This window comes from Bacillus sp. UNC438CL73TsuS30, assembly GCF_000482325.1.
Taxonomy (GTDB): Bacteria; Bacillota; Bacilli; order Bacillales; family Cytobacillaceae; genus Neobacillus.
Genome location: NZ_AXVA01000028.1, coordinates 1 through 56,381 on the forward strand (window position 1 = coordinate 1; position 56,381 = coordinate 56,381).

Below are 56,381 nucleotides of genomic sequence, written 5' to 3' on the forward strand. Positions count from 1 at the left end.
AGCCGTTACCTCACCAACTAGCTAATGCGCCGCGGGCCCATCTGTAAGTGTCAGTTAAAAACCGACTTTCAGCTTTTCCTCATGAGAGGAAAAGGATTATCCGGTATTAGCTCCGGTTTCCCGAAGTTATCCCAGTCTTACAGGCAGGTTGCCCACGTGTTACTCACCCGTCCGCCGCTAATCAACAGGAGCAAGCTCCTATTGATTCGCTCGACTTGCATGTATTAGGCACGCCGCCAGCGTTCGTCCTGAGCCAGGATCAAACTCTCCAAGAAAGTTGATATAGCTCATTTGTTACGTTGGCTCATGTTCTCTATATAATAGAAGAAACATGATTATTATTGTTTGTTGACGTTTTTGTCTGTTTAGTTTTCAAAGAACAATCTTGTTTTCACTTCTAAAGTCTCTTTCAGAAGCAACTTTATAATAATATCATCTCATTAACGTTTTGTCAACATTTTTTAATAACATTTTTATCATTAAATTGTTGACTTGTCATTAACGACTGCTTAAATATATTACCATCATTTCTACAATTACGTCAACACTATTTTAAATAAAAATTCACTAGAATCCTATTGAACCTTTTTTTCGCTATTTATTTGTTTCGTTTAAAAATATTTTTGGTAAAACCAAAATTTTGTCCCTAAACAAATTGAAGCCAATTTACGTGCCAATTCTCCTGAATTCCATGTTCCGGTATTATTAGACAGGACGATAACGGTAACCCTGTCTTTAATAAAATCCACTATTTCACATTTAAAACCAGGCAAACTGCCGTTATGCTCAATCATAGGTCTTCCAAAACTTATAAAGTTATTTGCTACTTTCCAACCGTAGCCATATTTAAAAACACCCAGTTTCGAGGTATCGATATAGCCTGTCTCCATTTTTTCAATCTCTTTTGGTGAAAGGATTTTTAAGTCATGTATCGCATTATTGTATCTCATCATGTCTCCGACTGTTGAAATAATATCACCCGCTCCTGCAAGCTGGCTTTCATCATCCCTCTCAACCACTTTCCGCATGTTCCTATATCCCATTGCAAAATCCTTTGCATCAGCCTTTTTAAAATAGGTATGATCCATGCCAGCAGGTTTAAAGATATTGTCCTGAAAATAGGTCTGATAATTTTTTCCGGAAACCTTTTCAACAATGTAAGCAAGCATCATATACCCCGTGTTAGAATACATATATTTTGTTCCGGGATTAAAAGTCAATGCTTGTTTCTTCATTAAATTAATAAAAGCAGGCAGCGTGATCAGCTTGGTTGTATCTGTAAGTTTAGAATGGTCAGCAACCCCCGAGCTGTGGGTCAGCAAATTTTGAATGGTAATTTTATCTCCATCCGGAAAATGATCGATATATTTAGATATAGGATCAGAAGTTTTCAATTTCCCGTTCATTTCAAGTTGAAGAATAGATACCGCTGTAAAGGATTTTGTAAGCGATGCGATACGAAATTGGGTGTTTAGTTGATTAGGTAATCCGGTTTCTTTATTGGCAAATCCATAGCCTTTTTTAAATACTGCCTTTCCATCCTTGGCAACTAACACGACACCATTAAATTGACTATCTAAAGCCTTTTTATCCATAAACACTTCGAGCCTGTTATTGAGGTTACCTTGCAATCCCGACTGGGTGTTACCATATACATTAAATGCCGCTATCGTAATAACCAGAAAACAAAATATAACACTAATTACCCACCTGAATGACTTTTTTATTTGCACAGGATTGCCGCCTCTCAACTAATCTGCCTTTTGAATCAATTATACGTTTATAATTCGTTATTTCAAAAATTCAATACTTATAAAACACAAAAGCCGACCCCATTTAGAAGGTCGGCTCTGCAAACTGCTTATTTTTTAATTCTTACGATATCTGCTTGTTTCAAATCTACCTGGCCTTGTTTTTCAAGCACGACTTTTTCACCTTCTGCTAAGTTGGTGAAAACAATTGGAGTAATCGTAGAAGTCGCATGCTCTTTTACATAATCCAAATCAACCTTTAGTAATGGCTGTCCTTTTACAATACGGTCGTTTTCAGACACTAATGTTTCAAACCCTTGACCCTTCAAATTAACAGTGTCGATTCCCACGTGAATAAGAATTTCACGACCGCTATCGGATAAGATTCCAATAGCATGTTTCGTTGGAAATAAGTTAACAATCTTTCCATCAACAGGTGATACAACCGTTCCCTCCGAAGGAACAATCGCAAAACCGTCCCCCATCATTTTTCCAGCAAAGACTTGGTCTGGAACTTCAGTGATCGGTTTGATTTCTCCTTTTAATGGAGCAACAATGATTTCTTTATTAGTGTTTCCAGCCGGAACAGCTTGAAGCTTGGTTTCTTTTGACGGCGCTGCAACTCTTGGACGTTTTCCTTCCATAATATCTTTCATTTGTCCTTTAATGGTTTCAGAACGCGGTCCAAAGATGGCTTGGATGTTATTACCTACCTCAAGAACACCTGCAGCACCTAATTTTTTCAATTGGTTTTTGTCTACTTCTTTAATATCATTTACTGATACACGTAGGCGAGTAATACACGCATCTAAATGAGCAATGTTTTTCTGTCCACCCATTGCATCCAAAATATTTGATGCAAGATCACCTGACCTAGTTTTTCCTGTTGGAGCCTCATCCTCTTCTTCCTCTAATTCACGACCTGGAGTTTTGAGGTCAAATTTACGAATTGCAAAACGGAATCCAAAGTAGTAAATAACTGCAAAGACAAGACCTACCGGAATAACTATCCATGCATGTGTTTGCGGATTAATAAGCCCAAATAAAATATAGTCAATCAATCCACCTGAGAAGGTCATTCCGATTTTTACATTTAAAAGATGCATGGTCATAAAGGATAGTCCGGCAAAAATGGCGTGAATACCGAATAATACCGGTGCTACAAACAAGAATGAGAATTCAATTGGTTCTGTAATACCTGTTAAAAATGATGTTAAACCAGCAGAAAACATGAGGCCGCCGACAACAGCTTTCTTTTCTGGCTTTGCTTCATGATAAATTGCCAAAGCCGCAGCAGGAAGACCAAACATCATAAATGGATATTTACCAGTTGTGAAAGTACCTGCCGTTAAGTGTTTTACACCATCTTTAATTTGCTCCATGAAAATATGCTGGTCACCATGAACAATTTGACCCGCTTTATTTGTATAGCTCCCAAATTCAAACCAGAAGGGCGCATAGAAGATATGATGCAATCCAAACGGGATCAGAGAACGTTCAATAACCCCGAAAATAAAGGCAGAAAGCGTTAAATTTGCATCTACCATGTTCGTTGAGAATGCATTTAAGCCTGATTGAATCGGCGGCCAAATGACAATCATAATTAATCCTAAAATTACTGAACTTGCTGCCGTTATAATTGGTACAAACCGCTTACCTGCAAAGAATCCTAAATAAGATGGGAGTTCAATTTCAAAAAATTTATTGTACATTGTAGCTGCAATGATCCCGACAATAATACCGCCAAACACACCCGTTTGCAGAGTTGGAATCCCCAATACAGATGCATAGCTTTGCGGATGTTTCGTTAAAGCATCAGCATCAATGCCTAGTGCTGTACCCATTGTTGCGTTCATAATAAGGAAACCAACAATTGCCGCGAGACCCGCAACACCGTCTCCTCCGGCTAATCCAATTGCAACCCCGACTGCAAATAACAGAGCAAGGTTACCAAAAATAACACTTCCTGCTTGTTCCATAACTTTAGCAACCATTGCTATACCATGGTTGTCTAAAAATGGTGCAAGATCTAATAAGGTTGGGTTTTGAAGTGCATTACCAATCGCAAGTAAAATCCCAGCAGCCGGCAAAATTGCAACCGGCAGCATTAATGCTTTACCGACTTTTTGCAAGACGCCAAAGGCATTTTTAAACATGATATAACCCCCAATATTTTAAATTTAGCTCATTAAGCGTTTTCATTTATGCTATAAAACCAACAAAAAAAGGCATGAGTAAAAGTAAATTGAATAAAGGTATGGGTATAGAATGCCCTCTACACTTTATTTCAATGAATACTTTTCACTCATGCCTGATCGAATCAGTAACACGTAAAAAATAATGGCTATTTAATTTTCTTTTGAAGCCTTTGCAAATGCATCGTTAAATAGACTGCTTCTGCATCATAGACTGTCAACCTTAATGTTTGCTGCATTACCTTAATGAGCTTCCAGGAAAGATTATAGCATACTGGATATTCTTCTTTCAATAGGGAAGCAATTCTTTCTGGTTCCTCTACCCTCTCCCCTTTCTGCACTCTTTCAATCGCAAATCGGAGATGACGAACAAGGCGCATATAATCAACGCTTTCTTTATCAATTTCAATATCAAGCTGTTCTTCGACCATTTCAACCAGCCTGCTTATAAGCTGAGAATGTCGGTTCACATCGGAGAGGTTTTTATTTGTAATCGCACTATGAATATGCAGTGCAATAAAACCAATCTCACCGTCGGGGAGGTTTATTCCCGTTTTCTCTCGAATATATTGGACGACTTCTGCCGCCACTTCGTACTCATGCCGATACAACGCTTTTGTTTCCACTAAAAACGGGTTGGACATTTCCATCCCTTGTGATGCCCTTGTAATCGCAAACATTAAATGATCCGTTAAAGCAACGTGGATATGTTCATTGAGCTGCGAATTTGTTCTTTGCTTGATCAGATCTATAGCAGAAATAATCACTTCAAGAAATTCATTATCAATAAAAGGAAGCAGCTTAATATAACTTTCTTGTTCCTTTTCATTTTTTAAAACAAAAAGCTTTTCAACTGTATCAGTCTCAATAAAATCCCCTTGTTTCCGATTGAAACCAATACCTTTTCCAATTAAGACAACTTCTTCATAGGAAGGGTGTTTAGCGATTAAAACATTGTTATTTAACACTTTATCAATCAATAATTTTGCCATACCCTTTTCCCCATTTCCCTTTTCCTTAGTACCATCATCGTAAAAGAGAGAATACAGGAAGTCAACGGCAATTTTCGACTATTTCCACGGAAATCATGACAAAGTCGACAAAAAGAACCTCAGAAATATTACTGAGGTTCTTTTTAGCACTTATCTTAAAATAAAATACACAAGAAAGATTGCGAAGAAGAAGTACATGATTGGATTAACTTCTTTAATTCTACCCTTTACAATCATAGTAATTGGGTAAAAAATAAACCCAATCGCGATACCAGTCGCAATACTATACGATAGCGGCATCGCAATCATTGTTAGGAATGCTGGTACTGCAATTTCAAATTTTTTCCAATCAATTTCCCCAATAGAGGTAACCATTAACACTCCAACAATAATCAGCGCAGGTGCAGTTACAGGAGATGTAATAACCGACAATAATGGGAAAAAGAAAAGTGATAAAATAAAGAAACCGGCTGTTACCAACGATGCAAATCCCGTTCTTGCTCCTGTTGCGACTCCAGCTGTGGACTCAACAAAAGATGTTGTGGTTGAGGTACCCATTACAGCACCGGCCATGGTCGCAATTGAATCAGAAAGTAACGCTTTCCCTGCATTCGGAAGCTTGTTATCTTTCATTAAGCCCGCCTGGTTTGCAACGGCAACAAGCGTTCCTGCGTTATCAAAGAAATCAACAAACAAGAATGTCAGGATAATTCCCACCATACTCGTTGACCAGAAAGAACTGTCACTAAAGGATGAAAATACAGCACCAAATGTTGGGTCTAAACTCGGTACTTTTCCAACAACTTGATGAGGAACATCAATTAAGTTAAAAATCATTCCCACAATCGCCGTGATGATCATTCCAAAGAATACGGCTCCTTTTATTCCTCTGGTCATCATGATAACCGTAACTAAGATACCAAAAATCGTAAGCAAAGTATTCCCGTTTGACAGGTTGCCTAACCCCACAAGAGTTGCATCGTTTTTCACGATAATTCCTGATTCCTGAAGTCCAATAAAAGTGATAAACAAACCAATACCTGCCCCAACGGCATGTTTTAAATCGATTGGAATTGCATTAATAATTTTTTCACGAAGACCAGTCAGTGTCAAAACAAAGAAGAACACACCAGAAATTAATACCGCACCTAACGCATGTTGCCAAGGAATTTTATCACCCAATACTACTGTATAAGCAAAGAATGCATTTAAACCCATCCCCGGTGCAAGCGCAAGCGGGTATTTTCCAAGGAGTCCCATGACAATAGAACCGATAGCAGAAGCAATAGCCGTTGCCACAAATACCGCTCCATAATCCATTCTCAAAGCATCCGGGAACCCTTTAATACTTGCTAAAGATAAAGTTAGTGGGTTTACCACTAAAATATAAGCCATCGCTAAAAAAGTAGTCATACCGCCCATGAATTCTTGACGATAACTGGTACCAAACTTTGCAAACTCAAAATAGTTTTTCAACCCTTTTACCCCCTAATTAATCCTTTATCTAATAAAATCACCAAAAAACGCTTCGGTATCCACCGAAGCGTTGACTATAGGCATATGTAAATAACAAAAGGACAAAAATCCCCTATTAAAAACTCGCCTCGTAGTCAAGCTATTTACGGTAGCTCGGTAGAAACTTCTGGGCCATATCCCCAAGATTATACGACACAATATGACAAATATTTAGTACGTTAGTATCATATCAAGGGTTAGGTTTTCTGTCAACAAAAAATACGAACGTTTTTTATTTTAAAAATAAAAACATTCGTATTTTCCAACATTTATTCTATTATCCGATTTGTACAACTAAAAAATCAGTGGGGAATCCCCCACTGATTAAAGTTTCACCTTATTCCCACTCAATTGTAGCCGGCGGCTTGCTGGTAATATCATAGACCACCCGGTTTACATGGGCAACCTCATTGACAATTCGGGTTGAAATAACTTCAAGTACATCCCATGGAATCCGCGCCCAATCGGATGTCATCCCATCGATCGAGGTAACAGCACGAATACCAATCGTGTAATCATACGTTCTGGTATCACCCATTACCCCAACACTGCGGATGTCAGGAAGGACAGTAAAGTATTGCCAAATCTCGCGGTCTAAGCCCGCCTTTTTAATTTCCTCACGTAAAATCCAATCCGATTCACGTACAATCTCTAATTTGTCATCTGAAATTGCACCTAGTACCCGAATACCAAGACCCGGTCCAGGGAATGGCTGGCGCCAAACAATATCATCCGGAATCCCAAGTTCAGTTCCAAGAGCACGGACCTCATCTTTAAAAAGGGTATTTAATGGCTCAATTAATGTAAACTGCATGTCTTCAGGCAGACCACCGACATTATGGTGGGATTTAATCGTTTGCGCCGTTGCCGTACCACTTTCAATAATATCGGTATAAAGAGTTCCCTGCGCTAAAAACTCAATTCCTTCAAGCTTCGCTGCTTCATCGTCAAATACATAGATAAATTCGTTACCGATGATTTTACGTTTTTTCTCTGGATCTGAAACACCCTCCAATTTGGAAAGGAAGCGATCCTTTGCATCAACCTTGATAACATTCATATGGAAACCTTCGGAGAAAGTTTTCATAACACTTTCTGCTTCGTTTTTACGAAGTAAACCGTGATCAACGAAAATACATGTTAACTGGTCGCCAATCGCTTTATGGATTAGTACAGCCACAACAGATGAGTCTACACCGCCGCTAAGAGCACATAGGACTTTTTTGTCACCGACAGTCTGACGGATTTTCTCCATTTCCATTTCGATAAAGTTTTCCATCGACCAATCGCCGCTGCAATCACAAACATTGAAAACAAAATTCTTCAGAAGGTCATTTCCATAAACAGAATGGCGGACTTCCGGATGGAATTGTACTGCGTAAAGCTTTCTTGCCTCATCACTCATAGCTGCAATCGGACAGTGTGGATTCGTTCCGTCTATTGTAAACCCTGCAGGTGCTTCAACAACCAAATCACCATGACTCATCCAAACCACCTGTTCATTTGGAAGATCCTTAAATAAAGCAGATTGATTTTGTATGGTCATGGTTGCTTTTCCATATTCACGCTGCTTTGCTTTTTCGACTTTGCCGTCAAAATGAACGGTCATTAATTGCATCCCATAACAAATCCCCAGAATTGGCAGACCCATTTCAAAAATCCCTTCATCACAACGGAAGGAATTTTCATCATAAACACTGTTCGGACCACCCGAGAAAATAATCCCTTTTGGATTCAATTTTTTGATCTCTTCTACGGTAATTGTGTGGGGATGCAGCTCACTATACACACCAAATTCACGAATTCGGCGGGTAATAAGCTGGTTATACTGGCTTCCAAAATCTAAAACAACTATCATATCCTGTTTACCTGACAATGCGGCCACCTCTTTTTTAATTTCATGCAATTTTAATTAGTTTTTACTACAAATGAAAAAAATAAATAAAAAAAGAAAACTAGCTTTCTCCAACCCAAAAAAAAATAGGAAGGCAGAATTCTAGTTTTCTCGCAAAATCGCTCAAAAAACTTTCTGCCTTCATAGTCGGGCCATTTACGGCAGCCCGGTAGAGACTCTCGAACCCTATCATCGAGGATATATGAAGGTAACGTAAAACGAACCTTATTGAATTAAAACTTATTGTAGCAATTTGTCGTTTTTTGTTCAAGCGATTGTCTTTTTAATTAAATTTTCCCACAATTCACAGGCTTCCTTCCAACTTCCCTCAGGCAGCTGATTATGATAGAGATACTGTTCATATCTTGAGGTCAAACGGGTCATTTCACTGGTTGAAAAAAATGAGTCAACATAGCGGGCATAATTCCTTAAGGTTTGATTTTCCTTACGGGTAATCCCGTATCTCTCAAGCTGGTTTAATAAAATTAAGTAGGCATAACCAATATTTTCATCCCTTTTCCTAAAACGAAATTTTAGGAGCAAAAGATATGGATACCATTTTCCGCGAATTCGATAAAGAATCCCTGAAACTCCTAAGGCAACCAACAGGATAAGCATTAGCGGCTTCCAGTAGCTTTTGATTAATACATTTACGTTCTTTAGCAGGCCTTTTTGGTCTGTGAACTTTTCAGAACTCTTCCCATGTTCCTCTTCACCCAGCGGTTTCTTTACCGGTTTCATTGCAGGTACTTCCGTTGTTGAGGTAGTGCTTGAGATAGTTGAGCCATTTAAATAGCTGATTGAAACATCATTTGAAAAACCCTTCGTCGGTTCAAACGGCACCCAGCCTTGGTTTGGTAAATAAACCTCTACCCATGAATGGGCATTATTATTGGTAATTTCGTAAATCTGTTTAGAAGGATCCTGCTTGCTATATTGCAAAAATTCTCCGCCTGTGTACCCTTTTACCCAGCGTGTTGGAATTCCTAGCGTCCGCATCATCACTGCCATAGAGGTAGAAAAATTATCGCAATAGCCTTTTTTCGTCTCAAACAAAAATTGGTCGACATAATCATCATCCGGCCCTGGAAGAGCGACATCCTTTTGTTCATAGGTGTATTCCATACGACTAAAATATTTCTCCACCGCTTTTGCCTTGTCAAACCAATTGGTTTCCTTCGAGGTAATCTTCTTGGCTAATTGTGTAACCCTTTGAGGAAGCTCCTCAGGCAGCTGCGTATATTTTTTGTACAAAATAGGATCCATCACTTTAGGGTCAAACTTCTTTGTTTTCCTTAAGTCATTTGCCCGATATTTTGGAATGTCATACACAATTGTATAAAGATTCGGTACAATCGGTTGATCAAAACTAGTAACCGCAATAATTCGTTCCATTGTTGTATCGATATTAAACGAAACTCCGTCCCCAAGATTAGGATAGAAATTTAAGATTTTCCTAATTCCTGCAGGATAGATCACATGAGGGTATTGGTAATCCTGTACAGGGAATACTCTCGCCTGTTCTTTTTCCGTTTTTACAGTCTTACCCAATGGATATACGGGTACAAAATCCCCTTCGCTAAACGGAATGATTTCAGATCCTGGTGATAACACCCAGCCTTTTCCGGTATAAGTATCCTTGGTCTCTACTTTCCAATAATTCTTCCCATTTGCTTCTATGCGAAAAACAGTTTTATTATCGCCCAAAAAGGGGCCCCCCAGTTGGGCATCATTCGTTCCATAGCCAATCCTTTGGATTCCCCCACTTTTATCATCACTGTGGTATTTCTTGTCACCTTTTAAATACGGAACAGGGTCAGGCCAGATTGGAGCAGCCTTTGGTGCGGCAATCCCAACAACGACACTAAAGGCAATCATCCCGGCAAGGGGTATCATCCATTTTCTTGGCGTAGCATATTTTTTATTGATTTTTTCTTTTGCTATCACTCGGTAAAAAGTGAGCATTCCCATTATAGTAAACCCGACAACAACCGTTCGGACGATCGCTGTATTTGCACTGTAGGGTGTAAAGGTATCCAAAACAGTAATGTAGATTAACGTCATGAAGAAAAAGATAAAAATTCTTTGACGTTTTAACAGCCAATAATGGAGTAAATACGCCATAAACCACAATAGAATAAAAAACAAGAAGGAACGGAATTCGTCTGATAAGTTATTCCAATCTCTTGCAAAAAGCAAGGCAGTGTTATTTTTCAAATCAGCCAAAAACGCCGCCAGCCAGTCAAGGTCGAAAAACCCTTCCTGGTAATAAAGTTGATTGATTGAAAATAGCACATAGAGCGCTTTAATCAAAAACGACAAGGTCCATTTTATTCGATAAAATGACATCACAATGGATAATAGTAAGAACACTATAAAGATCCAAATATGGCTCGTATCGGTTAATTGTTCAATTGGCCGAAGCCACTCCCACAAAAGAAAAAAACCCAATGCAAATAATAAAAGTGTTGAAATTCCCTGATTTTTCAACGGAAACTCACCTCCGAGAAAGCTTGGCTGAAGTTCCCTTCATGGATCATAATAATCCGAACCCCGCGAGCATTTGCAATCGCGATGAGTGACCGTTCATTTTCAGTTGGCGATTCTTTTTCAGCTTTGATGAGAAAAATGGTGGTTGAACCCTTTCTTCGACCGAGAAAACTTGCCTTTTCAATAAGCGGTTTGTTCAATTTTGCGGTTACCACCATAAACGATAGCGTTTGCTGAATAAATAACCCATCCATTTCTAACACTTTTTCCAAAGGTGAAACGCTTTTGGCTTCAATTTTTGCGAGGTGATAAAAAAGCTGTTGGAGATGCAGTTCTCCCCCTCGAATGGGAAAAGAGGCTCTTTCCTGACTAATTGTTAACAGACCTGTTTGTGCTCCTTTTTTTAAAACCGCCCTTAAAAGTGAAGCAGTAAAGGAAACAATCGCCTCAAAGCGTGGGTCCGGCACACAATCCATAACAACAAACACATCATGCGATAGCCGCTGCTCAAATTCCTTTGTCATGATTTCATTCCGTTTGGCGGATGCCTTCCAGTTAATCCAGGAAAACCGGTCCCCCGGCTGGTAGTCCCTTACTCCAATTGCCATCGATGTATCGCGCTGTACCCGCTCCCTTGAAGCAGTCATCCCTTGATCATAGTGGTTTTCAAACGGACGGTACAGAAGCTCTGAATAGGGAGGGTAAACGATGATTTTATTTTCAACTGTAAAGACCTTTTCCTTCTCGATTAAACCAAGCGGATCGCCGATTCTTACTTTAATCGATTGAAAAAGATGCTCACCTCTCGGCAGTTCATCAATGATGTATTCATAGGAAAGCTCTTTCTTCATTCCGGCAATGAGAAGTGCGTTTTGGTTTATTTTCAAAGGTGAAAAATTTTCTCTTAGTTGGTCATCAGCCATCAGGTAGAACAACGGAAAAGACGATCCCCTTCGGAGGGTGATTTTAACCTTTAATGGTTCACCGGCAATGTAATCAGATTTTGGAATTTCTCTAATTACTGTCATGTCCTTTAAGGAATAAAAGGATAAGGCCAAGCAATAGAAGCCAAACGGCAAAAAGCTGTAAAATAAAAACCAGCTGACAAAACCTCCTTGAAACATTGCGTAAGAAAAGGTTAAGAGAATCAAGAAAAATAAAACCGTAAACTTCCAAACCTTTTTTAAAAAAGTGGCTATTTTCTTCATTTATTTCACAAGCCTTTGAACCGGAACTGGAACTCTGCCAACGATCCCGCTAATAACTTCTTCTGCGGAAATCCCTTCGAATTTGGCTTCAGATTTTAAAATAATTCGATGGGATAAGACGTATGGGGCTAAATATTGAATATCATCCGGAAGAACAAAGTCACGCCCGTACATAAAGGCATACGCCTGAGCAACTTTCATTAAGGCAATTGATCCCCTTGGACTTGCACCCAGATAAACACTGCCATGGCCCCTTGTTCGACTGACCACTTCGACAATATACCGCTTCATCGTATCATCGACAAACACCTCTTTAATTTCCTGTTGCAATAAAAGCAGACCTGCGAGGTCAATTACCGATTCTAGTTCATCAATCGGCGGAACTTTTTGGGCCCGGTTTAATACTTCTATTTCCTCCCCCAAGTCAGGATAGCCCATTTTCATTTTTAGCAAAAAGCGGTCAAGCTGTGCCTCCGGAAGCGGGTAGGTTCCTTCATATTCAATTGGATTCTGTGTTGCCATTACAAAAAACGGCTTTTCGAGCTTATGGGTCACACCATCAATCGTTATACTTGCTTCCTCCATCCCTTCTAAAAGGGCAGATTGGGTTTTCGGTGATGTCCGGTTAATTTCATCTGCAAGGATAATATTTCCCATTAACGGACCGGGACGGAATTGAAATTCCATTTCTTTTGGATTGTAAATCGAGATTCCCGTAACATCTGACGGTAATAAATCAGGGGTGAATTGTATTCTGCGGAACTTGGCGTCTACAGATTTGGCAAGCGCCCGCACCATCATCGTCTTCCCGACACCTGGTACATCTTCTAAAAGGACATGACCTCCAGCTAATAGGGAAACAAGGCTAAGTTCTGCGACGTTTCGCTTTCCGATCATCACTTTTTCAATATTCTCAAGTATTCTTTCAATCGTTGGATTCATATTTTCAAGGGACATTTTAAATCCTCCTCTATTTTCTACATACACCACATGATTGCATCATCCATATTTATTCTATAAATGCTGAATAAATCCTGTAAAAACTTACAAATAATGCAAAAAGCTGCTTACAAGGAAGCAGCTTTGCTTGATTATTATTTATCTACCGGAACAACTGGTAGTATTAGCTTGGAAGGATATTGTTCATTATGAAAAATGGTTTGCTTGGCAGTTCTTGTCTGTTTGCTCTCAACTAATGACTTTCCTGTATTTGGATTTGGTAAATAATGCGGAGAGCTGCTGGAAGAAATTTCAAGTGTGATTCGATGCCCTTGGAGAAATACATTGCTTGTAGCCCAAAGATCGATTTCATACTCCACCACTCCCCCCGTCAATTCTTTCTCAGGCTGAAAGCCATTCCGGTATTTTGCGTTAACAATTCCCTCCGTTAAAATTAAAGCCTTTCCATCGGGAGCCGTATCGACGAGTTTAGCAGTAAAATCCGTATCCTTTGCATCAGTAGAAGCCCACAGTTTCACCTTTACCTGGCCTGTCACTTCTATTGCTTCAGTTAATGGCTCAGTTGAATAAACAAGCACATCTTCTCGTTCTTCTATTTCACGTTGATCAAACGGCCCCATTGTCAGCGGACCGGCAAATAGGGTACTTCCACCTTTTGTTGGTACAGGGTTTTTGGGGTCGTATAAATAGGAATCAAAGGCTTCATCCACAGGGCACATCAGCGAAAGCTCTCCATCACCATTTTTCGTATTAGCTTTTCCGCTACTATGCAAATAGAAATTGGTATATTGGGTTCGTGCAAGCGGCCATTCCCATTCGTCCCGCCATTCATTGATGCCCATGACAAAAATTTTAACCGGCGGTTCAGCTTCCAAACCAATATCGATTCCCTTTAACCAATGATTAAACCAGCGAATATGGAGGTCTGTGATATTCCCACCTAAATCTATCCAATCACCTGAAGCGTGCACACCGAAGGAGCATTCGCCTTGAATAGAAGCAAAATATCCATGCCCCCATGGTCCGACAATCAGTTTTTGGTGTTTTCCCGTTTTGGTCATCTCTGAGTAATTGGTTAAGGTCGGGCCAATAAAGCAATCATACCAGCCACCTAAATGATAGGCTGGAATCTGCAAGTCTTCATACTTATCGATAATACTAGATTCCTTCCAATAATCATCATCTTCAATCGGGTGTTCCAACTCTTCGAAAAAAAATTCAGCAACCTTAAGTTCCTTTAAGGGTAACCATTGATTCACCGGGGCAAACTGGTATAGTTCGTCCAATTTATTAAGCTGATCCGCAAGACTTCTTAATGCATCTGCTCTTTTTTTTGGCTCTCCATACTTTCGCATAAGTAAATCAGGTGCAATGGATTCAAGCGTCCAAGTTTCCGTAAATCCCGGCTGGTAAACGCCGTTTCGGTAGGAAGCACCATTTCTTTGGTCATTCAACGTCATAGCAGGAAAAATAGCAGCTAAGTGTGGCGGCCTCTTTGTTGCTGCCATCAGCTGGGTATATCCATAATAGGACATGCCAAACATGCCAACCTTTCCAGTAGAAAATGGCAGAGATGCTGCCCATTCCACCGTATCATACCCATCATTCGCTTCCTGTCTAAAAGATTGGAATTCCCCTTCCGATTGAAACCGCCCTCTCACATCTTGAATAATTACTACAAAGCCATTCTCTACAAGGCGGTTTGTATCTAAGTAACGATGTGAATAATGGGGTAAATCCTTACTATATGGAAGCCTTGTTAACAGAACCGGAAAGGCCCCTTCCTCATTTGGACGATAAATATCTGCATAGAGGATTACGCCATCTCTCATTTCACATGGGACATTTTTTTCAACTAGAATCTGAATTGGTTTCATTTTTAAAGACCTCATTTTCTTTCCTAAATTCACCCTCAAAAAATACGATCCCATGAGTCACCAGACTACATGGGATCGCCACACTTTCCCTATAGGTTACTCACTTTGCTGAAAGGCTCTTCCTGGATATAAGCAACCTTTTTGGTAAAAAGGCTGACTGCTAGCATAACAACCGTATTGACTATAATCGCAACGACCCCAATGTCTAAATCCTGAATGAAGTGTGGCGCACTTGGGAACATCGTAGCCATTGTTGTGCCTTGAATCGTTTGGTAAGCGACAATTGCCACCCCAACAATCATTCCTATGGCAGCGCCAACCTTACTGACCGGATTTTTCTTCATAAAGCTGAAAGCAAGTGGCGGGAATAACTGTAGAACAAAGCTATAGGCCATCGTCAACAATGCAATCATCGTGTTGCCGCCATAGAATGTAAAAACCAAAGAAATTAAAGCAAGGACTGGAACAAAAATACGTGTTAATTTTGCAAGCTTTTGCTCAGATGTATTCGGTTTAAAATGTTTATAAATATTTTTTGAAAGAAGCGTTGATGCCGTTAGGATAAGTAAGGAACACGGGATGAGAGCTGCAAGTAATCCGGCTGCTCCAATTACACCCACAAACCAAGGCGGAAGCGCAGCTTTTGCAATTTTAAACAAGGACAAATCTGAAGCTGTCCCTTCCAGACCTGGAATTTGCAGAACCGCTGTAAAACCAATAAAAAGAATAAAGACAAGAACGATTTGATACAAAGGCAAAAAAGCTGTATTTTTCCTTAATGCTGCTTCACTCTTCGAAGATAAGCTAGCACCAAAGCAGTGGGGCCACATATATTGACCTAATGCAATTGTCAGACAGATTGAAACATACCAAGAAATACTCAATCCTTTATCAGGCATTAACAGGAATCCAGGTTTAGCTTTATCCAAAGTTTCGAACATTGGCTGGATTCCTCCATAGTAATGAAATGGCAGATAAAACCCCAAAAATAAGACAACAGTAAGCATTAGAATATCTTTTAACACCGCTGTCCACGCTGATCCGTGAATACCAGAGATATAAACAAAAATTGTTACTGCAATAAGACCCACCCAAACGGCAATTTTTGGAGGAATTGCCCCGTAAGAAGCCTCAGAAACGATAATCTGAAAGCCTTTTAATTGTAAAACGATGTAAGGAATCATCGAAATCACGCCGATCATCGCAACGAGTAACCCTAAATTCTTACTTTGGTATTTTTTAGCGAAAAAGTCAGATTGAGTAATGAGATTGTGCTTTTTAGCGTAGCGCCAAATTGGAGGCAGGATCCAAAAAGGAATGACATAGGTTATGGCACAAAAAACATAGATAGTGGGACCTCCCATGCGGTAGGCTCCGCCGCTTGCACCTAAGAAAGTGAATGTAGAAAACATTTCTCCGGCCATTAGAACAAACATAATCATTGAACCGAAATTCCTCTCGGCCACGGCCCACTGTTCGAGCTTCATGTCGCGCCCTTTTCGTGCTTTAATTCCGAGGTAAATCGCTAATAACAACGTGAAACCAATAATGAGAATGGAGCTGTTCATTTGTTTTGCTCCTTTCGATCAATTATGGCATTACAAACAATCAGACAGGCAGATGTGAGAATCAGCCATAAAGTAGACCAAAATATAATAAACGGTAACCCAAAAACATACGGTTCAACCTTATTAACAACCGTTAAAGCTCCAATTGCAGGCAGGATGGTCAGCAATGCAATCCATTTCCTCATTCGCAAAATTCCCTTCTATTGTGAAATTATAAAGAAGTTCCCTCCCCTAGAAAACTTCATGTCTTGTAGGCGTTTACATTAATGGATAAAGAATTTTTTTTATTATCAGATAATTGGTTTTAAAAAAGCCCCCTTCTGCATTCGAATAAGAATAAGAAGGGGATGAATGTTACTTTATTTTAACCTCTCCCATAAAACAAACCCATTTTTGAATTAAGCTTTTAGCGACACAAGTGATTGAATTATCTCTACTGCTCGGTCCCCAACTTGGGAAGTTGAAGCCGTACCCTTCATATCAGGTGTCAACATTTCCCCCTCAACAAGTAGTTCCTCCACAGCATCTAGAACTAATTTTCCATACTGTTCGTAGCCTAAAAAGTCGAGAAGCTGGCTGGCTGACCAAATCGTTGCTAAAGGATTGGCAAGGCCTTTTCCTGCAATATCCGGAGCAGACCCATGAATCGGTTCAAACATCGATGGATATGTTCTTTCCGGATTGATATTCGCTCCTGCTGCAAGCCCGATCCCCCCGGCCAAGGCTGCACCTAAATCGGTTAAGATATCGCCAAATAAATTGGAAGTAACAACGACCTCAAAGCGCTTCGGATCGTGAATCATTAACATCGCTGCCGCATCAACAAGATAGGACGCGGTTTTCACATCCGGATAATCTTTGCCTACTTCTTCAAAAACCTGGTCCCAGAAAACCATTGAATAGTTCAAAGCATTTCCCTTACTAATGCTTGTAAGCGATTTTCCTTCTTTTCTTGCGGTTTCAAACGCATAGCGGATGACGCGTTCTGTTCCTTTTCGGGAAAAGACACCGGTTTGCAGGACCACTTCGTTCTCTTGGCCTTTAAATAACCAATCTCCAGCTCCTGCATATTCACCCTCACTATTTTCGCGGATAAACAGCATGTCCACATCTTCCCGCTTCACGTCCTTCAATGGACATGCCGCACCTTTAATTAACTTAATCGGACGGATATTAATATATTGATCAAAGCCTTTTCTAATCTTTAAAAGTAAATCCCATAATGAAATATGGTCAGGAACACCTGGATACCCGACAGCCCCAAGAAAAATTGCATCGTAGTTTTGTAATTTCTCAATTCCGTCGGCATCCATCATCACACCGTGCTTCGTGTAATACTCACAGCCCCACGGAAAATACGTATATTCAAATTGGAGAGAAGCGTCCAATTCAGCAATTTTATTTAAAACCTTAATTCCCTCCTGGAGAACTTCAGGGCCAATCCCATCTCCCGGGATCACGGCAATTTTATATACGCTCATTACTTATCGCCTCTGTTCCAAACAATTAATTTCATTTCCGTCATCTCTTCTACTGCATATTTGAGCCCTTCACGTCCGGTACCGCTCTCTTTTACACCGCCGTATGGCATGTTATCTACCCGGAAGGTTGGGATATCATTGATCATTACAGCCCCTACTTCAAGAGCTTCACTAGCAAATAGCGCATGATCAATATTTTTAGTATAGACACCAGCTTGCAGCCCGTATCTGGAATTATTTACGTAGCCAATCGCTTCTTCTACCGATTTCACTTTATTAACAATCACAACTGGAGCAAATACCTCTTGGCAGGAAACCTTTAACAGCGGATCAACATTGGTAATTACCGTTGGCTCTAAAATTCCATCGGTTAATTTACCTCCGGCTAATACCACTGCATCGTTTTGTTTAGCTTCTTCAATCCAGCTTAGTGCCCGCTCTGTTTCTTTTTTCGAAATTAACGAAGAAATATAGGTTTCTGGATCTAACGGATGACCAACCTTTAACTGCTTCGCCACTTCAACAAATTTCTCGACAAATTGATCATATACCTCTTCATGGGCGTAGACGCGCTGAAGGGAGATACAGACCTGGCCTTGATTTGAAAAGGCCCCCAAGATGCAGCGGTCAATGACCTGATCCATATTCGTATCTTTATCTAAAATGACTGCAGCATTTGATCCAAGTTCCAAAGTGGTTTTCTTCAAACCGGCTTTATTGCGGATGCCAATTCCGACCGCTGGACTTCCTGTAAAGGTAATCATTTGTACACGGTCATCTTTTATAATCGCCTCACCAACTACTGAACCTGACCCTGTCACGACATTCAATACTCCGTCTGGTAAACCGGCTTCTTTGAAAAGCTCTGCGATGTATAAAGCAGATAAAGGAGTTTGTGATGCAGGCTTCAATACGATAGAATTTCCCGAAGCAATCGCTGGACCCACCTTATGGGCCACTAGATTCATAGGAAAGTTAAACGGTGTAATAGCCCCGATCACGCCAATTGGTTTACGAACAGTATAACCAATTCTTCCAACCCCGCCTGGTGCAGCATCAAAGGGAATGGTTTCTCCATGAATTCTTTTCGCTTCTTCTGCAGCAAACTTATATGTTTCAATTGTTCTGGTAACTTCGCCTTTTGCAAAAGAAATAGGTTTTGCTGATTCAATAGCGATCACTTCTGCCGCTTCGTCCGCTCTTTCTTTTAATAATTCTACCACTTTTTCCAGAATAGCTGACCGCTCAAATGCTGCCATTTTTGAGATTACTAGAAACGCTTCCTGTGCTGCCTTGATGGCCTCTTTTGTTAAGTGCTCATCCGCCATGGCGATGTCAGCGATTACTTCATCAGAATAAGGAGAATAGAGCGGTGCATAGTTGTCAGCCTCTACATCTCGGCCATTAATAAATAAGTGCTTCTTTTCTACAACTTTTACATTTGTCATCGTCCTAACGCCTCCAATACCATTTCGTGAAATTGAACAATTGCCTTTTCTGATTGGGAATATACTCCTTGGTTAAAGGCACGGGAACGGAATCCAATTTGCTCTAATTCTACTAAGTCAACATCTTCCTGTCTTACTTGCTCCGCAAATGTAACCAAATCTTTTTCTTCTTGTGTTAGGTTTTCATCTCTAAAGTAGTAAGTATAAACTGCTAAAGTATTTTCATGATCAATTGGAATCATTTGAATCGTTGCCATATTTGCTGGTCCTGGATAAATGGTTACCATCAAGTTTGGCCATAACCAATAGAACTCTCCACCCTGCATTTCAGCTTCATTCAAATCTGTTGTTCCCATTGTTTTATCCGGCTTAATCACTGATCCTTGAACGGAGTAGTTTTGGCATGTAACAATTTGGTAGTTTTTCATATCCAAAGTGGCCACAAAGCTTGGGTGGGCAACATGGCAATGGTCACACTCTAAATAGTTATCAATGAAAGCTTTCCAGTTCGCTTTGATTACACGTGTTTTTTGATTGATTCTTTTTAATTCTCCTAAGAATGGAAACTTGCTTAAGCGGTCAAAGAAATCACCGTATGTTTCCTGTAAGGTTTTGGCGTTATCATCTAGATTAACAAAAATTAATGACTCTAAAATTTCCATTCTGACAGATCTTAAGCAGCGGTCGCTGACACAATGGGCATCTTCGCCAGTAAAGTTAGGAGCTTTATTCAATTCTCCATTTAAACGGAATGTCCAGCCGTGGTAACCGCATTGAAGAATTTTCTTTTGACCAGACTCATTTTTTTCCAACTTTGTTGCACGGTGCGGACAAACATTATAAAACGCTCTAATTACTTCATCCATCCCACGCGTTACAATAATTGGCTCACCTGCTACATCAGTAGTAAAGAATTGTCCTGGTTTTTCTAACTGGCTTACATGGCCGACTAATTGCCATGATTTTGCAAACACATCTTCCATTTCTTGTTCTAACACTTTTGGATCTGTATATAAATCATAAGATAATGTTCTCTCAAAAGTTCGATTTGCTTTGTTTTGTACTTCATTATAAGTTGCCATTTTATTTCCTCCTCGAATCATTCATCATTTTTTTGGTAAAATTATGTTTCTAAGAAATATTTCAGGCTGTTTGAAGGCCATCTCCCCCCTTCAAAATCAATTTTTAAAATGAGTCATTTTCAATTCACCTTTGAAATCCCTAAATACAACGTGACAATAGTAATAATTAAGCGTTTACAAGATAGTGAAAATTTTGTTTAATTAATTCAATGAGATTTCTCATCCATGTCTAACGACACTCACTATTAATTAATGCAAGTATCGTGCCAAAACTATAAATAGTTGAAATACCTTGAAAACTGTCAATTTTTTTTCGAAATTTGTTCAAACTTTGTTCAAAACTGAGTTGTTTTCAACTCGTTTGAATTATAATCAACTCATCTTGTAATGGAGGAATCTTGAATGGTTTCCGAAACACAAAGTCCGTTCGATATCACTGTAGAAACATTAAAAAAAATCCTTGATTATTCATCTGATGAAATCTTCGTGATCGATGCACAACAACGAATCATTTTCGTTAATAGTGCCTGCGAAAGGCATTACGGGTTAAAACCTGATGATGTTGTGGGGAAATATAATATTGAATTATTTGAAAAAGGATACTGGAAACCTTCAATCGTCCCTTCAGTATTTAAGGAAAAGAAAACCGTTAGTATGAAACAGACAACCTATTTAGGAGCGGAGTTACTAACAACAGCCGTCCCTATATTAAATGATCAAAATGAAATTGAATTTGTTGTGACGACATCTCAAGCGCTGCAAAACTATAAAACTATTAAAACGGAAAAAGAAGAAGTAATACCTTCCGGCAATCCTAACAGTGCTACCCCCATCACCAATTGTGAAAAAATGAAAGATATTTTAAAGGTGTGTGAAAAAATCGCTAAGGTCGATTCCACAATTTTAGTTCAAGGTGAATCGGGTACTGGTAAGGGGGTACTGGCTCATTACATCCATAATATCAGCAAACGAAGTGACAAAACTTTCTTAAAAATAAACTGTGCTGCTTTGCCAGAGGATTTACTTGAATCGGAGCTTTTTGGATATACCCAAGGGGCCTTTACCGGGGCAAGTAAGTACGGAAAAAAAGGCTTGCTAGAAATTGCAGATAAAGGCACATTATTCCTCGATGAAATCGGCGAAATGCCTTTGTCCCTCCAAGCAAAGCTTCTCCAAGTCATTCAGGAAAAACAGTTCCTGCCAATTGGCGGACAGGAAATGAAAGAAGTAGATGTCCGGATTATCGCCGCAACCAACCGTGATTTAATTGACATGGTGCATAAAAACCAGTTTCGCGAGGACTTATTTTACCGCCTAAATATTATCGATATCCAGCTTCCGCCGCTAAGGGAACGAAGAGAAGATATTATTCCATTAACCTATAATTTCTTATATAAATTTAATAAAAAATACGAAATGAATAAAATCATCTCGCAAGAATGCTTAGATCTATTTTTTTGGTATTCTTGGCCAGGGAATATCCGCCAGCTTGAAAATGTGATGGAGAGATTGGTCGTCACAAGTGATTCCATCATCCAAACAATTGATTTACCTGATTTAATCTTAAAAAACATAAAACCGCACACACAGCATATTCTGCCTGAAAATCTTGATGATGCGATTGAGCATGTGAAGAAAACGCTTGTAGTACAATCCTATAAAAAACATAAAAGCTCAAGAAAAGTGGCTAAAGATTTAAATATCAGTCAGACGAGGGCCGTGAAGCTGATTAGTCAGTATTGCGGGGATGAGATTTTATAATCAAAGAAATTCTAGCTACTAAACTTTAAAAGTGATAACTTTATCACCTATAACCCTAAATTCAATCCTTTAAAAATGTTCGAATATTTGTAACACCATTTATTGATGAGAGATGGGATAATCAAATACAGATAAGACTAAAGGGAAATTTAGGAGGCGGTTTTAGTTGTTAAAGTTTATCGTTTTTGTAGTTTTAATCCCGATTACAATCTTTCTATTGAGTGCTTTTATTAACGGGCTGTTTGAGTTAAGTCATGAAGAAAAGGAAAACAGGAAAAGCCTCATTAGAGAAGGAATTGAGGGGTATCTTGATCAGACATTTGGATATGGAACGGCTAAAATTTTCAAATCGATACTTGATGCCGAAGGTTTATTAAGCTATATTATTTATTTGCCTCATTATGAGTGGCTTAAATCCACAAGATATCAATGGTTTGAAGTCTCTCTTTCAGATAAAGGCTATACTCATAGCGAAATTAGAGCCTAACCCAATAATCTTCACACCCCAGAAAAGGGGTGTTTTTTTATTTGTACCGTACAAAAAGTAATGTAGAATAAGGTGGGCATGATTATGGGATTCTATACCAAATTACTATTCGTGTGATGGAATTGCGAGTGGGGTGTCGGACACTCCCCTTTTCCCTTCAACAGGAGGTTCTTACCAATGCTTTACCTTTTAGCCGAACAAGTGGAGCGTGTAGGTTTCCTTATCGCAATGGCCTTTTTGCTTTCCAGGCAGCAAAAGCTCCGCCATTTTATGCATTATCAGGGAGAAAAACAAAATATATGGTATTTCATCCTATTATTTAGCTTTTTCGCCATATTAGGCACCTATTCGGGCCTACCAGTAACAGGGATTGGTTTTCATGAAACACCTTGGATTCATAAAATTTCAGGCTGGGAAGCTATTGCTACCGCAAGGACCATCGGAGTCGTAATTGCCGGATTATTCGGCGGAGTTCGAGCCGGGGTTTTTGTCGGTTTAATTGCCGGAATCCATCGTTATTTATTAGGAGGCTTTGTAGCCATACCGTGTATGATTGCTCCAATCCTTCAGGGGCTTTTTTCCGGACTGATGAAAAATTCGTTTAAAAAAAGATACCGACATATTTCTTCCATCCAAATGTCCTTTATGGTCGGCTTTATTGCTGAAACCTTACAAATGCTGTTGATCCTACTGCTTGCCCAACCATTTGATAAGGCGCTTGCTCTGGTTATGTTAATTGGCATTCCCCAAATTCTATCCAATAGTCTCGGGGTTGCGGCATTTTTTGTGATCCTGATTCAGGTTGCTCTTGAAGAAGAAAGAATTGGGGCAGAGTATGCTCAAAAAGCGCTGCAAATTGCCGAAATGACTTTATCCTATTGGCGGAAACCCCTTCCTGAAGCAGTGAGAGAAATTAGCCAGGCCCTTATTCGGGAAACCGCGGTCATTGGTGTTGCCTTTCATCAAAAAGAGAAATTACTATTTCAGCAAGGAGCAACTACCCCGTTTGAAGTCGATTTACCGATAGAATATAACACAAAAAGGATTGGTCTTTTCCGCATGTTTTATAAGAGTGAGCAAGATCACAAAACAGCTGAAGGAACTGCCATTTTAAAAGGATTAAGTCAATTGTTTAGCCAGCAGTACGCCCTCGCAGAAGCGGAGAGGCAGGCCCATTTAGTGACCAATGCCGAGATTAAAGCACTCCAGGCGCAAATGGACCCGCATTTTTTATTTAATGTATTGAACACAATTAAGTCCTTGATTCGGACCTCGCCCGATGATTCAAGAAATTTAATCACACAACTGGCAAAATACTTACGAAAGAATATGCAGAATAGGAATCAAGACCTGATCACGATAAAAGAGGAATTAGCCCACGTCGAAATCTACCTAAACCTGGTTAAGGCGCGATTTGGGGATAGGTTAGAGGTTACATGGGAGCTCGATCAACAGGGTTTGGACTACACGATTCCACCTTTAACGATACAACCATTAGTAGAAAATGCAGTCATACATGGAATTAGTGAAATAAGCGGCATTGGTTTAATTAAAATTAGCGTCACTAAAATGGCGAATGGGGTTCAGATTCAAGTGATGGATAACGGAAAAGGAATGGCCTCCCAAGTTGAAAATGGAGAACAAGAGGAACATATGGGTGTTGCACTTGCCAATATCCAGCAGCGCCTGCTCTACCATTTTGGAGAAAACTCCGATTTCTCGATAGAGTCACAAATAGGGAAAGGAACCATTATATCTTTTATTCGACCTATAGATGAAACAATCTAAAAGCTAGAGGTGGTTTATGATGAAAGTACGTGTATTAATTGCGGATGATGAGCAGCCGGCACGGGAAGAGTTAGCCTATATGCTTGGTGAAATTTCGGGGATAGAACTGGTTGCTGAGGCATCCACTGGGATGGAAGCGGTCAAAAAAGTTAAAGAGCTAAAGCCAGAGCTAATGTTTTTGGATATTAAGCTCCCTGATTTAACTGGATTGCAAGTGGCTGAACTGATCAATGAATTGGACGTTCCTGTACAGATTGTCTTTTTAACAGCCTATGACCATTATGCCATTGAGGCATTTAAATTGAGAGCCTTTCATTATCTTTTAAAGCCGTATGATTTAGAAGATCTCATGGAAGTATTCGATACTTATTCTAATTTTTTAAAGGAAAACCAGCTTAAAGCCACTTCTTCTAAAAATAAATTAGCCATTGAAACAGAAAATGGAATCACCTATTTATCACCAAAGGAAATTTACTTTATTGAGAAACAAGGGCGCGAAGTAATCATTCACACAAAAACTGAAACCATGAAGGCACTTTTTACACTTAGTGAACTGTATGAAAAACTCGAACGTTTTTCCTTTTTCCGAACACATAAAAGCTATTTGGTTAATTTAGAACAGATTAAAGAACTGAGGACTTGGTTTAATGGCTCATATAATATTATTATGGATGACCAAGAACAATCAGAAGTGCCTGTCAGCCGAAATTATGTGAAAGATTTACGTCAAAAAGTGGAATTATGACATCTTACATACAGTTTTCAACATGATAGGACAGATATAAATTGCCTCCTAAAATTGACTGATATAATCAAATCAGGAAATGAAAACGCATTCAAAGGAGGCGGCACACTTGAAAGTATTAATATTTGTTTTAGTTCTTATTCCTTTCCTCGCACAATTGGTAGCGTTGCCATTCGTGAATAACATCCACCCTATGATTCTAGGTTTTCCATTATTTCATTTTTGGCTACTCATCTGGATGATTCTTACTCCAGTGTTTACATGGGTAGTTTACAAAATTCAGAAGTCTAGGGGGGAAGTTGGAGAATGAAAGGGAATTTAACCGCTCTTATTATTACTTCTATCATTGTGTTGATTGTGATCGGTATTGGTTTTATTGCAGGGCGAAGCAAAGAATCACGCAGCTCTGTTGAAGAATGGTCTGTCGGAGGGCGTCGTTTAGGAAGCTTGTTCGTATGGTTCTTAATTGGAGCAGACGTTTATACTGCTTATACCTTTTTAGGATTAACCAGCTCTGCTTATTCTGGTGGAAGTATTGCCTTTTTTGCGACACCATATGTTGTATTAGCGTATCCACTTGCCTACTTCTTTTTGCCAAAAATTTGGAAGGTTGGTAAGGAACATAATTTTACGACACTTGCCGATTATATTAAAGGTCGATTTGACAGTAAAATATTCTCTGTTTTAATTGCCATCAATGGTGTTCTGATGTTGATTCCTTATATTGATTTACAATTAAGCGGCATCCAGGATACATTAAGAATTGCAGGTACAGGCTATATTAATATCACCTTTGTTGTGGTTGTGTCCTTTTTGCTTGTTGCATTCTATACGTTCTTTGCTGGGATTAAAGCACCAACCTATACAGCGATTATTAAAGATATTTTAGTTTGGGTTATCATGTTGTACATGGTGGTTTCCCTTCCAATGATTCATTTTGGCAGCTGGGGCAATATGATGCACACAGCAGTCGACAAAACACCACATATGCTTACTTTACCAACTTCGGGTCCGAAAGGGATGCTTTGGTTCTCCACAGCAGCACTAATCTCGGCAATGGCCTTATTTATGTGGCCGCATACCGCTACAGGTGTATTTAGTTCAAGAAGCGGTGAATCATTACGAAAAAATGCAATTGTTCTTCCTTTCTATAATATTGTTTTAATGCTTGTTACATTTTTAGGAATTACAGCCTTTTTAGTTCTTCCAAAAGGAACGGATCCACGTTTTGCTTTCTTAGAACTTATTCATCAATCCTATGGCGGTACCATGCAAGGATTGGCTTATTCTACGATTGCATTGGCATCATTAGTACCTTGTTCGATTATGGCCATTGGGGCATCCAGTTTATTTGCTAACAACATCTACCGGGATGTCATTAATCCAAAAGCATCATCATCCAGGATGACGATGGTTACTCGTTACATGGTATTTGTTGTTATTGGACTAGCCTTATTATTTGGTTTATTATTCCCGAATGCCCTTATTTCCTTACAATTAATGGGTGTTTCTGGTATTGTTCAAATTTTCCCTTCTGTCGTTTTCAGTCTATATTGGAGAAAGCTTTCAAAAGAAGCAGCTCTTACCGGTTTTATCGCAGGGATGGGCGTGATCGCCGTTCTTTATGCCACTCACCAATCATTCGGGGCTTATGAAGGATTTTGGGGGCTTATCGTTAATATTCTTTGCATTCTGATCTTAAATCCAATTTTTGCGAAACGAGCACAGGAGAGAAACAATCCTGTTATGGAAACATTGTTTGGCAAAAAGGGAACGAAATCAGTTATGGAACGGAAAATTGGATAATTCATTTTGAATAAAAAAGATGTGAAATCACTTTTGATTTCACATCTTTTTATTTAGCTGGATTCGCTTTTCCCTCAACGGGATGGGCATACGTCCTCATACGAATTTCGTATGTACTAAAGATTTTTCCATATAAATAAGCAAAGCTCAATTGTAAACCGGAAGCGATGTAAAAAGGCAAGGACAGGGAACCTAGTCCAAAAAGATAACCGGAAATATACGGTCCAACCGACATAGGCAGCCTCATGGAAAGGACATTGATGCTCGATGCAAAGCCTCGGCGCATATCTCGAGTCAAACTTACACTTAGCGCTTGCTGTGCTCCTTGTGTACCTCGGTTTAAAGCTGTTCGAATCATATACAAGATTGAGACAAGAGCATAAGATGAGAGTAAAGGCATTAAGATCAGCATTAGACTAGCTATGAAACGAATCAACACAATTGATCGGATGGTCCCATGTTTGTGGGATAATCTTGCTTGTAAAATCGAAGTCATACCCGTTACAAAAAAGGTGAGCGCCAATGTGCCGCCAATTTGTGAACTGCTTGCCCCGAATTTGGCCGCAAACCAATAGGACATCATCGGCCCTGTCAGTCCGATGGCAATCCCATTAAGGATGTTAATAGCAGCCAATTTCATGACTGCCGAATTTTCTTCGTGTAAGATCTTCTTTTCTTGATTCCTGGACTTTTCCATTATGTATCCTTGTTGTCTCTTAACCTTCTCTTCTCGAATGGTTAAAATGATAGAAGCCGTAATCAGCGATAGAATGAAGATAAAGATAAATAAAATCCGATAAGAAGATTCTCCTGGCAGGATATTTTTCCATAAAGCTGTGGTCCCCGCCAGCGCCGCACCCGCCGTCATTCCGAAAAAGCTGAGCGCATTATTTAGACTGTATAATCTTCCACGCTCCGTTTTTGGTATAAATGCTGCCAGCCAGGCCTGCTCCGCTGGGGCACACGGACTTGGGGAACCGGCATCCGCTTTTCCAAAGCCAGAAAAGGTGATTGCCATAAATAGCAAGATAGTGTTTGTAGATAATACCCCAATCAACGCACATCCGGCAGTTATTAGTTCAGAAACAAGGATAAACGGTTTTCTTCCCCATCGATCACTATAGATACCTATGACTGGGGCTAGTCCAACACCAAGTAACCCTCCGGCAGCAAGTACACTTCCAATTGCCGTGGTACCCCATCCCAGCGCATCAAGATATAAAGCCAGTTCAACCACCATCATGCCTTGTCCGATGCTTCTTAATGCGTTAACTAGCATAAGTTTTCTTGCTGACGGATGGATTTGCCCGAATGCCGTATCCATTTGATTATTAAACTTAAACATCACTCTTACCACTTCTTTTCTATTGGGGTGGTTCTACTCAAAAGGGTTCCAAAACATATTGTTATTTATTCACAAGCAGGAATATACTGCGACATCGTATAATAATTGGATTATTAGAAACATCTTTTTTAGTAAATTTCCATTTTTCCACCCAAAATCACTAATATTTTTAGTGTAAAATTACACTTTCTACATGAGATTTAGGATTTATTTGCGAATCTTTGCCATTTATTTGCGAATTACTGAGTTTTATTTGCGAATTCAAGCAATTTATTTGCGAATCGAGGTCTTTTATTTGTAAATCAAAATAAGCACCACCTTCTAGTAATTTTGTTTCTCGTAAACAAAAAAAGTGCCAAAGGTTATGTATCAGCCCCCTTTAGCACCAACTTTACATTTATTTATTTTTGTATTTGTCTCTTTGATAGAGGATTATCTATAAGATGTCTCCGATAGATTATTGGTGATGACTTTATGAAAGTTTTACTATTAGCCTCCTGTATAGCTTTTTCAATCAGCTCATGTTTCGGCGCCCACTGGCAGACTGGATCGGTCGTATTAGCGTCTCCGGTTAAAGCAAAAGCCTGGCACCGGCAGCCGCCTCCGTCTTGGTGCCGCAAATCACATGAACGACAAGGTTCCGGCATCCATGCTTCACCGCGGAAATGGTTAAAGGCCCCTGATTTATACCATATTTGCCCTAGGGACGACTCTCGAACATTCTCAAAGGATAAGCTTTCTATCATTCCGGCAGTTGGACAAGGAAGAACATCCCCATTCGGCGCCACCGTAAGACCAATCGCACCCCATCCTCCCATACAAGGCTTCGGTGCGGAAGCGTAATAATCTGGAATAACCCAAATGACTTCCATTTTCCTATCAAGACGTGCTTTAGCAGCTTCATAGATTTCACTGGCACGCTCAATCTGATCCCAGCTCGGCATCAGCCTCTCCCGATTTAGCAAAGCCCAGTTATAATACTGAGTATTCGCTAGCTCCAGACGCTCAGCTCCCATTTCCTCCGCAAGCTTAATAATTTCATTCAAATGATCAAGATTCATCTTGTGTAACACAACATTTAATGATAAATGCAACTCTGCTTCTTTTATCGAAATGGCCGCTTCCTTTTTCCTCTCAAAGGCTTTATATCCACCAATGAAGTCCGAAAGCTTCGCTTCCCCTGCCTGGAAGCTTACCTGCACATTTTCAATTCCAGCATCTTTGAGCCGAGAGGCTTTTTCAGATGTCAAACCTATTCCGCTTGTAATGAGATTCGTGTACATCTCCAATGAATTTGCATGTTGGATCAAGGTCTCCAAGTCATTACGTAGGAGTGGTTCACCACCAGAAAAGTGAACCTCTACCACTCCTAAATCGGCAGCCTCTGACAAGACCCGGCACCAGTCTTGGGTCGTAAGCTCCATGGTCTCCGCGGCCATTTTTAATGGATTTGAACAATAGGGGCAATGCAACGGACAGCGATGGGTCAACTCCGCGAGAAGTGAAAACGGCGGCCCAACCCCATTATTGTTCTTGGTAATCGACTGTTCCATGTTTATGGATCACCACCCATCCTTGATCCTCCATTTCCCGAAGAAACTCGGAAATGTCTTCTTTCATCTCATTTAAATCGGGTAAAGCATCTGTACTCATTTTATCTGTTCCTGCCTGTAATGAACTCCTTAAAGCCTCAGCGATGGTGTGCACCGATCGACTCCCGTCACATAGCGTAAGGATCGATGCCGCAGTTTCGTTTAGGACCACAACCCTTTCCGGTAACAAGAGGAGTTGCTTCCCTCTCACTTTATCAAACTTTAATCGCGCCTTTGTGGCGAGTTTTGGCATGCTGCTAGTTAAAATTGGCTCCACCACCAATCTTTTAATCTAAAAATATCGGTCACCCATTAGAGGGATATGCCTTTTCAATAGCATCAAGCTGTGCCCACAACACATCACACTTGAATTTCAAGGCCTCGACTGCACGCTTTTGCTCTTCAGGAGATTGACAATAAGTCAAAACAAGCTTAAGTGCGCAATCTGAATCGCGAGGGGCTTGCGTTAAGCGATTTTGAAAATACTCAAAACCTTTACTGTCAATCCATGGATACAAACGATCAAGTATCTTCATCCGCTTCGAAATGAGATCAGGTGAAAACAATTCAGTTAACGAGGAGGCAACCGCTTCAATCCAAGGTTTTGTCCTTGCGAAGTTCACATAGGCGTCGACGGCGAAACGTACGCCCGGTACAACATGGTCTTCACGCTCTACTTCCTCCCTGGACAACCCTACAGCTTCTCCAAGTCGAAGCCATGCTTCAATTCCGCCATCTTCTCCATCTGTACCATCATGATCAATAATTCGCTGAATCCATTCACGTCTTAACTCCCTTGACGGCAGTATCGACAGAATCGCTGCATCTTTTATTGGCACTGATTTCTGATAATAATATCGGTTAGCCACCCAGCCGCGGATTTGTTCCCGGCTCAATTTTCCCTGATGCATTGCCAAATGAAAAGGATGTTTGTCATGATAAAAAGAACGCCCAACATCCTTTAAACGCTCTGTAAATTCATCCTTTGTCCAAGGTGAAACGCCTTTTTTATACAGAATTTTTTTCTGGCTAATAAGTCCACCTTGTTCCGGCATCCTCACACCTCCACTTCCATTCCGTCATAGGCAATCTCAAAACCAAGTCGCTCCAATGTATGTCTTTCCTCGGAGTCCTTCCTCAAAATAGGGTTGCTGTTGTTAATGTGGATCAGAATTTTTCGTTCGGCTGGGAATGATGCTAACCTTTCCGCGATCCCCTCCAAACCACTAATGGGTAAATGTCCCATGCTTCTTGCGTCGCGTTTAGTCGCCCCCATCTTGACCAATTCTTCTTCTGACCAAAAGGTGCCGTCGACCATCAAGATATCAGCCTTACGCAGGCAAGCCTCTATATCTGGAGTGATATCTACTAATGTAGGGAAATAAGCAAGACATTTGCCGGAACTTTGATTATGAAGAACCAACCCAACTTCCCAAAGGTCATCCTGGGTATCATCCTCCATGTTCGACTGGGCATAAAGCGGCGGTTTTCTTGAAACAGGGACCGTCTCAACTTTAATTATTCCTTCCTCTATTTCTCCTACCTGTTTCTCAATATCAGGGTTTAGTGACTGCCATTCCCATAAGCAATAGTTTTTTAACATTGGGAACACCGGAAAAGCAGACTGCAAACACTTTCTAACAATCTCAGTTCCGTAAATGGTCAAAAAAGAGCCCTCTCGCAGTGACAATAGCCCAATTGTATGATCGAGTTCAGCATCTGTTAAAATTACACCAGCGAGAGAGGTCTCTCTTATTCCAGGACCCGGATGCAGCGCAGAGAATGATTCAATCTGTCTGTGAACATCCGGGCCTGCATTGATAAGGTACCAATCCTTTTCATTTGCACTTACTGCAAGCGAGGATTGTAATAATGGTTGAAAGGCATTGTTCCCTTCACGAACACTGCGGCAGTTTGGACAAGCACAGTTCCACTGCGGAAATCCCCCTCCTGCCGCTGTTCCTAAGACTCTAATTCTAATTTGCCTTCAGTCCCTTCGTTTGCGATTTGAGCATCTTTATTACCCATTTCCTTTCGTTTCCCCAATAACCTCCCAACTTGCCACCCAATCGCGATATTGGTCAGACCCATTAACGGAAATAAAATATAGTCCCCCACCGGGTCAGGAAGCAAGAGGTCAACAATCAGCCACCCGCCGGCTGTCGCACATCCAATCATCGCACCAATCAATGATAGTAGGTAACGGCTCTTTCTCATTTGCATAACCTCCGTTGATTTTTTATAGACCGTTAATGAGAAATACAAAAAGAGGCAAGCAGTGTTTATGCTACTTGCCAGTGTAGATATACATGGTCACTTCAGAAGCGGTATTAATTACTTTATATTCAGGCTTCACCCACATGTTATTCCCTCCTTTTCGTGAATTTCCAATGTTTATCAGCCTTCAAGGAATTTCAAATTTTCCCTGTCACCATCATCTTATGTCAGCTGATATCTCAAAATAACTAGAATTTCGACTTATAGTTGTCCGAAAGTTTTAGGGAATTTTACAATAGATAGCAAAAAGGGACAAGAACCTATTGAACAATAACAAAAAAACCTGAGTCCATTTTAAAACGGACTCAGGTCTTTGCGTTGTTTTTTACCTATAGAGTTCTAAGGTTATTACTTTTTATTGGCCAGCCATTTTGCTAACACTTTTGCTTGGTCTGCATCAACAAGGCCTCCAGGCATTCTTCCGCCTCCGTTAATGATTTGTTTTTCGATTTCCTGTTCAGACATCGATGAGCCAACATGCTTTAGACTAGGGCCGGCTCCTCCTTCAAGATTTTGACCATGGCAGGATATACAGCTCTTATTGTAAATGGCTTCAGCATTCATACTAGCCGGCTGCTTTTTAGGTTTTTCTTTATTTCCGTGGCTTCCATGATTCGCATCATCATTTTTCCCTGAACCTTGCGGACTCTTTTCAGGTGTGGCTGACAGTTTTCCGCCAAGACCAAAGGCAACAACCTTCGTTCCGGTTACATAAACTACAAATTGTTTCCCGTTTTCCACGTAAATCGACGGAGCCATCATAATCTGTGCTCCACCACTTTTCGCATTCCATAAAACTTTTCCGGTTTTAACATCCATTGCGCTGACGGTTCCGTCCAACTCCCCGTAGAAAGCAAGGCCAGATGCTGTACTTGTGAAACCTCCACGCATCGGTTGTTTTGTCTTGTTCTGATAAACCTTTTTACCAGTATTCACATCAATAGCAGTGATCGTGCCGGATATCTCAGCACCTTTCGGGGTTATTACAACAGAAGTCCCCGGGAATAATCCATTTTTTTGTTCTAATTCTTTTTCGTCTTTCGCTGCCACCCCGATGGACGGTGCATTAATACCCGGAATTAGGACATAATTAGTTGTTGGATCATAGGTTTCAGGGGCGTAGTTTTGCCCGCCTTCCACCCCAGGCCATTGAGGCTTCGCTGTCTTCTCATCCGTTGTCAGCGGTGAATGCTGGATTTTGACAAATGGAACGCCATCATAGATGGTATCACCTGTTTTCGCATCCCAAGCAAACCACTTTCCGTTTTTACCGCCATGTACAACTACTTTCTTTTTATTACCGCCAACGGTAGCATTGAGAACCATTGGAGTCGCTGCAGCATCATAATCCCACTCGTCATTTTCGACTTCTGATTTTGCCCAAATAAATTTTCCTGTTTTACTATCAAGAGCAACCACCGAATCCGTATAAGGATTTTTACCCGGGCGAATCTTTTTGAAAAAGTCAGGTGCAGGATTCCCTACGCCAAAATACATCATATCAGTATCCGGATCAAATGACATCGGGTTCCAGACAGCGCCGCCCCCGATAAATTTCCCCTTTACCCAGCCTTTCCCTTGCTCAGGAACCGTCCAGAAAGGCTGATCCCAGGCTGGACTTAAATCGCTTGCTTTAAAGGCCATAACAAAACCGCGAATTCCATTATCACCGCCGCTGCTTCCAACATAGACATTGCCTTTATAGTACATAGGGGCGGATGTTTCATAATAACGGTTTTCAAGTGTAACCCCTTTCATGTTCTTCGTATCCCAGAAATTAATCATTTTGACTAATTTTCCTGTTTTGGCATCAAGCTTGGCTAATCGATTATCTGCAATAAGTACAAAAACATTTCCTTCTGCTACCGCTACACCACGGCTTGCGACAACCTCTAAAAGGCTGAGATCCGCTTTATTAAGATGATCTTGAACCTCTTTAGGAGGTTGCCAGTCCCAAATCTTTTTTCCATTTGAAGCATTGATAGCAAACACTCGGTTAAAGGAAGTCGTTACATACATCACCCCATCTTTAACAACAGGATAGTCCTCAGAGGCATTTTGGACTTTTGTACCCCATGTTGCTAAATCTGATTGCCAGACAATACCTAAATCCTTTACATTGTCTTTTGTTATTTTTGTATAGGGGACATTCCGGGTTTGTTGATAGTTATATCCCCAAATTGGAAATCCGGTATCTTTTTTAGCTTCTGTAGTTTGTTTTTCGGTCGTTTTCTGCTTATTTTCATTTTTCGTCTGACACCCCGCAACTAACATTAATCCTAAAAAAGCTACGCTGATTGATTTTACATAGCGCTTCAACTTCAAAAAAAGACCTCCTATGCTATAATTTCTCGGGTGGTCAAATCATTCCCCTAATTGCCTCATTAATTAGGATGTTTCCAAGTTTCCCCTATTAAGAAGATACTTATATTAATTAGACCCGCCACTTTTTCTATATTGAGTAAAACCTGGCTTAATTATGCAAAAAAGGGGGGGCAGAATCTACCTAAAAATTAGAGAGGTCTTGTATCCCTTTTTCGGTATTATCGATTAAGAATATTTACTAAAAATGGAGACAATCTATAAATAAGGATATTCATCTTTTTATCCTTAAAAATTAAGAAGTTAAATAATTAGGAGGGTGATTTATGAGGGCTTTTTCAAAGTTTGTAAAAACTGGATTTGTCTTATTTCTATCTATAGGTTTTTTATTGGTTTCTTCTCAAAGTACTCTGGCTGCAGAAATTGGTTCTGCAGAACATAACGGAATCAAACTGACGATTAATAACTACACCATAAAGAACTATGGCCAAGAGATGGTGGTGTATTATACGATTCAATCAAAGTCAGGACAATTGATGGATGGGAAAAGCCTTATGAATAGACCGGATTTTACGATTGGAAATAAGTTTGTTCAAGGAAATGATGCCTGGCATAAAAAAGTAAGCAATCAACAATATCAAGGTGCAGTAACGGTGCAATTGCCACAATATATCCCTGCTACATCGAATGTATCCTTTAATACAGACAGCATTTCGAGTCAAAAAGGGCAATGGACGATCAATTTTGAAATTAAAAAGTAATGAATAAACATTTATTACATAAAGAAAGACTACTTCCATGATTTTTAGGAAGTAGTCTTTTTCAATTAAGGGTTTTGTGGAAAAAAATTTTAAATGGGTAAGAACGTGTACATCTTTTCAATCCACTTACTCTTTTTTATCAAGGATGACAATATAAACCCTTTCCAACAAATGGGGAAGTTAATTTACCACGATTTGTATAATTTAGGAATACTGTGGGGCACCATATCCTTGTTCTTATTAAAATTAGATCCTCTAGAAGGAGGGAACCAACTGGAACATCTCATGTTCAGTGATTCACTACATATTAAGCTTTCACAGTGTGAGGAGGTATTTTCGTGAAACGTTTTTTAAAGGCAACAGGTTCGGTTTTGTTGGCCAGTATCGTCATGGTCGGCTGTCAATCGAATAATAACAAGAACAACGCAAATAACAAGGAAGAAACCAATCAGGCAAAACAGGTAAAGGAGACAGGATTCCCCAATTGGGGTTATGACCTTCAACATACCCGTCATGTGCCCTATAAAGAGATTACAAAAGATAATGTAAAAAAGTTAGGGATTGTCTGGCAGCAGGATATCCTAGAATGGAATAAGGATGTTCCGAATTTACAAGAGGATTTCCCTGTCGTACAAAATGGGGTCATGTATGTAACGAGTGCAAAAAACCATGTGTTTGCAATTGATGCTGCAAGCGGAAAGAAACTTTGGGCATGGACACCTCCCAAGGAGGTAATGGACCATCTTAATAGTTTGCCATGGCAATCCAACGTGGCAAGCAGAGGTGTCGCGGTGGCCAATGGAAAAGTATATGTCTTGATGATTGACAATCGGCTGGCCAAACTTGATGCCAAAACCGGAAAACTGGAAAAAATGGTCAACTTCTGGGATCATGTTCCCTCGATTAAATTAGAAAACCGATACTATGAATCTTCGGCTCCAATGTATTATGACGGCAACATTTATGTTGGAAGCAGCGGCGGTGATAATGGCACTCGAGGCTTCGTTTGGGCATTTAAAGCAGATAGCCTCGAACCGCTCTGGAAAGAACCATTTTGGACCGTTCCTGAAAGAGGAACAGGCTGGGCGAAGGGGAAATATACGGGTGGAGGTTCCGTATGGACACCGATGTCGTTCGATCCAGATACCGATATGATGTATTTTGCAGTAGGAAATCCAGCCCCTGACTTTTACGATGAGGATCGAAAAGGAAAAAATCCATATACGGATTCCATCGTTGCCCTGGATAGTAAAACCGGGAAATTTAAGTGGGCTTCTTCCGAAGTTGATCACGATGTATGGGATTATGACGCTGCCGCGACACCAATGGTTCTCAATGCCAAGGTCGGCGGGAAAAAGCAGAAGATTATAGTGGAAGGCGGAAAGAACGGGAAATGGTATGCATGGGATGCCAAAACTGGAAAAACCATTTATGATGGTGTACCGTTTGTCAAAATTCAGCACTCAGCACTACCAACCGATGAGAGTAAAGTTAAACTTCAATGGCCGGGTACGCCAGGTGGCGAGAGTTATGCTCCAGAGACGTATGATCCCGATACTAACTATGTGCTGATTCCAGGTATTAATTACCCGAATTTAATGTTAGCACCAAAAGATGCGAAAGAGATTGCGAAAGATAACAACACCTTCCCTGGTACGAAAATCCTTCCTTTACCACATGACGTTGATACTTCTGGTACTATTACTGCTATCGACGTTAATACAGGTAAAAAGGTTTATCAACTCAAAACGGATGATCCGATGTATGGCGGATTCACAAGTACTGCTACGGGCCTTGCTTTTTACGGTGAATTGGACGGAACGGTGAATGCTCTCGATATTAAAAAAGGAAAAGTATTGTGGAGCATGGAAAGTGGAGGAAAACAAATCAAAATGGCGCCTTCCATTTATACCGTTGACGGCAAACAATATGTCGCGATGATTACTGGTGGAACGAGGGTTGTGGTCTATGGCCTCGGCGGTAAGGAAAAGGCTGCAGCTCCTAATAAAAATGCCAAATTACAAGGGCAAGCCGATGTCGTTATCGATCCGGAAAAGGTTTACAAAAAAAGTTGTGTTTCTTGTCATGGAGATAATCTTCAGGGCGCCACAGCTCCAAATCTTCAACACATCGGTAAATCGATGTCCAAAGAAGACATATTGAATCAAATTTTAAACGGCGGCGACCGCATGCCGGCAGGCCTTGCTAAAGGTGCAGAGGCTGAAGCACTAGCAGAATGGCTATCTAAAAAGAAATAATGTGTTTTCTAAGAAGCAGTCCGAGTCCGATTCCTTCATTCGGACTCAGATTGTTTCAGGAAAAAAAGCGGTGAACCTATATACGAAATAAAAGGATGGTGGTAAAATGAGGAACCTCTCGAAATATACTGTGCGTTTCAGTAGTTTCGCCTTATTCATTTGCTTGCTCATCAGCTTCGTCTTCCCTGCTTTGACCAGTGCCGAATCCCAAAATCAGGGCTTAGGTTCTGCTGAAGATAACGGAATCAAGCTAACAATCGATGGCTATACTATTGTAAACCACGGTCAAAACATTAGGCTGAATTATACGATTCATACAAATTCGGATGTTCAAGTTGATCCAAATACCAGAAGCCTGATGGAAAGTCCGCATATTTGGATTGAACACACATTAGTTCGTGAAACCTCCGATACGTTTAAAAAGGTAGGGAGAAACGAATATAAAGGAACAATCGAAGCACAACTACAGCATTACAGACCTGAAAGTCCTCATATGACATTTGATACTCATGGGATTTTCAATCAAAAGGGCGATTGGACAATTAGATTTGTCCTTAATAATGCTGAATTCTAATAAAAAACATCCCGTATCATCCTTTAAAATGGTACGGGATTTGATTTTTTTGACAGGCTTTTTAATTGAGAACAAGACAATATTGATCAAACCGATTCATGCAGAAAGTGACAAACATTGAGGTACAAACTGCTAATTTAGTCGATATCTAATCAGAATTTGTAGATATTTCCCGGGAAGTTGTAGAAATTTGAAAAATAGTTTTTAGATTGCTTGCAAGTTATATCGCCCAGCGATACGAAACAAAAAAAAGCCTTAGATAGGCATCTTATTTTCGGAATATGGAGAAAAATCCCCCCCACTTTTCTTTAGGCTTTTGTATCGCTTGTTCTAAACGTTTATTAAAATCATTTTGTGAACTCCATTCTCTTTTCTGTTCGTCCCGCAAATTTTGTATTTCTTTTTGTAAGAATTCACTTTTTTGTATTTCTTGTTGTAGCAATGTTTCGTAATGGTTCTTTTGTTGTTCAGTTAATTTTTCAATTTTAGCATGAGTTTTTTGCGCTGAATTTCCAATAGTAGAACTAATAACATGATGATCTTGCTGGAGCCGGGAAACCGTTAGTTTAAGTTGAGACATATCGTTTGTCAGTTGGCCATTCATTTCACGCGCGGCCGCCAATTCATTTACTAAAAACATTAAAATCTCTTTTAATTGATTTGGGTCTTCGGGTAGATGTTCATATGTATCGGATATGGAAATCTCTGTTTCACTGGAACCTTCTAATCTTTCCTTTTGTTGATTAGCAAGGTCTTTAGCTGTATCGTCCAAGGGCTTGTCCGTATCACGTAACGCTATAAGTGCTCCTATGTCAGATTGAACAAATATACGCCGATCACCATCTTTTAAAAACTCATATCCATTCCGCTCTAAGATTTGGCCATACTTTCGGACAGTGGGTGTAGCAATCCCCACTTCTTCTGCCACTTCTTTAGAAGAGAAAGCTCGTTCATTAGGTTGTATATCGCGTCGCATATCGTATCTCCTTTTCTATTAAATGTGAAGGTTTTTAGATTTATTTTCAAGTGTTATATCGCCAAACGATACGAAATGGTAGAACTGTCTCTTTAATCTATTCAGTTTTTTAACAGAAGTTTATTCAATTCACGTACTTGATCATATGCTTTCAATAAATATTCAGGTACCAGTGTTCTTCCATATTCCCAAGCATTCTCTTCGATTTCTGCTAAAAACTGTTCCTTTTCTTTCTCTTCACCATAAATGAGAGTCTTTAACACTCGTGTATTTTTCCTAAACTCTAAATAATAACCAAGCTGAAGATAAAGAATAAGTTTCACAAAGTTTTCATCTGTTTCTTTAATCTTAAAGTTAAGCTTACCGTTATATCCGTTAATTTGCAGGTAGTTAAACTTTATCGTATTTGTCGCTACGTTATAACTCATCGGTGCAGTGAGTTTATTGCTGGATTCAACATTTATATTAAATTTGAGCTCTTGTAATGTACTTTTAATGATCTTCTCAATATTCCACATATAAAGCATTTTTCTTCACCTTCCCAAAAACATTTATAAGAAAACCTTATCTAGCATCATTTTATTATATCTTTACCAAAAAGTTGTTTTAATCTAAATTGAAACATTCTATCTTTATTAGTAATTTAAGCCGCTGTCTTTTCCTAAATAAAATATAAATTGTCACATTGAGGTCGTTTTAACATTAATATACGCTGCATAATGTGACAAGAGTCATTTATCACAATTTGTTATTGAATTAAACTGCACCGCTGAACGGGGAAAGGATCTATTTTTTTAAAAATGATTTCTTAAAATTCCTTATTTGAAATGGAAACTAAAATATTTTGAAGGGATTTATTTAATCGCAGGGAGTTATTAATGTAGAATGAAAAAAAGGCCTCTCATCAATTTAGTAAACTAATGAAGGGCCTTCTCTTGTAGGGCGGGGTTTCTTTACACTCACTTGTCATTTGTAAAAGGAAGACAAAGAAACCTTTATTGACTTTAAAACCTTTCTATTAAGAGGTATTTTGAAAATGGAATCGAAGCTGCTAAGTGAACCATTCTCAACCAAAACAAAAAGGCAGCACTATTTTTTTTAGCGCTGCCTTCCTGCAATATAATAAGAAATTTTTTTGGTAAGGTAAAATTCATTTTGTAATATATTTATATTACACCACTCAATTAATTAATCAAAATACTTTTCGCTAATTGAATAAATTATTGGACGTTCTCCCCTTTGACTAATTACATCAAAGCTATCTAGTTCTTTTAAAACACTCCTAATAAACTGTGGGGATTTTTCAATAATTTCTGCCAATTCTCTTACAGTTAATCCTTTTTCATCAAGTGCAAAATAATAATTCTGTGCCAATATAAACATAACTTTTCTGCAACGTTCATCCAGTCGTTCGTCGCTATTAAGTCTTTCCCAAAGATCATCAAATAGATTTATTTTTTCTTTAACTTGTAAAATCATTTCTTCTTGAGTTTCCGAAATGATGGTTAAAAAGTTTTCAATAAAATTATTCATTTCACCTTTGTTAGCAAAGCTATTAGTTATTTCAAATGATTTTAAATATTGATTTCTAAAATTATTACACCCTCTTGATAAAGAAAGAGCAGTTAATTCACTGCACTCATTATTAAGGTATAAGCTACTTATAAATCTGGACGTTCTTCCATTGCCATCGTAAAAAGGATGTATATATCCAAAATAATAATGTCCAACAGCGATTTTTATCAGAGCAGTAAAATCTCCATCGTTCATAAAATTAATTAATTGTTCGATTGACTCAATTATTTTATCCTCGGGAGTAATTCCTCTATGAATTATTTTTCCGGAACCGCTTTTCTTATAAACGTAAGTCGCATCCACCCTAAACAATTTACCATCAGGAATCTCCTGTTTTTCTATTTCATCTTTTGTAATATCATCATAAATTTTTCTGACATCTTTAGGTTCATTTATTATTATCTTTTCATTACTAAGTAAATTAAAGTAAGTGGCAACCATGCTACTAAATCTAAGATCCGACTTTTTATCCAGACTCACTTCTCTAGCACTTCTAATGATTTCTTCTTTTGTACTTCTAACACCTTCTAAATCATTTGTGTTGTGAAGTTCATCGACCAACAATTCCATAATTAAATTATGTTTTGCAATATCCGGTAATGCTCTACTTAATTTCAATAATTGATTATCCTGTTTATAAATCTTAACAATAAGTTCAGTTATGTGTTGAGTAGGTATATAATACAGCGAAAAATGCTCAGGCTGATCCATTGGCTTAATTTTAAATGGAAATTTCACTAAGCTTTCATAACTCTGTCTTTCTTTAAAAAAATTATCAAATTCAGCACGATCTTTTTCTCTAAAAATTTTATATAAATGCCTAACCATGTTCCTTACCCTCCATTCCTGAAAGCTTTTTGTGTTAAATTATTATTTATTTTTACACATTATATTACAACTTAAACAATAATGTTATAAAAAACTAAAAAAATATAACATAAATTTATATTTAAAATTTTGTTAAGCACAAATAAACAGGATTTTGACCCTAAAAAAAGCAAAGCAGCCATATATTCTCCATGGGAAACATACAAGCCTTGGCAGCATGTCTAAATGTATCGACTAGTTATTTAATAGGAGAAGTAACATTAGGTAATGCAATAATGTATTTAAGGTTTATGAACCATTTAACGATTGAGGAATTAAGTAAAAAAAGTGGCATTTAGGAAGATAAACTATCTCATGCAGAAGAAGGTACATATTTTTTTGATAATACAGAATTTAATTTATTAGGTCGGACATATGAAATTCCTAGTTTCGATTTAGAAAAAATGACGGTATTGAATTGTATCCTGATTTTAAAAAAGAACATTATGGAACTATTATCCAAAGATCTTGTAGTGATCTGCATACTCTGCTAACCCAAAAAGAAGAAATCCATTGGAAAGAAAAATGTTGGAGCAGAGATTAAAGAAGTAAAGGAGCAACTTGGTCACGAAGATATAAAAACAACGATGACCATTTATACGCATGTTACCCAAGGCAAAAAAGAAAAGACCTCCCAACAGTTCAGCAAACTGATGAAAGGTCTTCTCGAATGATTGGCTTTTTAGTTTTGTCCAGTCTTCCGAGCAATCTCGCGGACAAAATTTGCCCGCTATAGGTTAGAACGTTGATATAACTGGGTTTTCAGACCCTAATTACATCATGCCGCCCATTCCACCCATGCCGCCCATATCAGGCATTGCAGGACCAGCTGGTTCTGGCTTGTCAGCAACAACTGCTTCAGTTGTTAAGAACATAGCCGCAACAGATGCTGCATTTTGAAGAGCAGAACGAGTTACTTTCGTTGGGTCAACGATACCGGCTTCGATCATGTTTACCCATTCGCCAGTAGCAGCATTGAAGCCTGTGCCAACTGCTTCACGCTTTAAGCGATCCACAATAACAGATCCTTCAAGACCCGCATTTTGAGCAATTGTGCGAACTGGCTCTTCCATCGCACGTAATACGATGTTGATACCTGTAGCGATATCGCCTTCTGCTTGGATTTCAGCTACTTTGCTGTATACATTTAGAAGGGCAACACCACCACCGGATACGATACCTTCTTCAACAGCTGCACGAGTAGCATTCAAAGCATCCTCGATACGAAGCTTACGCTCTTTTAATTCTGTTTCAGTTGCAGCACCAACTTTGATCACTGCTACACCGCCAGCTAATTTAGCTAAGCGCTCTTGTAATTTTTCACGGTCAAATTCAGAAGTAGTTTCTTCTAATTGTACACGGATTTGGTTCACACGAGCTTGGATTTCCTCAGTTGAACCGGCACCTTCAACGATTGTTGTGTTTTCTTTCGTTACAACAACCTTAGAAGCGCGTCCTAATGATGTAATAGTTGCAGTTTTAAGATCACGGCCAAGTTCTTCAGTGATCACTTCACCGCCAGTTAATGCTGCAATATCTTCAAGCATTGCTTTACGACGGTCACCAAAGCCAGGAGCCTTAACAGCAACTGCATTGAATGTTCCGCGAAGCTTGTTCACTACTAATGTAGATAATGCTTCACCTTCGATGTCTTCCGCAATCAATAATAATGGCTTACCTTGTTGAACAACTTGCTCAAGAACTGGTAAGATTTCTTGAATGCTGGAGATTTTCTTGTCAGTGATTAAGATATATGGATTTTCTAATACAGCTTCCATTTTATCGGTATTGGTTACCATGTAAGCTGAAACATATCCACGGTCAAATTGCATACCTTCCACAACATCTAACTCAGTTGTGAAGCCTTTTGATTCTTCAATAGTGATAACGCCGTCGTTACCAACGCGCTCCATTGCTTCAGCGATTAATTGACCTACTTCAGTATCATCGGAAGAAATAGCGGCTACTTGTGCGATAGACTCTTTGCCTTCGATTTGTTTTGAAATAGTCTTTAATTCAGTAACTGCCGCTGCAACTGCTTTTTCAATCCCTTTACGGATGCCCATTGGGTTAGCACCAGCCGTTACGTTCTTTAAGCCTTCACGAATCATCGCTTGAGCAAGAACTGTTGCAGTAGTTGTACCGTCACCGGCAACATCGTTAGTTTTGCTTGCTACTTCAGCAACAAGCTTTGCACCCATGTTTTCGAATGCATCTTCTAATTCGATTTCTTTAGCGATGGTTACACCGTCATTTGTGATTAAAGGAGAACCAAACTTTTTCTCAAGAACCACGTTGCGTCCTTTAGGTCCAAGAGTAACTTTTACTGCATTTGCAAGTGTATCTACACCACGTAGCATTGCGCGGCGCGCTTCTTCACTAAACATAATCTCTTTAGCCATTGTTCAAAAAACCTCCTCTGAATTTATAAAAACTATATTTTTTAATTTTCCTTATTCGCCGATAACAGCAAGGACATCGCTTTCACGTAGTAATAAATATTCTGTACCCTGGTATTTCACTTCTGTACCAGCATACTTTGAGAAGATAATACGATCGCCTACAGAAACTTCAAGTGCTACACGCTCGCCATTTTCAAGCACACGGCCAGTACCTACGGCAACAACTTTTCCTTCCTGAGGCTTTTCTTTAGCTGAGTCTGGTAAAACAATACCGCTTGCAGTTTTTTCTTCTGATTCAACAAGCTCAATGACAATGCGATCACCTAATGGTCTTAACAAATCAAACAACCTCCTCAAAAATATATGTAATTCTGACATTATTAGCACTCCTCATACATGAGTGCTAACACAATTATTATAATAATGAATTTGACAATCTTTTGCAAGTTTGATGTATATATTTTTTAATAAAAAAATATAAAAACGAAAGTATTTTTGTACAACCTTACAAGTATATGATACCAATGAAAATCTATACATTTCTTTTTAAAAAGTTTCTAAATTGAAACAAGACTGGTTTTAAGAGTAGAATGAAGAATACGCAGAAAATCTTTGAGTAGATGTTAAAAGGAGAGAATTAGTTGAAACGGGAATATTGGATAATCTTAATCGTTTATATTGCCATGCAATTTTCAAGTCTTGCAGGAGTCCCATTACTTATGTACGGCTTTAAATTATCCGGAATCAGCGGGAGGCTTGCAGTCCCAGTTTGGCTGGTGATCAGCTTTTCCTTAGCACTTATTATTACGCTTATTATTTTACGGAAAGAAATGCGGAACAATCGGAATGAAAGAGGAACCTCTTTGGGTCTTTCGATTATCTGGGCATTTTTTGGTGTCTTCTTAGCACTCTTTGCACAAGCGATCGCAGCAAATATCGAACGGTTGATTGGTATCGAAATGGGCTCAGAGAACACAAAAGATATTATCCATATTATTGAGGAGTTCCCGCTTGCCATCCTGGTCAGTTCTATTTTCGGACCGATTTTAGAAGAAATCGTTTTTCGAAAGATTCTTTTCGGCACGCTGCATAAACGTTTTAACTTTTTTATATCGGCCATCATTAGCTCGGTCATTTTTGCTTTAGCGCATATGGAACTGGAGCATATTCTCCTTTATTCCGCAATGGGCTTTACTTTCGCCTTTCTCTATGTAAGAACAAAACATATCTTAGTACCGATTTTTGCTCATGTGACAATGAATACAATGGTTGTCATTGTTCAATCCGCTTACAAAGACGATATTGAAAGATTAATCCGGGATGCAGAGTCGATGCAAAACTTTATCGGAGGATTTTTATGAGACGTTCACCCTTGTTTTCCAGCGTGATTTACTTCCTGCTCGGAAGTTTATTTACATATTTCGCCATTCATGATGTAAATCAAAATGGCTGGGGATTTTTTAGCTATCTGCTTGTCATATTAGCCACATTTGATTTCGGCTCCAGCCTTAAATTATTTTTCTTTTATATGAAGTATAAGGATCAGTTGAAAAAATAAAAAAGGTTGCCCCAAATTTTGTTTGGGACAACTTTTTTTAATAGAAAATAGACGTTTCTGTGGTGTAATAAACTAGTAATTTCGATAACGTTTTTCCGGCAGAAAATTTTTATCTGCGATAAAATGAACTTTATCTGCGATAAGCGCCATTTTATCTGCGTTCCTCTCCCCTTTATCTGCGTATCGATTTTTCTCAAATTTCTCTTTCAGCGTCAACTTCCTTTTTCAACACCATCTGTTCTTTCCCCATCGTAAAAATGAGAAGAAACGCTATTCCCGCCGGGACGAGAGCCCATGTAAAGGTTTGAACAATAGAACTTGAGAGGGCCTCAGTGATTTTTTCTAAAATTTGCGGCGGTATGTGACTTCGCGCTTGCTCTTGCAATAATGCACGTGAATCACCAAATCCGTCTTTTGGCATTGGACCCATTCCAGCAAAAGCATCTTCTAGATTTCCTTTAAAGCTATTCCGCTGAATCGAACCAAAAATCGTAATTCCAATCGTCATCCCCAAGGAGCGGATAAAGTTGCTTGTGGAGGTTGCAGAGCCCCTCTGCTGCATTCCAAACGGATGGATCGCCGCCATGCTTAACACGGAGAAAGAAAATCCCACTCCAAAACCAATGATAACCATATAAAGGGTAAGTACCCATCTGCTTGTATCAACAGTTAAGGTGCTTAATAATAAAATCCCTGCTATTAAAATCACACCAGATAAAAACATGATATTGCGATAGCTTAACTTCGTGGTTAAAAAACCACCGACTTGTGCCGTCACCACCGACCCAAGCATCATCGGCAAGAGGATTAACCCTGAATTGGTAGCACTTCCGCCATAAACGCCTTGGACAAAAATTGGTATATATACAGTTGCTGCCATAAACGAAGCTCCATAAAATAAACCAACTAGCGTACTGCCGGCAAAAAGGCGATGCCTAAACATCGTGAACGAAATAATTGGGTCCTTTGCCCTCGTCTCCACAAACAAAAAGATGAGAAACAGGACCGTAAATCCGATAAATAAACTTATTATCGTACCTGAATTCCAATCATATTTCTGTCCCCCAAGCTCAAGAGCAAACATTAAGCAGACAACGGCACCAATCAATGTAACAGCGCCCCACCAATCAATCGCCTGCTTTTGATGAATGGGAGATTCCTTATAGAAGGCAATGATAAAAATAAACGAGAGAATCCCAAGCGGCAAATTGATATAGAAAATCCAATGCCAGCTAATATGGTCGGTAATATACGCCCCTAACAGGGGTCCAAAAATACTGGAGAGACCAAAAACTGCTCCGAACAGTCCGCCCATTTTCCCGCGCCTTTCGGGAGGAAACAAGTCAAACATAATGGTAAACGCGATCGGTACAAGTGCACCGCCGCCGACTCCCTGAATCGCGCGATACACACTTAATTGGGTAATTGTTTCTGCTGTCCCACATAAAATCGAACCAGCCATAAACATAATCAACCCCATGATAAAAAACCTTTTCCGACCATACATGTCCGACAATTTACCGAATATCGGCATCCCTGCCATCTCCGCTACCATATAGGCGGATACCACCCATACAAAGTTCTCAAGCCCTCCGAGGTCGCCGACAATCGTTGGCATTGCCGTTACAACAATGGTATTATCCATTGATGCCATCAATATTCCGAGCAGCAGACCGGCTACCACAAATCCTAATTTATTATTTTTCGCTACCATCCCATTCTCCTTTAAATCTTCTTTGACGTTTTTACTGTTGCATTTGAATCTTGCATAAAATCATCTTTATACTCTACCAATCCGATTGTGCAGCCGGGCCCAATTTTAACCGTATTTCCTCTCACAATTTCCGCCTTCGTATTCTCTAAATAAAGGTCGTCTCCTTCAATCACCTTTGCTATAAGGCTACCTTCCTCACCTACAAAAGGTAAAAGAGAGTTTCTTTTTCTTTTTATCGTGATTTTCCCGCCGCCGATTTCCTCCGCACGGCTTTCCCCGAACCGTAAGGAAATTTTAATCGTATCAGCATTTAATAGCCCTTTGATTTCAAAGCCGCCACTTGAATCGAACGTTTCATATTCAACATCGCCCGCAACTGCAATACTGCCTTTAATATTGGCTATATCACCATTAAGATCTTCTCCAACCTCAAGTGTTCCCAAGATTTTTATTTTCTTCAAATAAGCTTTGCCGCCAATTTCCATTGTACCCATTACCAGCAAATCTTCTACCTCAGCATTCCCTTTTACCTCTGCCTCACCTAAAACCTTCATCGAACCTGTTTTGAGATTTTCCGCAACCTCTGTTGTTCCATAAACCTTAAACACGGAAGCTTCAACATCATCAACGATCGTACCCTCACCGCGGACACTGATTTTATCATATCGTCCGCCGGGATAGCTCCCGGAGCCATTAATAATGAGATTTTCTTTACTTTTCATCTCCCTTATCCCCCCTGATTACATTTTTTTGCTTTCGCCTACAACAGCACTTGGATCAATTGATAATTCATCTGTATATTCAACAACATCAATTTCACAATTTTGGCCAATGGTTACATGGTTTCCCCTCACTACCGCAGCCTTCGTATTTTCAAGGTGGATCGTATCGCCCTCAATGACTTCCACCCTTAATTGAGTTTGAAAAAGGGATTTAAATAACCCCAGCCAAGACGGCTTATATTTCACAACAATCGATTGCCCGCCAATTTCCTTCGCCTGGCATTCTCCAAAAATCTTAATATCCACTTCATCGGCATTTAACAGGCCGCCAATCGTAAACATGGATTCAGCCTTGAAAAGTTCTGCCTCACAATCCTCTCCCACTGTCAGCTTTCCTTTTACCTTTATTTCTTCTGCTTTGACTTTACCGCCAACAGAAGCTTTTCCTGAAACCTTGAGTTTTTCAACTAATAGGTTTTTTTCAATCTTTGCAGTGCCATCAATAGAAAGGTCTTTAGCCGCAACGGTTCCACCTATTTTGGCCATCCCATTAATTTTGGCAATTTCAGTATTGATGTTTCCTTTTACCGTCCCTGTTCCATTACATTCAAATCCCTTACATTCGACATCGCTGTTCACCGTTCCCTTTCCGTTGAGTGTTACCTGATGAAACTGACCGCCATTCGATGCCCCGAAGCCATTTATAACTAGGTCTCCCCTTTTTTGCATCTCCATTCCCATTCTCCTTTATAATAATTTCGATTTCATTTCTTCCATACAGGCCATTAGCGACAGCTGAGCAACAATTTTCATTCCTCGTTCAAAATGAAAGGACTCTGTATTGATTAACAAAAGACAGGAGGATACCCCCAGCTTTCTAGTAATCACCAGTTCGGCACTTTTTTGCTTGATCATTGTTGCTTGATCCTTTAATACCTGGAGTACCATTTTTCCTTCTTCGAGATTAATTTCACCTGATTGCAACAGCTTTTCTAACACAAACACTTCAAGCATTCTTGAAAAATTAAATTGTAAATTTCCATTTTCATTCTCTAAGTAAAAATTGATAACCGTTTCTGAAACAATGTTACGTTCCATTAAGTCAGCTTTTGTTAAATTTAGGTCAGATATATTAGGAGAAAACATATCGGCAAGTTCATCTAGTGATAGATTTTCTTTCATCGTTTGAATTTTATTGATTCGATCTAAGATTTTTTCTTTTGGAAAAAAGGTTTCCTGTCCGGTAAACGTTGATTTCCGGATAAACCAATCCTCCGGGATCAAGTCCTTCCGTTTCCACCTATACAACTGCCCATAGGAGATTCCTGCTAATTCCAGTAAATCCTTCTTCGATATTAACTCCTCGTTCATTGTAAAGACCCCTTCCTTATTACCAATGTAACATAACACTGTTATGTTGTAAAGGCGGCCATGTTTTATAAATAAAAAAACCTTCCCATTGTCATGGAAAGGTTGATTCTCAAATTTATTCTGCTATTTCCGTTGTTGGATAATGCTTTAAAAAGTAAACAAGTGATTGAAGCTCTACAGCAAGGTCGATGTGATGAACCCTGATGGAAGATGGTATATTTAATCGGGCAGGTGTGAAATTTAAGATTCCTTTCACCTCAGCACTCACAAGCCGGTCTGTAATGATCTGCGCCACTGGAGCGGGAACGGTTAGAATCGCAACCTGAACATTTTCCTCCGTAATATACTTCTCTAAATCATCCATATGATAGACCGGGACATCCCCGATGGTCGTACCCATTTTATTTGGGTCCACATCAAAAGCGCATGTAATTTTTGTATTATTATTTTTTAAAAAATTATAGTTTAAAAATGCTGTTCCAAGATTACCAACGCCGATTAATGCAACCTTTGTTAATTCATCCTGGTCCAATGTCTTTCGGAAAAAGGTTAGTAAATAATTCACATTGTAGCCATAACCTTTTTTCCCAAGGGCGCCAAAATAGGAAAAATCCCTGCGGATTGTTGCTGAATCCACTTTTACCGCTTCACTTAATTCTGCTGAGGAAACTCTCTGTTTCCCTGAAGCATACAGATTTTGAATAAATCGATAATATAAGGGTAGTCGCTTTGCTGTTGCTTGTGGAATTTTCATTGTTTCGTTTGTCATATTCCTCCTGCACCCCCGCATAAATAATTTCGTTCATATTTAAAAAAACATTAGTTCTTTCTTTTAAAATCGCCGTTTTTACCGCCGGTTTTTTCTACTAAATAAGTCGGTCCAATCACCATGCCCTTATCAATTGCCTTACACATATCATAGACGGTCAGCGCACAAGCAGATGCAGCTGTTAGCGCTTCCATTTCAACACCTGTATTCCCTTTTGTTTTAACGGATACGGCAATACCTAATTTAAACATCTCTTGCTGATCAGGTTCCCAGGAAAAAGAAATATTCACCCCTGTTAATGGAATCGGATGACACATCGGAATAATGTCCCATGTCTTTTTGGCCGCCATAATACCGGCAACCTGTGCTACTGCCAGGACATCTCCTTTTTTCATCTCATTGTGGGTAATTTTATCAAATATTTCTTTACTGACGGTAATACTGGAATGAGCTAATGCGGTGCGGGCAGTCTCCGGTTTATCACTAACGTCCACCATTTTTGCTCTGCCCTCTTCATTAAAGTGAGTAAATTCTGCCATATAAAAATTCCTCCTTTCAAATCATACACTATTTTTCAGTCTATGTGTGTGAAACTTTGAGCGAATCATTCCTATATTTTTAACATTTTCCCAACATTTTGGGCCAAAGCACCCCTTTACGGCCTGCGTTTTATTGCCGACACTCTAGGAATACGGTACACTATTTCTATGTAATAGAGGTGAAAAAACAATGATTTTATTGCAAGTGAATCAATTAGCAAAATATTATGGTGCTGACCTTATTTTATCGAATATAAAACTGGAATTACAAACACGGGACCGTGTTGCTTTAGTTGGACGAAACGGCGCGGGAAAGTCGACGTTGTTAAAAATTATCGCCGGGCACCTGTCACATGATGGCGGAGAAATCATCAAACCTAAAGAAGTGACCATTGGGTATCTAGCGCAAAATACGGGTTTAGAGTCTAATTTGTCCATTTGGGAAGAAATGCTGACTGTATTTGAACCATTGCGCGCGATGGAAAAAAGTTTAAGGCAGCTTGAAGAACAAATGGCAGACCCTGCTGCAATCGCAGATACAAGCAAGTATGAGCGGATTCTAAAAGACTACGACCAGCTTCAGGTAAAATTTAAGGAACAGGGAGGATACCAGTATGAGGCGGATATTCGCTCCGTGTTGCACGGGTTAAATTTCCCTGATTACTCCTTAATGATCGCCTCATTAAGCGGTGGTCAAAAAACCCGTTTGGCTTTAGGGAAATTGCTGCTGACCAAGCCGGATATTTTAATTTTAGACGAACCTACCAACCATCTAGATATCGATACCCTCTCCTGGCTGGAGCAATATTTGCAAGGCTACGATGGGGCAATTCTAATTGTATCCCATGACCGCTATTTTTTGGACAAGGTCGTGACACAGGTATACGAGGTTTCTCGAAAGCAAATCCAAAGATATACCGGCAATTATAGTTCTTACCTTGAACAAAAAGCGGCAAATTATGAACGTGACCTGAAGCTTTATGAAAAACAGCAGCAGGAAATTGCCAATTTACAAGATTTTATCCAGAAGAATTTAGCAAGGGCCTCGACAACGAAACGAGCCCAGAGCCGACGAAAAAAACTTGAAAAAATGGATGTAATCGACCGACCGCTAGGGGATGAAAAATCTGCTTCCTTCTCGTTTGAAATTGAGAAGCAAAGTGGAAATGATGTCCTAACCTTCGATTCATTGGCTGTTGGATATGACGGCGAAAGAATTTCAGAGGGAATTTCCTTCCGAGTATTTCGGGGCGAAAGCATTGCCCTGGTGGGCCCTAATGGAATTGGAAAATCGACGTTATTAAAAACACTCATTAAGAAACTTCCTGTATTAGCCGGAAATATCCTTTATGGAACAAATCTTTCAATTGGTTATTATGACCAAGAGCAAGCGGAATTAACCTCCAATAAGCGTGTTTTAAATGAACTGTGGGATGAGTATCCTCTAAAAAGCGAAAAGGAAATTCGCACAGTTTTGGGCAATTTCTTATTTTCCGGGGATGATGTTTTAAAAATTGTTTCTACCTTGAGCGGCGGCGAGAAAGCACGGCTTGCTCTTGCGAAATTAATGCTGGAAAAGGCTAATCTATTAATTTTGGACGAGCCTACCAACCACCTCGATTTGGATAGCAAGGAAGTTCTTGAGAATGCTTTAATCGATTATCCAGGCACAATTTTGTTTGTTTCCCATGACAGATATTTTATTAACCGTATTGCTACAAAGGTTGTCGAGCTAAGCCGTCATGGCAGTTTAGAGTATCTGGGAGATTATGATTATTATTTAGAGAAGAAACTGGAACAGGAAGAGATTGCGGCACTTGAGGCTGCGGCTTCGGCTGCGGCTAAAAAAGCCGGTCAGGAGGACGCTTCTGAGAAGAACAGTTATCAACAGGATAAAGAAAGTAAGAAGCTCGAGCGGCAGCGGAAACGCAAGTTAGAAGATATTGAGATGAAAATTGAAGGCCTCGAGGAACAAATTCAAAGTTATGAGGAGCAATTATGTGACCCGAATGTTTTCCAGGATCACGAAAGGGTGTTAGAAATTACCCAGTTGAATGAAAATGCAAAAGCGGAACTCGAACATTTACTGGAAGAGTGGGCAGAAATTGCCGAATAAAATGAGTTGGTCCTTCATCCGAGTGGTGAAGGACCTTTTTTTAAGTTTTTTCAGGGTTTTAGGCTTTTTAAAACAACTCCCCTGTCCCCTAGGCATTATTCCACAAAGCTCTAAACCATATTTCAGCATTTATCAACATATTATTCGACAATATCAATAGATATTCAAAATAAATCGACATTTTCCGGCAAAATCCTAAGAAACTGCGATAGTTTTTTACTCTTCAATTTAAAAAATGTTAATATGTCCACCTTTTCCACAGACTTATTCACATAATAAACAGTAACAACTTCACTGTTTTTCAACCTTTTCCACATTATCCACAGTAAACGTTCAAGTTATCCACATTATTAACACTTTACAGTGACTTATCCACTAAACCTCAATTGCCAGAAATGTCGAATAATATTTTTATCCACAAAAAAAGCTCTTCTTATAAACAGAAGAGCTAATCATTATATAATTCAATCTCCAATCCTGGAATTGCATTAAGCGAAAGTTCAGCACGAACGCCTTTATCAAACATAATACTTCCTGCCGCTGCAATCATCGCAGCATTATCTGTGCATAAAGATATTGGAGGGACAACCAATTCTATCTCTGGATAATGAGAGAATACCTTTTCCAAGGCGCTTCTGAGCCCCTTATTCGCTGCAACCCCGCCTGCTAATAATACCTGTTTCACGTTATATTCAGAAGCAGCCCTTTCCGTCTTCTTAACAAGCACATCAATCACGCTTTCTTGAAAACTGGCTGCAAGATCTTCCGGAGTTATGGTCTCACCACGCTGCTCGGCATTGTGGACAGTGTTAATAACTGCCGACTTTAATCCACTAAAACTAAAATCATAAGATCCTTCCTCTAACCAGGCACGCGGCAGATTAATGGTCGGGCTTCCTTCATGGGCTAGACGGTCGATATGCGGTCCCCCTGGATATGGAAGATTAAGTGTTCTTGCCACTTTGTCATAGGCTTCTCCTGCTGCGTCATCCCTTGTCTCACCAATGACTTCAAAATGGCCATGTTCCTTCATGTAAACAAGCTCTGTATGCCCGCCTGATACAACAAGGGCTAATAGTGGAAATTTCATTTCCGTTACCAAGCGGTTGGCATATATATGTCCGGCAATATGATGAACCGGTACAAGCGGAAGATTATGAGCAAAGGCAAGAGCCTTTGCTGCATTGACACCGATTAATAAAGCTCCCACCAACCCAGGGCCTTCAGTCACGGCAATGGCATCTATATTTTTAAAGGAAAGATTTGCTTGGTTTAATGCTTCTTCAAGAACAATGGTTATTTGCTCCACATGGTGTCTTGAGGCAATCTCCGGTACAACCCCGCCAAATCGTTTATGACTTTCTATTTGTGAGGCAACAATATTAGCCGCAATCTCCCTTCCGTTTTTTATGATTGCAACTGCCGTTTCATCACAACTTGTTTCAATTCCTAAAATCCATTGATCTTTTTTCATAAATTCACCCACATTACTAAAGCATCTTCCTGATTATCGGAATAATAATTTTTTCGGATTCCGCCATTTTGAAATCCAAACTTGCGGTAAAGGGATTGAGCAATCTGGTTAGTTACACGCACTTCCAGGGTCATACTTTTTGCCCCCATTTCTCTAGCCACAGACATCATTTTTTCCAGCAAGGCCTCTCCTAGCTTCTTGCCCCGATATCCCGGTAGAATGGCAATATTGGTTATATGGGCCTCGTCGATGACAATCCAAGCACCACAATAGCCGATAATTTTATCCTCTTCTTCAAGAACAATATAGACTGCAAATTTATTATTATTAAGTTCATTATAGAAGGCTTCACGGCTCCATGGAGTCGTAAATGAGGCATGCTCCACTTCTAAGATCTGATCAATATCCTCTTCCCTCATATATCGAAAAACAAAAGAATCTACCATATTTCTCTAATCCTGTCCTTTAAAAATTTTCCTATTTGCCTCTAACCACTTTGCTTCTGCTTCTGCTAAACGAATATAGTTCGGTACAAAAGAATGGATATCTTCCTCTGATTGAAATTGGCCTATTAAGGCAAGTTCAGATGGGCGCGGATTGTGTTCCGTTATTGCGGCAAATATAGCCTTAGTTCCTAGAATTTCTGCAATTTTCTCTTGGTGAATTGGCAGGTCATTGCCGACAAAGAGAACAGGCTTATCCGTTTTTATTAAGGAACGCGCCCAATCGTCTGACATGATTAACTGGTCCTGTTCAACCTGGACGAGCTCACCATTTTTATAATGATACAACCCTGTATAAACCTGTCCTCTTCTAGCATCAAATAAAGGAGAAACATAGCCATCAAAGTAGCGGCCGGTTCCAGAAGCTAAAACTTCTAGACTTGAAACACCCACAAGTGGAATTTTCAATGTCCACGCCAGTGTTTTAGCAATCGTTACTCCAATTCTAACACCCGTATAGGAACCTGGGCCTTTTGCCACGACTACCTTTGTTAAATCGGCAGGTACACGGTCACAATCCTGCATTAATGTCTGTATAGCAGGCATAATTCGGATGGAATGGTTTTTTTTCAAATTCGTTATATATTCGCCAAGTACTTGATTTTCTTCTAAAAGTGCTACACCAAGAGCATAATTAGAAGTATCAATTGCTAAGATCGTCATGAAAAAATCTCCTTACATAATTGCTCATATCGTTCCCCCTTCGGAACGAAAACCATTTTTCTTTTTTCTTGGCTCTCATGGTACAAGAAAATAGTCAATCGTTCTGATGGAAGCTGCTCTTCAATTAAATGAGCCCATTCCACTACTGTTACTCCATCGCCTTCAAAGTATTCATCGAAACCAAGATCTTCAAAGGTATCCCCCACCCTATACACATCCATATGATAGAGGGGCATTCTCCCCGCATATTCTTTTATGATTGTAAAGGTTGGACTGTTTACGGTCCGCTTAACCCCCAGACCCTGGGCTAATCCTTTTGTAAAAGTTGTTTTACCTGCGCCCAAATCTCCTTCAAGAGTAATAACATCTCCTGGCAGCAAATGTTCAGCCAATTTTGCCGCAAAGCTTAATGTTTGCGTTGAATCGTTTGTATTTAGTTCGTATTGCGTCATTCCATCACCTTTTTACATAAACATGTCATTATCTTCATTTTACCTTATTTATGTGCAAAAAAACCTTAGGATCTCTCCTAAGGATAAAAAATCTATAAGCTGTTCAAATGCCTTTAAATAAAAAAAGACGAAACTCGGTTTCGTTCTTTTAAAAGACAATATGTACGGTCTGGACGGGACTCGAACCCGCGACCTCCTGCGTGACAGGCAGGCATTCTAACCAACTGAACTACCAAACCAAATTGCGGAGGCAGGATTTGAACCTGCGACCTTCGGGTTATGAGCCCGACGAGCTACCAGACTGCTCCACCCCGCGACGATACTAATACCATACTATTATATGTTTAACATAATAAAGTATGCATGTTATTTAAAATAACAGCCCGGCAACGTCCTACTCTCACAGGGGGACAGCCCCCAACTACCATCGGCGCTGAGAAGCTTAACTTCCGTGTTCGGTATGGGAACGGGTGTGACCTTCTCGCCATTATTGCCAGACTATT

The 56,381-nt window shown here is 39.6% G+C and carries 49 protein-coding genes, 2 tRNA genes, 2 rRNA genes and 2 riboswitches; of the genes, 12 read left to right on the top strand and 41 right to left on the bottom strand.

Features of this window, described 5'->3' with window-relative positions; all coding sequences use genetic code 11:
• The 15 genes from M028_RS0111010 to M028_RS0111080 form a co-directional block, all read right to left on the bottom strand.
• A 16S ribosomal RNA gene (locus M028_RS0111010) occupies positions 1-275 on the bottom strand; the annotation flags it as partial.
• A 336-nt stretch (positions 276-611) separates the two neighbouring features.
• A complete protein-coding gene (locus M028_RS0111015) occupies positions 612-1,733 on the bottom strand; it encodes a serine hydrolase domain-containing protein (protein ID WP_026573958.1) in 1,122 nt (373 codons plus the stop codon).
• Positions 1,734-1,861: 128 nt separating this feature from the next.
• Entirely contained in the window at positions 1,862-3,907 is a 2,046-nt protein-coding gene (gene ptsG, locus M028_RS0111020; protein ID WP_026573959.1) for a glucose-specific PTS transporter subunit IIBC, read from the bottom strand.
• Between the two features lie 188 nt (positions 3,908-4,095).
• On the bottom strand, positions 4,096-4,938 hold the full coding sequence (glcT, locus tag M028_RS0111025) for a glucose PTS transporter transcription antiterminator GlcT (protein ID WP_026573960.1): 843 nt from the start codon (positions 4,936-4,938) through the stop codon (positions 4,096-4,098).
• 150 nt (positions 4,939-5,088) lie between these two features.
• Positions 5,089-6,414 carry an NCS2 family permease gene (locus M028_RS0111030; protein WP_026573961.1) on the bottom strand — a complete coding sequence of 442 codons (1,326 nt, stop codon included), beginning with the start codon at positions 6,412-6,414 and terminating at the stop codon, positions 5,089-5,091.
• Positions 6,415-6,525: 111 nt separating this feature from the next.
• A riboswitch (purine riboswitch) is annotated at positions 6,526-6,627 on the bottom strand.
• A gap of 163 nt (positions 6,628-6,790) precedes the next feature.
• A complete protein-coding gene (gene guaA, locus M028_RS0111035; RefSeq protein WP_155925575.1) occupies positions 6,791-8,311 on the bottom strand; it encodes a glutamine-hydrolyzing GMP synthase in 1,521 nt (506 codons plus the stop codon).
• Positions 8,312-8,471: 160 nt separating this feature from the next.
• A riboswitch (purine riboswitch) is annotated at positions 8,472-8,573 on the bottom strand.
• A gap of 41 nt (positions 8,574-8,614) precedes the next feature.
• On the bottom strand, positions 8,615-10,837 hold the full coding sequence (locus tag M028_RS0111040) for a transglutaminase TgpA family protein (RefSeq protein WP_026573963.1): 2,223 nt from the start codon (positions 10,835-10,837) through the stop codon (positions 8,615-8,617).
• Positions 10,834-12,045: a DUF58 domain-containing protein gene (locus tag M028_RS0111045; RefSeq protein ID WP_026573964.1), complete on the bottom strand. Its 1,212-nt coding sequence runs from the start codon at positions 12,043-12,045 to the stop codon at positions 10,834-10,836. The genes M028_RS0111040 and M028_RS0111045 overlap by 4 nt, the downstream gene beginning before the upstream one ends.
• Entirely contained in the window at positions 12,046-13,002 is a 957-nt protein-coding gene (locus M028_RS0111050) for an AAA family ATPase (protein ID WP_026573965.1), read from the bottom strand.
• 137 nt (positions 13,003-13,139) lie between these two features.
• Positions 13,140-14,882, bottom strand: a complete 1,743-nt coding sequence (locus M028_RS0111055) for a CocE/NonD family hydrolase (RefSeq protein ID WP_026573966.1) — start codon at positions 14,880-14,882, stop codon at positions 13,140-13,142.
• Positions 14,883-14,971: 89 nt separating this feature from the next.
• Positions 14,972-16,450, bottom strand: coding sequence for a sodium:solute symporter family protein (locus M028_RS0111060; RefSeq protein WP_026573967.1), 1,479 nt, complete (start codon positions 16,448-16,450; stop codon positions 14,972-14,974).
• The gene (locus M028_RS0111065) at positions 16,447-16,635 is read right to left on the bottom strand and encodes a DUF3311 domain-containing protein (protein ID WP_026573968.1); all 189 of its coding nucleotides are present in this window, start codon (positions 16,633-16,635) and stop codon (positions 16,447-16,449) included. The genes M028_RS0111060 and M028_RS0111065 overlap by 4 nt, the downstream gene beginning before the upstream one ends.
• A 213-nt stretch (positions 16,636-16,848) precedes the next feature.
• The gene (locus M028_RS0111070) at positions 16,849-17,931 is read right to left on the bottom strand and encodes a tartrate dehydrogenase (protein WP_026573969.1); all 1,083 of its coding nucleotides are present in this window, start codon (positions 17,929-17,931) and stop codon (positions 16,849-16,851) included.
• Positions 17,931-19,379 carry an aldehyde dehydrogenase family protein gene (locus M028_RS0111075; RefSeq protein WP_026573970.1) on the bottom strand — a complete coding sequence of 483 codons (1,449 nt, stop codon included), beginning with the start codon at positions 19,377-19,379 and terminating at the stop codon, positions 17,931-17,933. Before M028_RS0111075 ends, M028_RS0111070 begins: the two co-directional genes overlap by 1 nt.
• The gene (locus M028_RS0111080; protein WP_026573971.1) at positions 19,376-20,461 is read right to left on the bottom strand and encodes an aromatic ring-hydroxylating oxygenase subunit alpha; all 1,086 of its coding nucleotides are present in this window, start codon (positions 20,459-20,461) and stop codon (positions 19,376-19,378) included. The genes M028_RS0111075 and M028_RS0111080 overlap by 4 nt, the downstream gene beginning before the upstream one ends.
• A gap of 402 nt (positions 20,462-20,863) precedes the next feature.
• On the opposite strand from M028_RS0111080, the gene M028_RS0111085 reads away from it, so the two are divergent.
• From M028_RS0111085 to M028_RS0111110, 6 genes are all read left to right on the top strand, one after another.
• Positions 20,864-22,222 carry a sigma-54 interaction domain-containing protein gene (locus M028_RS0111085; protein WP_026573972.1) on the top strand — a complete coding sequence of 453 codons (1,359 nt, stop codon included), beginning with the start codon at positions 20,864-20,866 and terminating at the stop codon, positions 22,220-22,222.
• Between the two features lie 166 nt (positions 22,223-22,388).
• Positions 22,389-22,709, top strand: coding sequence for a hypothetical protein (locus M028_RS0111090; RefSeq protein WP_026573973.1), 321 nt, complete (start codon positions 22,389-22,391; stop codon positions 22,707-22,709).
• Between the two features lie 177 nt (positions 22,710-22,886).
• Positions 22,887-24,497 (top strand): LytS/YhcK type 5TM receptor domain-containing protein, encoded by a 1,611-nt coding sequence (locus tag M028_RS0111095; RefSeq protein WP_026573974.1) that lies wholly within the window; start codon positions 22,887-22,889, stop codon positions 24,495-24,497.
• Between the two features lie 16 nt (positions 24,498-24,513).
• Entirely contained in the window at positions 24,514-25,242 is a 729-nt protein-coding gene (locus M028_RS0111100) for a LytR/AlgR family response regulator transcription factor (protein WP_231510801.1), read from the top strand.
• 79 nt (positions 25,243-25,321) lie between these two features.
• The gene (locus M028_RS0111105) at positions 25,322-25,552 is read left to right on the top strand and encodes a DUF3311 domain-containing protein (RefSeq protein WP_026573976.1); all 231 of its coding nucleotides are present in this window, start codon (positions 25,322-25,324) and stop codon (positions 25,550-25,552) included.
• Positions 25,549-27,048 (top strand): sodium:solute symporter family protein, encoded by a 1,500-nt coding sequence (locus M028_RS0111110; protein ID WP_026573977.1) that lies wholly within the window; start codon positions 25,549-25,551, stop codon positions 27,046-27,048. The genes M028_RS0111105 and M028_RS0111110 overlap by 4 nt, the downstream gene beginning before the upstream one ends.
• 49 nt (positions 27,049-27,097) lie before the next feature.
• Here M028_RS0111110 and M028_RS29820 read toward each other — a convergent pair whose 3' ends face one another.
• From M028_RS29820 to M028_RS0111145, 8 genes are all read right to left on the bottom strand, one after another.
• On the bottom strand, positions 27,098-28,393 hold the full coding sequence (locus M028_RS29820; protein WP_051591010.1) for an MFS transporter: 1,296 nt from the start codon (positions 28,391-28,393) through the stop codon (positions 27,098-27,100).
• Between the two features lie 401 nt (positions 28,394-28,794).
• A complete protein-coding gene (gene pqqE / locus M028_RS0111120; RefSeq protein ID WP_035424087.1) occupies positions 28,795-29,946 on the bottom strand; it encodes a pyrroloquinoline quinone biosynthesis protein PqqE in 1,152 nt (383 codons plus the stop codon).
• Complete coding sequence (gene pqqD, locus M028_RS29825; RefSeq protein WP_197031407.1) at positions 29,918-30,262, bottom strand: pyrroloquinoline quinone biosynthesis peptide chaperone PqqD; 345 nt, start codon at positions 30,260-30,262, stop codon at positions 29,918-29,920. The genes pqqE and pqqD overlap by 29 nt, the downstream gene beginning before the upstream one ends.
• Before the next feature lie 28 nt (positions 30,263-30,290).
• Positions 30,291-31,040, bottom strand: a complete 750-nt coding sequence (gene pqqC, locus M028_RS0111130; protein ID WP_081810726.1) for a pyrroloquinoline-quinone synthase PqqC — start codon at positions 31,038-31,040, stop codon at positions 30,291-30,293.
• A 2-nt stretch (positions 31,041-31,042) separates the two neighbouring features.
• On the bottom strand, positions 31,043-31,966 hold the full coding sequence (gene pqqB, locus M028_RS0111135; RefSeq protein ID WP_026573980.1) for a pyrroloquinoline quinone biosynthesis protein PqqB: 924 nt from the start codon (positions 31,964-31,966) through the stop codon (positions 31,043-31,045).
• Positions 31,948-32,202, bottom strand: coding sequence for a hypothetical protein (locus tag M028_RS0111140; RefSeq protein ID WP_035424088.1), 255 nt, complete (start codon positions 32,200-32,202; stop codon positions 31,948-31,950). The genes pqqB and M028_RS0111140 overlap by 19 nt, the downstream gene beginning before the upstream one ends.
• A gap of 70 nt (positions 32,203-32,272) precedes the next feature.
• On the bottom strand, positions 32,273-32,347 hold the full coding sequence (gene pqqA, locus M028_RS34065; RefSeq protein WP_165976399.1) for a pyrroloquinoline quinone precursor peptide PqqA: 75 nt from the start codon (positions 32,345-32,347) through the stop codon (positions 32,273-32,275).
• 263 nt (positions 32,348-32,610) lie between these two features.
• Complete coding sequence (locus tag M028_RS0111145) at positions 32,611-34,587, bottom strand: outer membrane protein assembly factor BamB family protein (protein ID WP_026573982.1); 1,977 nt, start codon at positions 34,585-34,587, stop codon at positions 32,611-32,613.
• Between the two features lie 323 nt (positions 34,588-34,910).
• Here M028_RS0111145 and M028_RS0111150 point away from each other — a divergent pair, with 323 nt between their 5' ends.
• The 3 genes from M028_RS0111150 (at position 34,911) to M028_RS0111165 (ending at position 38,177) form a co-directional block, all read left to right on the top strand.
• Positions 34,911-35,345, top strand: a complete 435-nt coding sequence (locus M028_RS0111150) for a hypothetical protein (protein WP_026573983.1) — start codon at positions 34,911-34,913, stop codon at positions 35,343-35,345.
• A gap of 338 nt (positions 35,346-35,683) precedes the next feature.
• The gene (locus M028_RS0111160) at positions 35,684-37,603 is read left to right on the top strand and encodes an outer membrane protein assembly factor BamB family protein (RefSeq protein ID WP_026573985.1); all 1,920 of its coding nucleotides are present in this window, start codon (positions 35,684-35,686) and stop codon (positions 37,601-37,603) included.
• Positions 37,604-37,709: 106 nt separating this feature from the next.
• A complete protein-coding gene (locus M028_RS0111165) occupies positions 37,710-38,177 on the top strand; it encodes a hypothetical protein (protein ID WP_026573986.1) in 468 nt (155 codons plus the stop codon).
• A gap of 268 nt (positions 38,178-38,445) precedes the next feature.
• Here the strand turns inward: M028_RS0111165 and M028_RS0111170 are convergent, their stop codons facing one another.
• The 5 genes from M028_RS0111170 to groES all read right to left on the bottom strand — a co-directional run bounded on the left by M028_RS0111170 (position 38,446) and on the right by groES (position 44,336).
• Entirely contained in the window at positions 38,446-39,153 is a 708-nt protein-coding gene (locus M028_RS0111170; RefSeq protein ID WP_026573987.1) for a hypothetical protein, read from the bottom strand.
• A 101-nt stretch (positions 39,154-39,254) separates the two neighbouring features.
• On the bottom strand, positions 39,255-39,680 hold the full coding sequence (locus M028_RS0111175; protein WP_026573988.1) for a hypothetical protein: 426 nt from the start codon (positions 39,678-39,680) through the stop codon (positions 39,255-39,257).
• 661 nt (positions 39,681-40,341) lie between these two features.
• Positions 40,342-41,556 carry a Fic family protein gene (locus tag M028_RS0111180; RefSeq protein ID WP_026573989.1) on the bottom strand — a complete coding sequence of 405 codons (1,215 nt, stop codon included), beginning with the start codon at positions 41,554-41,556 and terminating at the stop codon, positions 40,342-40,344.
• An 812-nt stretch (positions 41,557-42,368) separates the two neighbouring features.
• Positions 42,369-43,997 (bottom strand): chaperonin GroEL, encoded by a 1,629-nt coding sequence (gene groL, locus M028_RS0111190; RefSeq protein WP_026573990.1) that lies wholly within the window; start codon positions 43,995-43,997, stop codon positions 42,369-42,371.
• Positions 43,998-44,048: 51 nt separating this feature from the next.
• Positions 44,049-44,336 carry a co-chaperone GroES gene (groES, locus tag M028_RS0111195; protein WP_026573991.1) on the bottom strand — a complete coding sequence of 96 codons (288 nt, stop codon included), beginning with the start codon at positions 44,334-44,336 and terminating at the stop codon, positions 44,049-44,051.
• Positions 44,337-44,638: 302 nt separating this feature from the next.
• On the opposite strand from groES, the gene M028_RS0111200 reads away from it, so the two are divergent.
• Both M028_RS0111200 and M028_RS0111205 read left to right on the top strand, forming a co-directional pair.
• Positions 44,639-45,358 (top strand): CPBP family intramembrane glutamic endopeptidase, encoded by a 720-nt coding sequence (locus M028_RS0111200; RefSeq protein ID WP_026573992.1) that lies wholly within the window; start codon positions 44,639-44,641, stop codon positions 45,356-45,358.
• Positions 45,355-45,555, top strand: a complete 201-nt coding sequence (locus tag M028_RS0111205; protein ID WP_026573993.1) for a YdiK family protein — start codon at positions 45,355-45,357, stop codon at positions 45,553-45,555. Before M028_RS0111200 ends, M028_RS0111205 begins: the two co-directional genes overlap by 4 nt.
• 193 nt (positions 45,556-45,748) lie before the next feature.
• On the opposite strand, the gene M028_RS0111215 is transcribed toward M028_RS0111205, so the two are convergent.
• From M028_RS0111215 to moaC, 6 genes are all read right to left on the bottom strand, one after another.
• Entirely contained in the window at positions 45,749-47,269 is a 1,521-nt protein-coding gene (locus M028_RS0111215) for an MDR family MFS transporter (protein WP_026573994.1), read from the bottom strand.
• Between the two features lie 11 nt (positions 47,270-47,280).
• Entirely contained in the window at positions 47,281-47,991 is a 711-nt protein-coding gene (locus M028_RS0111220) for a hypothetical protein (protein WP_026573995.1), read from the bottom strand.
• Positions 47,992-48,009: 18 nt separating this feature from the next.
• Entirely contained in the window at positions 48,010-48,726 is a 717-nt protein-coding gene (locus M028_RS0111225) for a polymer-forming cytoskeletal protein (RefSeq protein WP_026573996.1), read from the bottom strand.
• 12 nt (positions 48,727-48,738) lie between these two features.
• Positions 48,739-49,362, bottom strand: coding sequence for a YhbD family protein (locus M028_RS0111230; RefSeq protein ID WP_026573997.1), 624 nt, complete (start codon positions 49,360-49,362; stop codon positions 48,739-48,741).
• Between the two features lie 115 nt (positions 49,363-49,477).
• Complete coding sequence (locus M028_RS0111235; RefSeq protein ID WP_026573998.1) at positions 49,478-50,131, bottom strand: redox-sensing transcriptional repressor Rex; 654 nt, start codon at positions 50,129-50,131, stop codon at positions 49,478-49,480.
• A 50-nt stretch (positions 50,132-50,181) separates the two neighbouring features.
• The gene (gene moaC / locus M028_RS0111240) at positions 50,182-50,670 is read right to left on the bottom strand and encodes a cyclic pyranopterin monophosphate synthase MoaC (protein WP_026573999.1); all 489 of its coding nucleotides are present in this window, start codon (positions 50,668-50,670) and stop codon (positions 50,182-50,184) included.
• Between the two features lie 190 nt (positions 50,671-50,860).
• Between moaC and M028_RS0111245 the strand changes: the two genes are divergently transcribed.
• Positions 50,861-52,786 carry an ABC-F family ATP-binding cassette domain-containing protein gene (locus M028_RS0111245; RefSeq protein WP_026574000.1) on the top strand — a complete coding sequence of 642 codons (1,926 nt, stop codon included), beginning with the start codon at positions 50,861-50,863 and terminating at the stop codon, positions 52,784-52,786.
• A 448-nt stretch (positions 52,787-53,234) separates the two neighbouring features.
• On the opposite strand, the gene tsaD is transcribed toward M028_RS0111245, so the two are convergent.
• From tsaD to rrf, 7 genes are all read right to left on the bottom strand, one after another.
• Complete coding sequence (gene tsaD, locus M028_RS0111250; RefSeq protein ID WP_026574001.1) at positions 53,235-54,260, bottom strand: tRNA (adenosine(37)-N6)-threonylcarbamoyltransferase complex transferase subunit TsaD; 1,026 nt, start codon at positions 54,258-54,260, stop codon at positions 53,235-53,237.
• On the bottom strand, positions 54,257-54,706 hold the full coding sequence (gene rimI / locus M028_RS0111255; protein WP_026574002.1) for a ribosomal protein S18-alanine N-acetyltransferase: 450 nt from the start codon (positions 54,704-54,706) through the stop codon (positions 54,257-54,259). The genes tsaD and rimI overlap by 4 nt, the downstream gene beginning before the upstream one ends.
• Before the next feature lie 6 nt (positions 54,707-54,712).
• Positions 54,713-55,426 (bottom strand): tRNA (adenosine(37)-N6)-threonylcarbamoyltransferase complex dimerization subunit type 1 TsaB, encoded by a 714-nt coding sequence (gene tsaB / locus M028_RS0111260; RefSeq protein ID WP_026574003.1) that lies wholly within the window; start codon positions 55,424-55,426, stop codon positions 54,713-54,715.
• On the bottom strand, positions 55,423-55,878 hold the full coding sequence (gene tsaE / locus M028_RS0111265) for a tRNA (adenosine(37)-N6)-threonylcarbamoyltransferase complex ATPase subunit type 1 TsaE (protein ID WP_026574004.1): 456 nt from the start codon (positions 55,876-55,878) through the stop codon (positions 55,423-55,425). Before tsaE ends, tsaB begins: the two co-directional genes overlap by 4 nt.
• Before the next feature lie 165 nt (positions 55,879-56,043).
• A tRNA-Asp gene (locus M028_RS0111270) sits at positions 56,044-56,117 on the bottom strand.
• Between the two features lie 3 nt (positions 56,118-56,120).
• Positions 56,121-56,194 (bottom strand) — tRNA-Met (locus tag M028_RS0111275).
• A 65-nt stretch (positions 56,195-56,259) separates the two neighbouring features.
• Positions 56,260-56,376: ribosomal RNA gene (gene rrf, locus M028_RS0111280) — 5S ribosomal RNA — on the bottom strand.
• Positions 56,377-56,381: the final 5 nt, after the last annotated feature.

Coding starts and splice junctions, on each gene's coding strand:
- ptsG (WP_026573959.1), bottom strand. CDS start 3,907: ATGTTTAAAAATGCCTTTGGCGTCTTGCAAAAAGTCGGTAAAGCATTA.
- glcT (WP_026573960.1), bottom strand. CDS start 4,938: ATGGCAAAATTATTGATTGATAAAGTGTTAAATAACAATGTTTTAATC.
- guaA (WP_155925575.1), bottom strand. CDS start 8,311: ATGATAGTTGTTTTAGATTTTGGAAGCCAGTATAACCAGCTTATTACC.
- M028_RS0111045 (WP_026573964.1), bottom strand. CDS start 12,045: ATGAAGAAAATAGCCACTTTTTTAAAAAAGGTTTGGAAGTTTACGGTT.
- M028_RS0111050 (WP_026573965.1), bottom strand. CDS start 13,002: ATGTCCCTTGAAAATATGAATCCAACGATTGAAAGAATACTTGAGAAT.
- M028_RS0111055 (WP_026573966.1), bottom strand. CDS start 14,882: ATGAAACCAATTCAGATTCTAGTTGAAAAAAATGTCCCATGTGAAATG.
- M028_RS0111060 (WP_026573967.1), bottom strand. CDS start 16,450: ATGAACAGCTCCATTCTCATTATTGGTTTCACGTTGTTATTAGCGATT.
- M028_RS0111065 (WP_026573968.1), bottom strand. CDS start 16,635: ATGAGGAAATGGATTGCATTGCTGACCATCCTGCCTGCAATTGGAGCT.
- M028_RS0111070 (WP_026573969.1), bottom strand. CDS start 17,931: ATGAGCGTATATAAAATTGCCGTGATCCCGGGAGATGGGATTGGCCCT.
- M028_RS0111075 (WP_026573970.1), bottom strand. CDS start 19,379: ATGACAAATGTAAAAGTTGTAGAAAAGAAGCACTTATTTATTAATGGC.
- M028_RS0111080 (WP_026573971.1), bottom strand. CDS start 20,461: ATGGCAACTTATAATGAAGTACAAAACAAAGCAAATCGAACTTTTGAG.
- M028_RS0111085 (WP_026573972.1), top strand. CDS start 20,864: ATGGTTTCCGAAACACAAAGTCCGTTCGATATCACTGTAGAAACATTA.
- M028_RS0111095 (WP_026573974.1), top strand. CDS start 22,887: ATGCTTTACCTTTTAGCCGAACAAGTGGAGCGTGTAGGTTTCCTTATC.
- M028_RS0111100 (WP_231510801.1), top strand. CDS start 24,514: ATGATGAAAGTACGTGTATTAATTGCGGATGATGAGCAGCCGGCACGG.
- M028_RS0111105 (WP_026573976.1), top strand. CDS start 25,322: ATGAAAACGCATTCAAAGGAGGCGGCACACTTGAAAGTATTAATATTT.
- M028_RS0111110 (WP_026573977.1), top strand. CDS start 25,549: ATGAAAGGGAATTTAACCGCTCTTATTATTACTTCTATCATTGTGTTG.
- M028_RS29820 (WP_051591010.1), bottom strand. CDS start 28,393: ATGTTTAAGTTTAATAATCAAATGGATACGGCATTCGGGCAAATCCAT.
- pqqE (WP_035424087.1), bottom strand. CDS start 29,946: ATGGAACAGTCGATTACCAAGAACAATAATGGGGTTGGGCCGCCGTTT.
- pqqC (WP_081810726.1), bottom strand. CDS start 31,040: ATGCCGGAACAAGGTGGACTTATTAGCCAGAAAAAAATTCTGTATAAA.
- M028_RS0111140 (WP_035424088.1), bottom strand. CDS start 32,202: ATGAGAAAGAGCCGTTACCTACTATCATTGATTGGTGCGATGATTGGA.
- M028_RS0111150 (WP_026573983.1), top strand. CDS start 34,911: ATGAGGGCTTTTTCAAAGTTTGTAAAAACTGGATTTGTCTTATTTCTA.
- M028_RS0111165 (WP_026573986.1), top strand. CDS start 37,710: ATGAGGAACCTCTCGAAATATACTGTGCGTTTCAGTAGTTTCGCCTTA.
- M028_RS0111170 (WP_026573987.1), bottom strand. CDS start 39,153: ATGCGACGCGATATACAACCTAATGAACGAGCTTTCTCTTCTAAAGAA.
- M028_RS0111175 (WP_026573988.1), bottom strand. CDS start 39,680: ATGCTTTATATGTGGAATATTGAGAAGATCATTAAAAGTACATTACAA.
- M028_RS0111180 (WP_026573989.1), bottom strand. CDS start 41,556: ATGGTTAGGCATTTATATAAAATTTTTAGAGAAAAAGATCGTGCTGAA.
- groL (WP_026573990.1), bottom strand. CDS start 43,997: ATGGCTAAAGAGATTATGTTTAGTGAAGAAGCGCGCCGCGCAATGCTA.
- M028_RS0111205 (WP_026573993.1), top strand. CDS start 45,355: ATGAGACGTTCACCCTTGTTTTCCAGCGTGATTTACTTCCTGCTCGGA.
- M028_RS0111215 (WP_026573994.1), bottom strand. CDS start 47,269: ATGGTAGCGAAAAATAATAAATTAGGATTTGTGGTAGCCGGTCTGCTG.
- M028_RS0111220 (WP_026573995.1), bottom strand. CDS start 47,991: ATGAAAAGTAAAGAAAATCTCATTATTAATGGCTCCGGGAGCTATCCC.
- M028_RS0111225 (WP_026573996.1), bottom strand. CDS start 48,726: ATGGAGATGCAAAAAAGGGGAGACCTAGTTATAAATGGCTTCGGGGCA.
- M028_RS0111230 (WP_026573997.1), bottom strand. CDS start 49,362: ATGAACGAGGAGTTAATATCGAAGAAGGATTTACTGGAATTAGCAGGA.
- M028_RS0111235 (WP_026573998.1), bottom strand. CDS start 50,131: ATGACAAACGAAACAATGAAAATTCCACAAGCAACAGCAAAGCGACTA.
- moaC (WP_026573999.1), bottom strand. CDS start 50,670: ATGGCAGAATTTACTCACTTTAATGAAGAGGGCAGAGCAAAAATGGTG.
- M028_RS0111245 (WP_026574000.1), top strand. CDS start 50,861: ATGATTTTATTGCAAGTGAATCAATTAGCAAAATATTATGGTGCTGAC.
- tsaD (WP_026574001.1), bottom strand. CDS start 54,260: ATGAAAAAAGATCAATGGATTTTAGGAATTGAAACAAGTTGTGATGAA.
- rimI (WP_026574002.1), bottom strand. CDS start 54,706: ATGGTAGATTCTTTTGTTTTTCGATATATGAGGGAAGAGGATATTGAT.
- tsaB (WP_026574003.1), bottom strand. CDS start 55,426: ATGACGATCTTAGCAATTGATACTTCTAATTATGCTCTTGGTGTAGCA.
- tsaE (WP_026574004.1), bottom strand. CDS start 55,878: ATGACGCAATACGAACTAAATACAAACGATTCAACGCAAACATTAAGC.